Genomic DNA, 57,671 nt, shown 5'->3' on the forward strand with positions numbered 1-57,671 from the left:
CGGTCTCCCCCACGGTCCCCCCGCAAGGTACGCCGGGCGAAGGTGCACCGGGCGGTCCGGGACGAGCGACGGCCGAGCCGCCGATGAACGGCTCCCGGCCGGTGGCCTCCCCGGGCGCTCCCGACACGCCCCAGACCAGGCAGCCCGCACCCCCGCCTGGGGATCCGCGACCGGCTGGGGATCCGATGCCGAGTAGGGCACAGCCCGGCTCCAGCGCATCGGCCCCCGAGCCGACCCGGCCCGCCGAGCCCGCGCCAGCCGAGACGGCACGTCCCACCGACCCCGCGACTCTGGCCGACTCCACGACACAGGCCGACTCGGCGACGCGGCCCAACCTGGCGGCACAGCCGGATCCGCAGGCCGCCGACCCGAGCCGACCGGGCCGGCCCGCGAGCATCGACGACCTCATCAACCGGGACACCACACCTCGCACAGACGACCCGATCGACCGGGCTACCGCACCTCGCGCAGACGACCCCATCGGCCGAGCTACCGCACCCCATACAGACGGCCTCGTCAGCCGCGACACCGCACCCCGTACAGCCGTGGACCACGCGACCCGGACCCCGACCCTCAACATGGACCCACCCCCCAGGTCCGGCCAGACGCTCGCCAACGTCCGCGATCCCCGGAACGTTCCGCTGGCCGCTCGGTGGGAGCCCCTGCGCGGATCGGCCACCCCTGAGCCGATCACCGTCCCCCACACCGAGGGCGCGGCCCAAGTGGAGGCCCGCAGGCTGCTCGTCCCGTGGCGGGGCGGGTTGCACCCCGTCACGGAGTTCACCGTCCGGGTCCAGTATCGCGCCGACCCCCGGCTCACCCCCGAGGAGATCGCCGACGCGCACGCCCGCCTGCTCGAAGGGATCGACCTCTACTACAACCACCAGCACCAACTGGCCGACGGATCGCTCCTCCACGTACGGATGGAGTTCGTGGCCGCGCCCGACGAGGCCCCGGACGGCACGGTCGTCCTGCTGCACCCCGGGACCGGCACCCGCGCCGCCGACTTCGCCGACCGCGAGAGCTGGCACAGCGAGGGTGAGGTGATCAGCACCCCGCTGGACCAGCTACGGTCTTACCGCGACCGGCCCCCGATCCACTATCTGAGCTGGTACGCGGGAATGGAGCCGGTCGTGTTCGCGCACGAGACGCTACATCTGCTCGGCATGCTCGACGAATACGTCCACCCGCTCGCCGAGGACCGGCGCGACCTGGCCGCGCGCGACGTGCACGCCGACTCCAATCTGCTGGGTCAGGCCCAGCTGTTCTGGTCGGCCGGCCGGCCCGTCCTCGACCGGGACGGCCGTACGGTGGCCGAAACGGCGGGGCTCCGCGACCGGCACCTGGAGCATCTCTTCGCGCTCCTGCCGGAGAGCGACCAGCGGCCCAAGGTGTCACTCACCCGGCCCGCCCCCGTAGCCCCGGCCGAGGAGTGGTCGCGGCCGGAGTTCGAGCCGGCCGGTCGTCTGCCGGGGAACGTCCTGAGGCTGGTCGAGGAGTTCCCGTCCGACGGGCGCCCGCTCGTGGAGCACCTCCGGCTGCTCGAACGCATGGACGGCCTGTTCGCCGACGGGCGCCCGCTGACGAACGAGCACTTGGCGTACACGGACGCGCTGGTCCGGATGACGCAGGACATCTACGGCACCGGACCGGAGTACTCCTTCGCCATCGCCGAGCTCGCCGCCTTGAAGCACCTGGCCGAACTGCTGCTCGGCGACTCCGTACCGCAGCTCGACCTGCTGCGGACCGCGGTCAACGCGTTGCTGGGCAGGGACGCGACCACTCCGGTGACCACCCAGCAGATCCACCTGCTGGTACGCCTCGCGGCGACCGTGTCACCCCACCCCGGAGAGCCGGGAGCGGACACGTTGCGCCGGGCCATCCAGAGCTTCCGGCGCTCGATGCCGGGCGTCGTCCAGCTCCGCCGCGCGGGAATCAGCCTGCCCACGACCCCGGCGCAGACGGACCCCAGCACGAAAGCGCAGGCGGACCCCACCGCGACGGCGCAGGCGGACCCCAGCCCGGGCCCCAGCGCGGATTCCAGCACGGATTCCGCCCCCAATCCCACCGACGGGCTCCGCTCCAGCCTCAGCCCCACCGGTGACCGGAACGCCGACAGCGATCCCCGCCAGTTCCTGAGATTCTGGCGCGACCTGATGAACCAGGTACGCGCCGAAGCCCACCGGCGCGGCACGGCGCCCCTCGACGAGCTGCAGCAGTTCGCGCTTCAGCGCGCCATCGGCCGTATCTTCGCCGCCAACCCCGACGACTGGATGCTCAAGGGCGGCCAGGCGATGCTCTCCAGGAACCCGGGCGGCCGGGCGAGCACCGACATCGACCTCGTCAGGATGTCGGGGAACCCGGATCCGGACGCGATGGCCGACGAGTACGAGGCCGCGCTCGCCCGCGATCACGGTGACCAGCTGCGGTTCGTCCGGGAGTCCAAGGTCTACATCCTGCACGGCAAGGCGGTCAGGATGGCGCACACGGTCTACTGCGGCGACATGGAGATCATGCGGCTCAGCGTGGACCTCGCCCCGCCGCGTACCCGCGCGGTGTGGAAGGAACCGGAGATCATCCCCTTCCCCCAGCAGATCCTCGCGACGGGGCACCCCGACGAGAGCCCGCGCCTGCGGGTCATCTCCTACCACGACACGCTGGCGCACAAGGTGTCGGGCATCTACACCCACGGCATCAGGACGCTGGAGACGCGCTGCCACGACTGCATCGCCCGGGGCAAGGGGTTGTTCAGCTGCAAGGCGGGCGACCTGCCGTACCGGTGTCAGGACCTGGTCGACATCCTGATGATCATTCTGAACTCGTCGTGGGACGGCCCGGCCACGCACGCGATGCTGCACGCGGAGTTCGCCTGGCGGCTGGAGCAGGGCGAGAACCTGAAGGTGCCGTCGGCCTTCGAGATTCCCAGCCCAGACTGGTTCCGGAAGTTCGACCAGTACGCCAGGACCACCCCCGGCCTGCCGTACGCCGGGCTCACCGAGGCCATTCCGGTCGCGCAGGCGTTCCTCGATCCGCTGCTGCGGGAGGAGGCGCCGCCGCCGAGCCGCTGGGACCCCAACCTCCGCCGCTGGGTGGAGACGGACGACGTCACGGCCCCGGACGCCTCCGGTGACACGGTCGCGCCTGACGGCACCGCGGACGTACGGCATCTGCAGGTGCCCAGCACCGCCCCGGCGTCGGCGGTGCACGCCGACCCGGACATGATCGCGACGTGGGACCGGCTGTCCGCGGGCGACCTTGACGCCGAGCTCTCCCAGCTCAAGCAGCGCACCAACCTCTCCCCCGCCGAGAAGGTCGACTTCATCCGCAGCCGGATGATGTACGACAGCGGGTACGTCGAGCTGACCCGCGTCCCCGGCCCGGACAACCAGCACTTCAAACACCTGCGCTTCTACGCCCACCAGCGCGGCGAGCTGTACAGTCACGCGGCGGCCCTGATGGCCGATCCGGACACGACGGTCGAGATCGCCTACGAGCCGGACCGCGGCTTCAAGACCTTCCAGTGGGACGCCCATCAGTCCCACCTGGCCTACCTCGGCGCCCTGCCGAGCGGCATCACCCTGGACGAGGCCAACGCCGCCGTGCTGCACCAGCTGATCAAGGGGCGCACTGTCAACGACCCGGCGGCGCTGGTCGACGCCCTCATCGAGCTGCACGCCAAGCCGCTCAGGGACGCCCTGGCCTTGCGCCAGAGACTGATCGACGAGTACGGCATAGAACCGCACCGGGTCCGGCTGGCGTTCGCCAACACGAGCCAGAAGAGCCACTACAGCGAGTCGCAGTGGATGCGGGCCCAGCTCTTCGCCCTGCGGGCGATCCAGGCCGACCCGGTTCAGGCGCGGCAGCGCATGGTGGACGCGATGCTCGGGCCGGACGAGGCGACGGCCGCGCGGCGCGCGGCACGGGCCCAGGCGGTGATCGACCGGCTCCACCAGGCGAACGGCCAGGCCGACAGGCAGGCGAACGGGCAGGTCGGCGAGTACGCCCTGCTCTGGGTCCGTGACACCCGGGGCCAGCCGGTGGGCGGCCGGCACGGCCCGCACCTGGACACCCGGCCCGAGGTCCTGCGTCAGACGATCGAGGCGCTCCACGCGCGCCATCCCGGTCGGCGGGTCGTTCTTCTCGGCGACGACATCTTCGCCGGACGTCCTGAGCTGGAGGAGGCGTGGCGTCAGGAAGGGGTGCTGGACGGGGTCGACACCCGGACGCTGGTGGAGTTCTGGGCGGCCGAGCACAACGGCGGGCAGGCGCTGAGCTACGCCGAGCAGGGCCTGTTCTTCCATCGCCTGACCACCCAGAGCGACGTGGTGCAGATCGGGATGGAGAGCGGGGCGCTGGAGATCCCGGCCATGCTCGGCGTGCCCACCGTCTACTTCGAGGCCAGGGAGCACGACGGGAACAAGGGCAACCGCTGGCAGCTGTACTGGCAGGACTGGGCCTACGGCGACTCCGAGCCGGTCCTCGACGAGCAGGGCAATCCGCGCTTCGATCCGAGCGGGCGGCCGATCACGCGGTTCGTCACTACGGAGACCAGCCGGGCCCCGTTGCCTGCGATGCGGCGGCTGCTGTTCGGCCCCGACCTGCCCGACCCGGCCAACCGCCGGGGCCAGCCCGTCGCCGTCTACTACCCGGCCCGCGTCGCGGTCACGGTGGACCGGATCAACCGGCTCATCCGCGGCGGTGAGCTGGATCAGTGGCCGGACCGGCTGGGCCGCAGCGCCACGCTCGACGGTGACCGCTGGACGTACTGGAGCGAGGAGGACTGGAAGCGAAGCGCGTACTACGCCGAGCAGCTGCGCCGGTGGGTGCGCGTGGACGCCAGGACGCCCGAGGAGGCCGGTCGTAAGTGGCACGGTATCCGGCTCGCTCTGCTGGGTGTGCTGGAGCCGCAGTTCACCGTCGATCAGGAGTACGAGGGCGTGTCCCTGGCGCATCCGTACGCCGTGCTGCACCTGGAGCGCTCGCGCATCGACGTGGACGCCATCCGGATCTCCCGGGCGTACGGTCTGGATCCCGGCGAGCGCGCCACTGCCGTCGCGAACGCGATCAAATCCCTGCTCGACTCGCCGGGCTTCGCCCGTCAGGCCCTCGACGATCTGCGGCTCTTCCAGCTCGACCGGTCGGAGGTCCGTGACCTGGGCGAGGCGGTCGGCCGTGTGACAGCGGCGCCGGTACGGCCGTACGCCGACCGGCTCGACGTCCCCTTAGGCGACGGGCAGCCGACGCCCCGTCAGGTGCTCGACCGGTTCGACGCCACCAGGGCGGGGCTGCCGGAGGTGAGCGCGCGGGAGGCCGCCGCCTACATCGCGCGACACGCTGCCACGCGGCCGTGGCTGGCCGCCGCGGCCAGTCTGGATCCCGCCGTCCAGCGCGTGCTGGTCGCCATCGACCAAGGTCAGGGCCATCATCTCGCCCGGCACGGGGCGTTCGCCGCCGACGGCCGGCTCCACGGCCGTGTCGCCCGTCTCGAAGATCCGGCGCAGCTCGATGAGGAGCTGCGGGGGCGCGCCACTGACGCGTTCCGGCCGGGCGACCTGGAGCACCGCTGCCCGGACACGGCCACGGCCATCCACGATCCGGTCGCCTTCGCCGTCGCTTTCGCCCGCGCTCTTGAGCACCCGCTCATGCGCGCTGCTCTCGCCACCCCGTTCAACCCCGATCAGCGGCCCGGCCGGGTGTCCTTGCCGATCGGCGAGCTGCTCGGCCCCGACGGGCATCTGTACTGCGCCGGATTCCGGATCGTGCCGGTCGACGGCAGCCCGGAGACCGCCGTCGCGAACCGGTTGATCTGGGTCAGGGCGCTGCGCGCCGGAGAGCGGCCGGGCGTGCCGGAGCCGCAGGCCACGCCCATGGAGAGCTTCGACGGCGGCACCGTCGAGTTCTTCTTCCAGGTCAACGGGCAGCGGGACGGGTATGAGATCTCCACGATGTTCGCGGATCCGCCGCCGCCGGAGAGATGAGTGAGCGCCAAGAGCGGCCGGCCCGCCAGGAGGTGAGTGGGCGCCAAGAGCGCCAGGAGGTGGATGAGCGTCAGGAGCGGCCAGCCCGCCAGGAGGTGGATGAGCGTCAGGAGCGGCCGATGATTTCGGCGGCTATGTCCCAGCTCAGCGCCTCATCCCCGCCCTCCGGGATCAGCCGCGCCACCGCGGACTGCAGGTCCGCCACCCGATCAGCGTGCGCCAGGGCGGCGTAGCCACGCTGGTTACGGGCGGACAGCTCGGCCGGATCGAGGTCGGGCAGGAAATACGCCACGAACTCCCGGCCGTCCTCCGGGAACCCCTGCCGCCCGGCCAGCGGCGCCAGATCCGCGTGGATCCGACGCAGGTCGACGAGATCCTTCTGTACGGCGTCCATGAGGACGCGGCGCAACTCGCCGTGCTCGGCCCAGCCGGCGGCGAGATCCACGATCGTCCGGGCGGGGGTCGTCACCGGAATCCCCTCGACCACGCCCACCTCATCCGGCTTCAGGGCCGCGACATGCATCTTCGTCGCCCGGGGACCCTCGAACTCCTCCGGCACGGTGAACGTCACCAAGGGGCTCGGCTCGGATCCCAGCCCGTGCAGGCCGCAGGCCGACTCGTGCGAGAGAACAGCGTCCTCATGAAGGGACTGCGACCGCTCCCAGCGGAAACTCTCCGGCATGATCGCCAGCCAGGCGGCCAGCGGATAGGCGTAACGCGGCCCCATGGCCGACCACGCGAGCTGGTAGACCGCCCAATCCAGCTCGACCAGCAACCCGGACTCAGCGAAATGGAGCAGCGCCGGCTTGTCGATCCCCAGCCGACCGGCCTGCGCCTCCGTGATCAGCCCGCTCTGGCGCGCGGCGACGGCCGAAAGCGTGGCGAACTGCTCTTCCCACATCATTCCTCCACCAAAGATCCGCGTGACAAGGACAACCTAGCCGCCCCGGCCTCCGCGACTGGTGCTCACGGGCATACACGCAGGTCAGGAGTTTGAAGCCGATGGAGCTGGCCATGCTGAGCGTAGGGCCGAAGGGGGACTCATGGCGGTGACGACGCTGACGCAGGAGACGGTGACGAGCCTGTCGGAGCAGGTGACGGCCCCCTCCTACGACCGGTCGCGGCTCACGACCGGCATCGTGCACTTCGGGGTCGGCGGATTCCACCGCGCGCATCAGGCGATGTACCTCGACCGGCTGATGAACGAGGGCAAGGCGTTCGACTGGGCGATCTGCGGGGTCGGGGTCCTGCCCGGCGACGCCCGGATGCGCGAGGCGTTGACGGCGCAGGACGGCCTCTACACGCTCGTGCTGAAGCACCCCGACGGAACGCGCGAAGCCCGCGTCATCGGGTCGATCATCGAGTATCTCTTCGCCCCCGACGATCCGGAGGCGGTCATCGAGAAGCTGGCCGACCCTGCCGTACGCGTCGTGTCCCTCACCGTCACCGAGGGGGGCTACAACATCCACCCCGTCACCGGTGAGTTCGACCCGGAGTCGCCGGCGATCCGCGCGGACCTGGCACCCGGTGCGGTCCCGGCCACGGTGTTCGGCCTGGTCACCGAGGCGCTGCGACGGCGGCGCGAGCGGGACGTGACGCCGTTCACGGTCATGTCGTGCGACAACATCCAGGGAAACGGCGACGTGGCCCGCCGTACCTTCACGGCGTTCGCCCGGCTCGCCGATCCCGAGCTCGCCGCCTGGATGGAGCGTGAGGTGGCCTTCCCCAACTCCATGGTCGACCGCATCACCCCGGCCACCACCGACGAGGATCGCGAGGACGTGGCCCGGCGGTTCGGGGTTCGGGACGAGTGGCCGGTCATCTGCGAGCCGTTCACGCAGTGGGTGCTGGAGGAGCGCTTTCCCGCTGGCCGGCCGCCGTTCGAGGAGGTGGGGGTGCAGGTGGTCGCGGATGTCGAGCCGTACGAGCTGATGAAGCTGCGCCTGCTCAACGCCGGGCACCAGGCGCTGGCCTACTTCGGCTTCCTCAGCGGCCACCACTACGTCCACGAGGCCGCGGCGGACCCGGCGATCGCGACGTTCCTGCTCGACTACATGGACATCGAGGCCACGCCCACGCTGCGGCCGGTGCCGGGCGTCGATCTGGACGTCTACAAGCGGACCTTGATCGAGCGTTTCTCCAACTCCGAGGTACGCGACACGCTCGCGCGCCTGTGCGCCGAGTCGTCGGACCGGATCCCGAAGTGGCTGCTTCCCGTCGTACGCGAGCAACTTGCCAGGGGCGGTTCGGTGACCCGGGCGGCCGCCGTGGTAGCCAGCTGGGCGCGTTATGCCGAGGGCGTCGACGAATCGGGGGCGCCCATCGCGATCGTCGACCGGCTGAAGGACCGGCTGACGGCCATCGCGCGGACGCAGCGCCAGGACCCTACGGCGTTCATCGCGAATCGGGAGCTCTTCGGCGATCTCGTGGATGACGAGCGGTTCGTCCGGCCGTATCTGCGCGCGCTGGAGTCGCTGCGCGCCAAAGGCGCCCACGCCACGGTTCGGGAGCTCGCGGAGCACCGCACCTGACAATTTTACTTAACTCACGAAAGCCAAAATATCCCCTTATTTCTACGAAAATCTCACATATGAGTTTTCAAACAATGTCGATAAGGGATAAACCTAGTCTCATCGCCCTTTTCTTATGCGGTATCGGGGGGTGAAGAGGCGGTGAACTATCCACCTCAACCGAGCAGGCGCGACATTCTCCGTGGAGCCATGGCCGCCGGCGCAGCGGTGACTCTCGGCGGCGGGCTGAGCGCTTGTGGATCTCGCGGGGACGTGACGCGAGCCGGCACGACCGACCAGTGGCGCCAGTTCCAGGGCGCCACCCTGAACTTCATCTCGGAGAACACCGCCCCCACCGCGGCCATCGCCGCCAACACCAAGCCGTTCACCGACCTGACCGGGATCAACGTCAACATCGTCACGCTGGAGCTGACCGCCCTGGTCCAGCGGGTCGCCCTAGACCTGGCCTCGGGCCGGGCCCAGTACCAGGTGATCTACGCCGACCCCTACCAGGTGCTCGCCCCGTACCAGCGCGGGCTGGTGGACCTGCGGACGCTGGAGGCGGACCCGAACCTGCCCCGCCTGCCCGGCGGCATCGGCGACTTCATCCCCGTCCAGATGGACGCCGCCGGCCGGTTCGTCGATCCCGCGGCCTACTACGCCCTCCCCTATGACGCGCCGACGATGATCTGGCAGTACCGGCAGGACCTGTTCGCCAAGTACCACGACCGCATGGCCCACGACCTCGGGTTCGACCCCACTCCGGGCGGAGAGCGAACCTGGGAGGAGTACTTCCGGATCGCCCAGTGGTTCAACAAGAACGCCACCTCGGACGTCAAGTACGGCACCGGCCACCAGGCCAGGCAGCACGACTCCCTCATGAACGACTTCAGCAACGTCCTGTGGTCCTACGGCGGCGCCTACTTCGACCACGGCAAGGAAGTGGGCCGTCTGGGCTCACGGGATCCGGGACCGTGCCGGCTCGACTCCGAGGCCGCCATCGCGGGCGCGGAGTTCTACAACCGGCTGCTGTCCATCGCCGACCCGGCCTCCAAGACGTGGGACTGGGACGGCGTCGGCGCCGCCTTCCGCGCGGGCCGGCTGGCGATGTGCCCGAACTGGCATGAGTTCGCGGCCAGCAACGAGCTGGTGCTGCCCGGCAAGGTCGGCTACTCGGTGCTGCCCAAGGGCCCGGTCGCCACGGCCAACATGTACGGCGGCACGGGGATCGGGATCAGCGCGAACACGATGCCCAACGAGCGCGGCGCCGCCTGGCTGTTCCTCGTGTGGGCCACCTCCCCCGAGACCCAGCTCGCCAACCTCAAGAGCAAGGCCGGTGGTGGCACCCCGACGCGGACCTCCGTCTACGAGATGCCGGAAGTGCGCGCGGCCGAGAAGCGACCGTCGCCGATGCCCAACATGCTCGCGGCCGCCGCGGTACGGCAGGCCTGGACGCCCGAGCGGATCGGCCTGCGACCCAAGATCCCCATGTGGAACGAGTGCAACACCGCGATCTTCACCCAGCTGTCCACGATGCTCAGCGGGGCGGAGTCACCGGCGAACGCGATGCGTTCGATCAAATCCCGGGTGGACCAGATCGTGGCGCGAGGGTGGGTGGCCTAGATGGCGCAGACCTCAGCAGCGGTACGCGGCTCGGCCCAGCCGAAGAGCTCCGGCCGCAAGGAGCCGCGGGTCGGCTTCGAAGGCTGGATGATGGCCCCCGGCCTGCTGCTGCTGGCCGCGCTGTCGATCGTGCCGTTCATCGCCCTGATCGCGATGAGCTTCTCCCGCGTCCGGCTGCTGGGCGGGGTGAAGCTCGACCTGGTGGGCCTCAACAACTGGGCGCGCTTCTTCACCGACGCGGACATGTGGCTGTCCTGGCTGCGGACGATCATCTTCTTCGTGCTCACCGTTGGGCTGGAGATGGTCCTGGGGATCGGCATCGCGCTGCTCCTGTTCCGCGTGCTGCGCGGCCGTAACATCCTGCTCAGCCTGCTGTTGCTGCCGATGTTCGCCGCGCCGTCGATCGTCGGCCTGCTGGGGCGCTACCTCACCGACTCCACCTTCGGGCTGTACGCGTGGGTGCTGCGCGGGTTCGGCTACACCGGTGACATCCTCGGCGCCCCGGTCAGCGCCTTCGCCGCCGTCGTGCTCATGGACGTGTGGGAGTGGACCCCGCTGATCGCCCTGATCACCCTGGCCGGGCTGTCCAGCGTGCCACAGTCGGTGCGGGAGGCCGCCGCCGTCGACGGCGCCCGGGGCTGGATGACGCTGCGCTACATCCTCTTCCCGGCAATCTCCAATGTGCTGCTCGTCGCGCTGCTGATCCGCTCGATGGACGCCATCCGCTTCTTCGACATCATCTGGGTCACCACCAACGGCGGCCCCGCCGACGCGACCAAGATCGTGCCGGTCCGGCTGTACGAGACCGCGTTCCGCTTCTTCGACCTGGGCTACGCCGCCGCCATCGGCCTGGCGATGCTGGCCTTCTCGATCTTCATCGCGCGTACCTTCGTCCGGCTGCTGGACGTGAGGGGGTTGACCCGATGAGCACCTCGATGACACCGCCGGCGGCGCCCATACCTCCGGAGACCCTTCCCGGCGAGGCCACCCGGCCACCGGTCACCGCCGCCCCGCGCGGCGAGGCCCAGTCGCCGCTGGAGGAGAGCAGCCGGCGTACGCGGTGGCTGGTGACGCTGCTCATCGTGCTGGCGCTGCTCTGGACGCTGGTCCCGCTGGTCTGGATGCTGATGTCGTCGTTCAAGAACGCCGAGGCCGTGACGGCGGCCACGCCGCAGTTCTTCTTCTCGCCGACGCTGGACAACTACCGCAACCTGTTCACCGGCGCCAACAACCTCGGGCCGTACATCGTGCACAGCGTGCTGGCCGCCGGGATCTCCGCGCTGCTCGCGGTCGGCCTGGGCGCGCTGGCCGGGTACGGCCTGGCACGCACCCACATGCGCGGCAAGAAGCACCTGGCCTTCTGGATCATCTCCACGCGTATGGCGCCCATCGCGGCAGTCGTGGTGCCGCTGTTCCTCATCTTCCGCGGGCTCGGCCTGATCGACTCGATTCCCGGGCTGATCCTGGCCTACCTGACCTTCAACCTGCCCTTCGCCATCTGGCTGATGAGCGCGTTCTTCGCCGAGGTGCCCTCGTCGCTGGAGGAGTCGGCGCTGGTCGCGGGCTGCTCTCGCTGGCAGGCCTTCTGGATGGTCATCCTGCCGCTGACCAAGTCGGGGCTGGTCACCACGTTCATCCTGTGCCTGGTCTTCGCCTGGAACGACTACGCCTTCGCCGTGGTCTTCTCCGGGCCGAACTCCCAGACGCTGCCCATCGCCGCCTCCCAGCTGGTCACGCAGACGGGCATCGACTGGGGGCAGCTCACCGCGATCGGCACGATCGTGGTCGTGCCGATGATGCTCGCCGGGCTCGCCGTGCGCCGCTGGCTGGTCACCGGACTCACCCTCGGCGCCATCACCGGGGAGTAGGTGAGGCTATGCGCGCGGCCGTACTGCACGGCATCGGCAAGATCCTGCTGGAGGAGCGCCCCCGGCCCGAGCCCGGCCCCCGGGAGGTGCTGGTACGGGTCGCGTCGGTCGGCACCTGCGGCTCGGACGTGCACTACTACGAGCACGGCCGCATCGGCGACTTCGTCGTGGAGTCGCCGCTGGTGCTGGGCCACGAGGCGTCCGGCACCGTGGTCGTCAGCGGGCCGGGCGTCGGCCGCGAGCTTGTGGGGCGGCGCGTCTCGGTGGAGCCGGGTACGCCCGACTTCACCTGCCGGCAATGCCGGGCCGGCCGCTACAACCTCTGCCCGCGGATGCGGTTCTTCGGCACCCCGCCGATCGACGGCGCCTTCTGTGAGTACGTCGTCGTGCGTGAGGAGTTCGTCTACCCGGTCCCTGACAGCCTGTCCGATGACGCCGCCGCGCTGATCGAGCCGCTGTCGGTGGGCGTGTGGGCCTGCCGCAAGGCCCGGGTCGAGCCGGGCGCCCGCGTGCTGGTCACCGGCGCCGGGCCGGTCGGGCTGCTGTGCGTGCAGACCGCCCTGGCCTTCGGCGCCACCGACGTCCTGGTCACCGACGTGAATCCCGTACGGCTCAGGGTGGCCCGCGACCTGGGCGCGAGTGAGACCCTCGACGTGCGCGAGAACCCGCTGTCCGACGCCGGGTTCGAGCCCGACGTACTGCTCGAATGCTCGGGTCAGCCGACCGCGATAGGGCAGGCCATCCGCGCCGTCGGACGGGCCGGGCGGGTCGTCCTCGTCGGCATGGGCGGGGACGAGATCCCGCTGCCGCTGGCCCACGTACAGACCCGCGAGCTGGAAGTGACGGGCACGTTCCGCTACGCCGGCACCTGGCCCGCGGCCATCGCCCTGGCCGCCGCGGGCCGGGTCCAGCTGGACGCGCTGGTGACCGGCCATTACGGACTGGCCGAGGTCGAGCAGGCGCTCACGGCCGGCGCCCGTGACCCCGAGCTGGTCAAAGCCGTCGTCCGGCCGCAGGAGTGAGTTTTAGGGGAGATCATGTCCAGAGTTCTTTACGATGAGGCGACCAGGGTCTATCCCGGAACCGAGCGGCCCGCGGTCGACGCGCTCGACCTCGACATCCATGACGGTGAGTTCCTGGTCCTCGTCGGTCCGTCGGGGTGCGGGAAGTCCACCTCCTTGCGCATGCTCGCCGGGCTGGAACGGGTCGACGGCGGGCGCATCTCCATCGGCGACCGAGACGTCACCCACCTGGCGCCGCGTGACCGGGACATCGCCATGGTGTTCCAGAATTACGCGCTTTATCCGCACATGTCGGTGGCCGACAACATGGGCTTCGCGCTGCGGGTGATGAAGGCGCCCAAGGAGGAGATCGACCGCCGGGTACGGGAGGCCGCGGGCCTGCTGGACCTGACCGAGTTCCTCGACCGCAAGCCCAAGGCGCTCTCCGGCGGGCAGCGGCAACGCGTGGCCATGGGCCGGGCGATCGTCCGCGAGCCGAAGGTGTTCCTCATGGACGAGCCGCTGTCCAACCTGGACGCCAAGCTCCGCGTACAGACCCGCACCCAGATCGCCGCCCTGCAGCGCAGGCTCGGCGTGACGACCGTCTACGTGACCCACGACCAGGTCGAGGCCATGACGATGGGCGACCGGGTCGCCGTGCTCAAGGACGGGGTGCTCCAGCAGGTCGACACGCCGTTGCGGCTGTACCAGCACCCGGCCAACGTCTTCGTGGCCGGCTTCATCGGCTCGCCGTCGATGAACCTCGCCGAGTACCCGGTCGAGGGTGACGAGGCGATCCTGGACGACACGCGGGTGCGGCTGAGCCGCGAGACGATCCAGGCGCTCAAGGAGGAGGGCGGCGACCGCGTCATCCTGGGCTTCCGGCCGGAGGGCGTCGAGGTGGTGGGCGAGGGCACGCCGGGCAGCTTCCCGGTCACCGTCACCGTCGTGGAAGAACTCGGCTCGGACGCCTTCCTCTACGGCCAGTACGCCGACACGACCGACCCGGTCCGCCTCGGACAGACCGTCATCGCCCGCGTCGACCCCAACATGCCCCCGGCCAAGGGCGAACGGGTCCGGCTGCGCATCCTGCCGGGCAAGGAACGCCTCTTCTCGGCGGCCACCGGCCGGCGACTGCCCGCCTGACCGGGTCCGTTGCCGTTCCTGTGTGGTGTGACATCTGGGGGAAGAGGATGGCCGGGAACGGGACCTGGGCCGCCAGTGCTGAGAACCAGCGGCTGCGTGGGCTCGCGCTCGCCTCCGTCGGCCTCACTGAGACCGAGGTGCTGAAGTACGCGTTGGACCAGGCGGTCGCCGAACTGCGCGGGCTGAGCGGGATGGTGCACTGGTCCGGAACGCTGGGCGGCAACGAGAAGCCGCGTCTGGTGGCGGCTTCCGGGATGCCGCCCGTCCGGCTGCAGGCCTGGGACGAGATCCAGGACGTCATCGTCCGGGTGTTGCGCGAGGGGGCGTCCACGTGCGCATCCGTCGCCCTGGGCGCCGGGTGCGCTGAGAAGGCCGGGCGCGGGAGCGCTGAGAAGACGGGCATGACCACCCCGCCCGTCGGGACCCTGACGACCGTGCCACTGCGCGTACCCGACAGGCCCATCGGCGTGCTGTCCGTAGTCTCCTGCGGGCTCGCCCAGCCGACCGGCCGCGAGCGGGCGTTCCTGCGGTCGCTGGCCGGTTGGCTGACCCAGCGGCTGGCCGTATCCGGCACCGGCTCGGACACCTGGCACCCGTGGGAGGAGGATCTCTCCGCCGACTCTCATCTCCGGGAGGCGCTGAAGGCGACCAGGATCGGATCCTGGGACTGGAACATCGTCACCGGCGAGCTGTACTGGGACGAAGCCGCCCTGACCATCATGGGGATCGACCCGGCCACCGGCCCTCACACGATCGACTACTGGGCCGACCTCGTCCACCCGGATGACTATCCCCGGGTGATGGCCGCGACCGAGGAGGCCATCCGTACCAAGGCGCTTTACGAGGTCGAATACCGTGCCCGCCGTCCGGACGGAACCACGGGCTGGCTGCAGGCACGCGGCCGGATGGTGCTGGACGAGGGCGGCGAGCCGGCCCGCATGATCGGCACGGTCTGGGACACCACGGAGAGCCACATCGCCCGCGAATCGGTCAGCCGCGCGCTGCGCTACATGAGCGACGCCTTCCTCGCGGTGGACCGCGACTGGCGGCTCACCTTCGTCAACCTCGACGCCGAACGCCTCTTGAGGGTTACCGGCCCCCATGGTCAGGTGCTGTGGGACCTGCTGGCGGGAAAGTTGCCGAACCTGCGGGCGGCGTGCCGCCGGACCGTCGCCGAGCGGGAGCCCGCCACTCTCGACGTACGGTGGCCGAGCGACGGTCGCTGGTACCACGTGCGACTGTTGCCGGTGCCCGACGGCCTGACCCTCTATTTCACCGACATCACCGACAAGCGCCTGAGAGAGGCCGAGCGCGAGGCCGCCGAGCGGGCCGCCGCCGAGCGGACCGCCTGGATCCAGGAGCTGACCCGAGCCCTCGGTGACGCCGTGACCGCCCATGATCTCGTGCGGGTCATCGTCGAACGGGTGCTTCCGCCGTTCGGCGCGGCGGGCCTGATCATGTTGACCGTCGACCGCGGCCACCTGCACGTGGCCGGAGCTTTCAACTACGCCGCGAGCGTTCTTGCCAGGCTGGAGGGCCAGGTGCCCGTGGAGCCGTCCGCCCTCTCCGACGCCCTGCGATCGGGTGCCCCGGTTTTCATCATCTCCAGAGCTGAGCACCGCCAGCGCTATCCGGACTTCGCCGAATGGACGGCCCCCAAGAGTGCCGGCAACCCAGAGATGGGCGCCTGGGCGATCCTGCCACTGCTCGTGCCCGGCCACTATCAGGGGTGCTGCGTGATCTCCTACGACCACCCGCACCGCTTCCCCGGCGAGGAGCGTACGCTGCTCACGGCGCTCAGCGGGCTGATATCCCAGGTTCTGGCGCGAGCCCGCCTGTATGACAAGGAGCGCGCCCGCGTCAAGGAGCTGCAGCGCCTGCAGGCGGGGCTGCGCGAGTCCCTCGATCGGCAGCGGCGCTTCACCGCCGACGCCTCCCACGAGCTGCGCACCCCGATGGCCGGGCTGCGGGCCCAACTGGAGGAGGCGCAACTCCACCCCGAGCAGACCGACCTCGGCGACCTGCTCGAACACGCCTTGCGCGACGTGGATCGGCTACAGGCCATCACCACCGACCTCCTGCTCCTGGCCCGGCTGGGGGCCGGCCAGGACATCGCGCTGGAGAAAGTGCACCTGACCCGGCTGATCGAGACGGAGATGCCTTGCCGCGCGAAGGGTCCGCGCCCCGTGCGGCTCCGGCTCGAACCCGATGTGGTGGTCGAGGCCGTCCCCGGGCAGATCATCCGAATACTGAACAACCTGCTCGAGAACGCGCAGCGTCATGCCGCGCGCCACATCGACGTCGGATTGCGGTGCGATGGCGACCACGCCGAGCTCACCGTCACCGACGACGGCCCGGGAGTCCCGGCGGCCGAACGCGAGAACATCTTCCAGCGTTTCACCCGGCTGGACACCGCCCGCAGCCGCGGCACGGGAGGCACCGGTCTCGGCCTGGCCATCGCCCGCGAGATCGCCCACGCCCACCACGGCACCCTGCACGTAGAAGCCCCGCCCACCCACGGCGCGCGCTTCATCCTCCGCCTCCCGCTCGCCCATCAGGGGTGAGGAGCCCGGTCACCTCCCGCTCGACCGTCGGGGGCGTGGAAGCCGGTCAGCCGACCGTCGCGCCGGACTTCTGGCCGATGGCGCCCGGCACCGGGGCGGCCGGGTCGGATCCGAGATCAACGATCCGGTTGCGCCCGTCGACGTGGACGACGGACGGGACGTACGACTTGACCTCGCTCTCGTCCACCTGCCGGTAGCTCATGATGATGACGAGGTCATCCGGGGACACGAGGTGGGCGGCCGCGCCGTTGATGCCGATCACCCCCGAGCCCGCCGGCCCTTCGATGACGTAGGTCGTCAGCCGGGAGCCGTTGGTGATGTCGACGACGTGGACCTGCTCGCCCTCGACCAGGTCGGCCGCGTCCATGAGGACTCTGTCGATCGTGATCGAGCCGACGTAGTGCAGGTCGGCCTGGGTCACGGTGGCCCTGTGGATCTTGCCGCCGAGCAGGGTGCGCTGCATGTCCATGCCCTCCGAAGAGTCGGTAAAAGTTAGGTAATGCTATCCTAAGTAGACCCATCGACTCCCGCCTGTGCAACCCCCGGGCCAGCGGTCACCGAGACGCCGGAGGGCACAGAGACAAGGAACTCAGATGACTCCTCCCGGCACCATCCGTCCCTGGCGAGCCGCGGCGATCGCCGTGGTGTGCGTCCTCATGATGGGTTCGCTGATCTCGTGTTCGAGCTCGGCGCCGGCCCCTAAGGCCGCGGCGGCGGCCGATCCGGCCTTCCCCGTGTCCATCGAGCACAAGTTCGGGTCCACCACGATCAAGTCGCGGCCCACCCGGGTGGTCACCGTCGGGTGGAACGACCAGGACTACGCCCTCGCCCTCGGCGTCGTGCCGGTGGGCACGCGGGAGTGGTTCGAGGAGTACCCGAGCTATCCGTGGGTCAAGACGGCGCTGGGCGGCAAGCCGTTGCCCACGTTCTCGGCGGAGATCAACTTCGAGGCCATCATCAAGCAGCGGCCCGACCTGATCATCGCGATCTACGAGACGATCAACAAGCAGACGTACGACAAGCTCTCGCAGATCGCCCCCACGGTGATTCAGTCCAGCGCGTATCCGGACGAGCAGACGCCGTGGGACGTCCAGACGCTCACCACGGGTAAGGCACTGGGCAAGTCCGCGCAGGCGCGGGCGCTCGTCGACAAGGTCAACGGCAAGATCGCCGCGGCGAAGCAGGCGCATCCCGAATTCGCCGGGAAGGTTCTGGTGGTGGACTACGGGCCCGAGAACGGGCAGCACTACCTGATTCCGGGCCGCGACCCGCGCCGCGCGCTCTTCGACGCGCTCGGCTTCGCCGCCCAGAGCCAGAGCGGCGACATCAGCGAGGAGCGGCTGGACCTGCTCGACAAGGACGTGCTGTTCGTCAACGGCTCGACCAAGGCGAAGATGACCTCCTCGCCGGTCTTCTCCCGGCTGAACGTGGTCAAGACCGATCGGACCATTTATACGGACTTCTCCACTCCGCTCGGGGGCGCGTTGTCGTACAGCGGGCCGGACGCGCTGCTCTACGCGCTCGACGTGCTCGTGCCCCAGCTGGCGAACGCGGCCGACATGAAGCCGTCGACCGCGATCACCGACCTGTCCAACGTCACCTGACCGGTCCTCACCCGGCTCCCACCTCAGCTCCCACCTCGGCTCCCGCCCGGCCCTCGCCCGGCCCTCGCACGACCTCACCGGATGAGGTGGTGGGCGATCAGCGGGCCCAGGGTCTCCAGAGTGCGGGTGTCCAGCAGTTCGGAATGCCCGCACTCGACGGCGAACGTCCGTAGCTCTCCCCCGACGTACCCGCGCCACTGCTCGGAGGCCGTCCCCGCGAACCCCTGCTCCGGTACGGTCGCGTCGACGAAGACCACGTCTCCGGGGAAGACGCCGTACTCGGCCCGCTCCATCAGGCGGTCGCCGGCCAGGTAGTTCTCCACCACCCGAGCGATCTGGGCGTCCGCCAGCACGGCCACGCCGCCGCCCAGATCCCGGACGTACCCGACCGCGTCGGCGATCGACAGCGTGGCCCGCCGCCCTTCCGGCACCTGGCAGCCCATCTCGCTCAGCAGGTCGGCGATCGCCGCCGGCCGGTCCCATGCGCCTTCGGGCCTCTCGGCGAAGTCCTTACGCGTGTCGAGCATGCCGAGGAACGTGATCTCGCGCCCGCCGGCCGCCAGGCGGACCGCCACCTGGTGGGCCACCGCACCGCCGAACGACCAGCCGAGCAGGCTGACGGGCCCCTCGGGCGCGGTCCGGTCGATCAACCCGGCGTACTCCTCGACCAGCTCGGGCATCGTCGCCGGCAGGTCGGCAGTACGGCCCAGGAGGGGCGACTGCAGCCCATAGAGGGGTACGTCCTCGGGCAGGTAGCGCTTGAGCCCGGCGAACTGCCAGCTCAGGCCGCTGGCGGGCGGCAGGCAGAACAGCGGTGGCCGGGTGCCGCCGGCCCGCAGGACCAGCAGGGGAGCCATCGCGTCGCCGGCGGTCGCGGGGTTGCCGGCATGTGCGGCGCCACCGACAGGCCCAGCCTCACCGATGGACCCCGCCTCGCCGGCGGTCCCGGCAGGGGCAGCGTCGGCGAAGCGCTGGGCGAGGGTGGCGGCCGTGGGTGTCGTGAACAGCTCCGCTATCGGGAGGTCGGCGCCGAGTTCCCGGCGCAGGGCCGCGGCCAGCCGTACCAGCAGCAGGGAGTGGCCGCCGAGGACGAAGAAGTCGTCGTCCACGCCGACCGAGTCGAGCCCCAGCACCTCCGCGATGACGGCGCAGACGGCCGCCTCGGTACGCGAGCGCGGCGCGGCGGGAGTGGTCAGCCGGGCGAAGTCGACGTCCGGCAGGGCCGCGCGGTCCACCTTGCCGTTCGGGGTGAGCGGCAGCTCGTCGAGTACCGTCACGACCGAGGGGACCATGTACGACGGCAGGCGCTGGGCGAGGTACTCCCGCAGCGGTGGCGTCGCTGAGGCGTCGCCAGTGGTGACATACGCGAGGATGCGGGTTTCGCCCTGCGCGTCCTGGCGGACGGCCACCGCGGCCTGCCGGACGGCGGGATGCCCGGACGCGACCGACTCGATCTCGCCCGGCTCGATGCGGAAGCCGCGCACCTTGACCTGCTGGTCCGAGCGGCCGAGGAACTCCAGCGAGCCGTCACCGGTCCAGCGGGCGAGGTCGCCGGTGCGGTAGAGGCGGGCACCGTGCGTGTACGGATCGGCGACGAACCGGGCCGCGGTGAGGCCGTGGCGGCCCAGATAACCCCTGGTGACCTGAGCCCCGCCGAGATACAGCTCACCGACGGCGCCGGGAGGCACCGGGCACAGGGACGCGTCCAGGAGGTGGACCGTGGTGCCCGGCAGGGGACGGCCGATCGTGGGGCGGTCGCACCAGCCGGTATCCACTGCGGCGAATGTCGCCCAGACGGTCGCTTCCGTGGGTCCGTACAGATTCGTCACGCTCCGGGCCCTGGCCACCAGCTCCCGGGCCAGCGGGGGCGGGAGCGCCTCGCCGCCGACCAGCGCCCGCACACCGCCGAGGTCGGCGTCAGGTGACTGTGTCAACGCCGACCACAGGGACGGGGTCGCCTGCATGACCGTGACCTGTTCGGCCTCGGCCAGCGCGGCGAGCAGTCGCGGGTCGCGTACCTGCTCCTCCGTGGCCATCACTACGCATCCGCCGGCGCGTAGGGGCGCCATCAGCTCGAGTACGGAGATGTCGAAGGACAGGGTGGTCACGGCGAGCAGGCGATCGGAGTCGCCGATCGGGACGGCGGCGGCCACGGCGACCAGGAACGTCTCCAGATCGCGATGGGGGACCACCACGCCCTTCGGCCTGCCGGTGGATCCCGAGGTGTAGATGACGTACGCGGCGGCGTCCGGATCGGGCGAGACGGGGTGGAAGGGTCGCGCGGGCGCGCCGTCGAAGTCGGAGAGGGCTTCCTTGGCCACCTTCCCCTCCGCATCCGCTTGACTCCGGCCGAGGTCGATAAGCGATGTGCCGTCAGGCAGGACGGGGAACAGCTCACGCGAGTGCTCGTCGATGACCACGACGGCGGGCTGGGCGTCATCGATCATGAATCTCAGCCGCTCGGCCGGGAACGCGGGGTCGAGCGGCAGGTACGCGGCCCCCGCCTTGGCGACGCCCAGCACCGCCACCAGCAGATCGGCCGAGCGCGGCAGAGCCAACCCGACTAGGCTCTCCGGGCTGACGCCGAGGTCGGCGAGCCTGGCGGCGAACGCGTTCGAGGCCGCGTCGAGCTCGGCGTAGCTCATCGTCCGGCCGCCCGACACGCAGGCATCCGCGTCGGGCGCCGCCTTCGCGCGTGCGGAGAACCGCGCGTACCAGGACAGGTCACCCCGTTCCACCGGCCCGCCTGACCGCCACCTGGCGAGGTCGTCGAGGTCGCCCGCGGCGAGTACCGGGATCGTGCCGACCGGCTGTTCCGGCCGGACGGTGAGCTCGCCGAGCAGCACGATGAGGCGGTCGAGCAGACGCCGCGCGGTGCCGTCGTGGAAGCGTGCGGCGTCATACTCCAGAGTGAGTTCGACCGGCTGTCGCGGGCCGGCGTCGACGAAGGTGAAGTTCAGGTCGACTTTCGGATCGGAAAGGTACGAGGGCGTGTCGCCCGTGGGCAGGCCCAGGGCGGCCTCGTGGCCGGTCGGCCGGTGCAGGAAGCCGATCATTACCTGGAACAGCGGGTTGCGGCCCTGTTCGCGTACCGGATTGACCGCCTCGACGACCTGCTGGAAGGGCACGTTGGCGTGCTCGAACGCGGCCAGGTCGGTCTCGCGCACCCGGCGCAACAGCTCGGTGAAGGACGGCGAGCCGGAAAGGTCGGCGCGCAGTACGACGGTGTTGACGAAGAAGCCGACCAGGTCGTTCAGCACCGCGTCGGCGCGGCCCGAGGTCGGGCTGCCGATCGGGACGTCGGTACCCGCGCCGAGGCGTTGCAGCAAGGTAGCGAGTGCGGCGTGCAGCACCATGAACAGACTCGCCGACTCGGCACTGCCCAGCTCCCGCAGCGGGTCGATCAGCCCCGGCGAGAGCGCCGCGGACACTTGACCGGCCCGCCGGGCGTCATGAGCCTGACCGGCCCGCCGGGCGTCATGAGCCTGATCGGCTCGGCGGGCGTCGGGAGCCGGCCGGGGCCGGTCGGCGGGGAGGGGGATCTCGTCCGGTAGGCCGCGCAGGCGCTCCTGCCAGTAGGTCCGCTCGGCGGCGTGTCTGCTGGCCGGATTCCCGGGGTCGCCGAGCAGTTCGCGCTGCCACAGGGTGTAGTCCGCGTACTGCACCGGCAGCGGCTCCCACTGCGGGGCATGACCGGCCCGCCGTGCGGCGTAGGCGGTGTCGAGGTCGCGCAGCAGCGGCCGGTCGGACCACTCGTCCATGGCGATGTGGTGCAGGATCAGGGCCAGCACGCTGTCCCCGGTGTCCTGCTCTTGGATCAGGGTGACCCGCAAGGGCGGGTCCGCGGCCAGGTCGAAGGGTCGGGCCACCGCCGCCGACACCACGCTCCCGGTCTCGGCGGCCGGGCACTCCACGAGCGCGACTTCGATCGGGGACGGATCGAGCACGTCCTGGAACGGCTGGTCGTCCATGACCGTGACCAGCGTCCGCAGCACCTCGTGCCGCGCCACGACGTCTCCGAGCGCGGCCCGGAGGGCGTCGTGGTCGACGGATCCGCGGAGGCGGACGAGCAGCGGGTAGTTGTACGCCGTCGAGGTGGGGTCCAGTTGCTGGAGCAGCCAGAGCCGTTCCTGAGCGGCCGACAGCGGTGGGCGCTCCTGCCGCGGGCGGGAGGTGAGCCCGGGAAGTGCGGTCCCGGCTCGGTCGGCGAGACGAGCGGCCAGGCGCGCGGGCGTACGCGTGTCGAACAGGTTGCGCAACGACAGCTCCACGCCCAAAGTCGCACGCACCAGCCCGAACAGCTGGATGGCGAGCAGGGAGTGCCCGCCCCGGTCGAAGAAGTCGTCCTCAGCGCCGAACCCGCCGAGATCGCCGAGATCACCGAGATCACCAAGGACCTCGCCGAACAGTTCGCACAGCCGCCGTTCCAGCTCACCCGCCGGCGCCCTCGAACTCGACGGCAGCGACCGCGGCGCGGGCAGCGCGGCGGTGTCCAGCTTGCCGTTGATCGTCAGCGGCAGGGCCTCCACGACCGCGAAGGCCGACGGCACCATGTACCCGGGCAGCACCGACTTCAGCTCGCGATGGACGGCCACAAGCAGCGAGTCCTCATCACCGGGCTCCTCGGGAACGACATAGGCCACCAACCGTTTGCCACCCGACGGACCGGGAACCGCGAGCACCGCGCTCTGGTGCACGCCCGGCCGTGCCGTCACGGCAGCCTCGACCTCCGCCGGTTCCACCCGATAACCGCGGATCTTGACCTGATCGTCAGTACGGCCCAGGAAGTCGAGGTTGCCGTCGGCACGGGCACGTACCAGGTCGCCCGTCCGGTACATCCGCCCACCGGACACGAACGGATCCGCCACGAACCGCGAGGCGGTCAACGCGTACCGGTCGAGGTATCCACGGGCCAGCCCCGCCCCGCTGATGTACAGCTCGCCGGGCACGCCCACGGGCACCGGGCGCAGGGCGGCGTCCAGCACGTAGCCTCGGGTGTTCCAGATGGGCCGGCCGACCGTGGTGCCCGCGCTGTCCTCGGTGCCCGCGCCGAGGGTGTTAATCGTGTACTCGGTCGGACCGTACAAGTTGTATCCCGCCACCCCCTCGGCCTCGCTCAGCGCGTTCCACAACGTCTGCGGCACCGCTTCGCCACCGAGCAGCACCAGAGCCGGACGGTACGAACCGGGCGCCTCCCCATACCGTGCGCCGTCAAGCAGACCCTGGTCGAGCAGGTGCTGGGCGTACGTCGGGGTCACGTTGACGACGTCGACGCGGTGCCGGTCGCAGTACGCGACGAGCGCGCGGGCGTCGCGGCGCAGCTCCTCGTCACAGATGTGCACGTGATGGCCCTCGACCAGCCACAACAGCTCCTCCCACGACATGTCGAAGGAGAACGAGACCGTGTGCGCGATCGTGAGGATCCGGTTCCCGGCGGCGGCGATCGTGGGGGCGAAGATGGCCTCGCGGTGGTTGAGCTGCATGTTCGTCAGCCCCCGGTACGGCGTGACCACGCCTTTGGGCCGTCCGGTGGAGCCGGAGGTGTAGATGACGTACGCCGGGTGGTCGAGCCGTCCCGGACTGCCGGGCGCGAAGTCGCCCAGCTCGTGGTCCTCGATCGGGTCCGCCGATCCGGTACGCCCGCCGGCGCCGTCCAGGCACAGCACCGGCACGGGATGGGAGGCGAGCCGGGGCGCCACCGCTTCGGTGGTGACCAGCAGGACCGGCCCGGCGTCGGCCAGCATCGCCAGCAGGCGGTCGTCGGGATGGTCCAGTTCGAGGGGAAGGTAGGCGGCCCCGGTGCGGAGGACGGCGAACAACGCGGCCACCATGTCGATGGACCGGGGCACGGCCAGCGCGATGATCCGCTCGGGGCCCGCTCCCCGGTCGAGCAGCAGGCGCGCGAGCTGGTTCACCCGCGCGTCGAGCTCGGCGTAGGTCAGTGTCCGCGCGCCTGAGGTGAGCGCGGCGGCGTCCGGTGTCCGCCGGGCCTGGGCTTCCATCAGCTCCGCGATGGTCGCGGCACCGATGGGATGGGTGACGGCGTCCCATTCGGCCTCCAGCGCCGCGCGCTCGTACGGGAGGATGACGGGCACGTCGGCCACGGTCGTGGCGGGGTGCTCGGAGAGGTGGAGCAATACCTGCTCCAGCCGGGACAGCAGCGCCCGCGCCTGCTCCGGCGCGACCACGTCGGCGCGGTACTCCAGCCGCACCGCCAGCCGCGCCCCCGGCGTGGCCACCCAGGTGAGCGGGTAGTGCGTGGCGTCCACGCTCCGCACACCGACGATGCCGTGCTCGTGCTCCAGGTCGGTGAAGGTGTCGTCGTCGAGGAAGTTCTGCAGGACGTACAGGCTGTCGAAGAGCTGGTCACGGCCGGCCGCGCGCTGGATGTCGCCCAGGCCGAGGTACTCGTGCGGCATCATCTCCACGCGGTCGGCCTGCACCCGCCGCATGACCTCCAGCGCGGGCTCTCCCGGAGCCAGCCGGACATGGACCGGAACGGTGTTGAGGAAGACCCCGATCACCGAGTCGATGCCGTCCAGCTCGGTCGGCCGTCCGGCGACGGTCGTCCCGAACACGGCCTCCTGACGGCCGGAGGCATGACTCAGCACCATCGCCAGCGCCGTACTGAACAGCGCGTTGAGCGTCACCCCGCCACGGCGCGCCCGATCGGTGACGCGCCCGGTCTGCTCCCGGGTCAACCGGAACGACAGGCTGGTGGCCAGCACCGGCGCGGTCCCCACGGCCGCCGGGAACAGGATGGTCGGCTCCTCGACCCCGGCCAGCGCCCGCGCCCACGCCCGCGCGGACGCATCCGTGTCCTGCCGCCCCAGCCAGGCAAGGTAGTCGATGAACGTCGCCGTCTGTTCGGCGGTTTCTGGGGTCGGGCGGTCGTCGCGGGCGAGGGCGTATTGGCCGAACAGCTCGCGCAGCACCAGCTCCCGCGACCATCCGTCCCACAGCAGCAGGTGGTACGTGAGCAGCAGCCGGTCGCGCCCGCCGGGCAGCCGGACCACGGTCAGGCGGCACAGCGGCGGCCGGGCCAGGTCGAACGGCCGCCGACGATCCTCCTCCATCAGCACCCGGAGCCGGTCATCGTCGACCGCCCCCAAGCCGTTGTCGGCCGCTCCCGAGTCGCCGTAGACCACTTCCGAGTCGCCGTAGACCGCTTCCGAGTCGCCAGCGGCCACGTCCGACAGGTCAATCACGCCGACCGAGCTGTCCAGCGCGGTCCCGACCAGGGCGACGGGCCGGGTCGTGCCCTCGGCGGTGAAGCCGAGCCGCATGGCCGCGTGCCGGTCGAGCACGGCGGCGTAGGCGCGGCGGAGGGCCGCGACGTCGAGCCGCCCGGCGAAGTCGAACACGTTCTGCGCCACGTAAACGTCGGCGTCACCCGCGTAGCCCGCCTGGAAGTAAAGGCCCTCTTGAAGCGGCGACAGGGGCCAGATGTCCTGTACGTCGATCGGGGCCGCGGCGACCACCCGATCGATCTCATCGGGGGTGAGGGTGGGGTGGGTGACCGGGGTGGGCCGGACGGACCGGTCCGTCCCACCGGGCTCGGAAGTCGCGGAACCGGAGGACGCGGCGGCCAGCTCGCGGGCGGCCGTCACCCAGCCGTCGGCGAGCGTGTCCATGTCGGCCGCGGCGAGCCCGCCGCCCGCGTAGGTGAACACCGCGTGCAGCTCCGGCCCCGCCGCCGTGTCGTGGCAGGCGACGTTGATCTCCAGCAGGTACGGGGTGCCCAGGTCGGGGTCCGGGTGTACGCGCAGCGCCGTCGCCTCGGGTGCGGAGTCCCAGTCGCCGGATCCCCCGATGGGGAATCGGCCGAGGTAGTTGAAGAGCAACTGGGGTGTTGCCAGCCGGGCGAGCGCGGGCGCGGTGCGGGCGTTGCAGTAACGCAACTGCCCGTACCCCAAGCCCCGGTCCGGGGCGGCTCGCAGTGCCTGATCCACGTCGCCGAGTACGTCTCGGGGGCCACCGGTAACGGCGGGCAGGCGTACGGGGGCGATGGCGGTGAACCACCCCACGGTTCTGGACAGGTCGTCTCCGTCCGCGATCTGCTCGCGCCCGTGCCGCTCCAAGTCGATCACCAGCGGCGCCCCGGACTCACCGCCACGCTCCACACGCCAGCGCGAAACGGCGAGGTGCAGCGCGGCAACGAGCACAGCGGTCACATCGGCGACGGGGGCGGCCGACGCGGTGGTCAGCAGCGGTGCGGCCACCTCAGGGGGCAGGCGCACAACGTGGTCCCGGGTTTGGCCTGCTGTCAGGCTAATGGCCGGGGTTGACGGGTCGAGTTCGCCACCCGGTGCCAGGGTCGTCGTCCAGTGCTCGAACTCGGCGAGGCGGGCCGCCTGAGTGGCGTTCTCGGTGATGGACCGTGCGAAGGCGCGCAGGGACGTGCCGACCGGTTCGAGCCGGACGCGGCGCCCGGCGCTCACGGCGTCCCATCCCTGTCGCAGGTCGTCGGTCAGGATCCGCCACGAGACCCCGTCGACCACCAGGTGGTGCGCGACGAGCAGCAGCCTGCCCTGGTGCTCGGGCCCCCGATCGAACCACACCGCCCGCAGTACGTGACCGCCGTCGGGGTCCAGCCGATCGGCGGCGGCGTCGGACTCGGCGGCGACCAGGGCGCGCAGGGCGTCCTCGTCGAGACCCACCGCGTCGACCGAGGTCACGACGGGATCGGAGGCACCGGCAGGTTCCGAGGCACCAGCAAGATCGGAGCCACTGCCCGGACCGGAGACACTGCCCGGACCGGAGACACCAGCGAGGCCGGAGACACCAGCGAGGCCGGAGCCGCCGGCCGGACCGGAGACGCCAGCGGGGCCGGTGACACCACTGGGACCGAGGATGTCAGCGGCCGGGCGGACCTCCAAGGACCACAGCAGCGGAGACGGCCGGTGCAGTCGCAGCCGGAGCGCGTCGTGACGCCTGACGAGCGCGTGGATCAGCGCGACGACCTGCTCGTGGGTCGCGCCCGGTGGGGTGAGCAGCAGCTCGGACTGGTTCAGCCGGGAGATCCGCCCGCCCAACTCGGCCAGCCGGTGCACGATCGGCATCAGCATGACCTCGCCCACCCCGTCGGACGCGAGCTCCGCCGACGCCCAGCCAGATCCGGACTCACGTTCGTCCGGCGCCCGCCCGGATCCGACCGCGACCTGCGCTGGCGCCCGGCCAAATCCGGACGCGAGCTCGTCCGGCGCGCGGCCGGGGCCGGTGTCCGCGCCACCGTGACCGACCGTCCCAGCAAGCGCGCCCCGCACACCATGGCCGACCGCTCCACGCTCACCGTGGCCGATCCCCCCGGCAACCACAGCCTGCGCACCGTGGCCGATCGCCTCAGCGAGCGCGGCCGGAGTGCGGTGGACGAACACGTCCCGGGGGGACAGCCGCAATGACCGGCGCCGAGCCAGGTTGACCAGCTGGATGGCGATGATGCTGTCACCCCCCAGCACGAAGAAATCGTCATCGGGGCCCACACCGTCCAGCCGTAGAACCTCCGCGTACAGCGTCCGCAACACAGCCACAGGCGACCCCCCGGTGTCGCCAACGACGGCGGCCCGAGCGGGCGAAGGGGCGGGCAGGGCAGCGCGGTCGAGCTTGCCGTTCACCGTAAGTGGCAGCGCGTCGAGCGGGACGAACGCCGAGGGGATCATGTAGCCGGGCAGCCTCTCGGCCAGGTGGGCGTGGGCCTCGGCGGCACCGAGACGCACCCCGTTCCGCACGACCAGGTACGCCACCAGCCGCCGCCCCGGCTCGTCTTCCCGCACGGTGACGGCCGCGTTCACGACGCCGTCCAGCGTGAGCAGCGCGGACTCGATCTCGCCGGGTTCGATGCGGTATCCCCGTACCTTGACCTGTTGGTCGGAGCGACCCACATAGACCAGGTCGCCGTCGGGAGTCCACCGCGCGAGGTCGCCGCTGCGGTAGAGGCGGGCGCCGCCGGTGTGTGCCACGAACCGCTCGGCGGTCAGGCCGGGGCGATCGAGGTAGCCGCGGGCGAGCTGATCGCCCGCGACGTAGATCTCGCCGGTGACCCCCGGCGGGACCGGCTGGAGACGGCCGTCGAGCAGGTGTACGCCGAGACCGGGCAGCGACCCGCCGACGACGCTGTCGCCGCTCGCGTCTTCAGCGTCGGCCGAGGTCAGCGCACGGAACGACACGTGCACACAGGTCTCGGTGATCCCGTACATGTTCACCAGGCGCGGCGTACCGTCCGCGTGACCCTGATACCAGGGCGCCAGGCGCGCGAGGTCCAGCGCCTCGCCGCCGAAGACCACGTACCGCAGGGGGAGCGCGCCCGGCCGCTCCCGTTCGGCCTCCATCAGCGGGTAGAACGCGGACGGCGTCTGGTTCAGTACGGTCACGCGTTCGCGTTCCAGCAGTGCCAGGAAGCGGCGCGGGTCGCGGGCCACATCGCGGTCGACGACGACCAGGCGACCGCCGTGCAGCAGCGCGCCCCACAGCTCCCATACCGAGAAGTCGAACGCGTACGAGTGGAACATGGTCCACACATCAGAGGGACCGAAGTCGAACAGCTCCCCGGCCGCCGCGAACAGCGACAGTACGTTGCGATGGGTCACCGCCACACCCTTGGGCAGGCCCGTCGAACCCGAGGTGTAGATGACGTACGCCGCGTTGTCCGCCGCCGTCGGGACCAGGGGCGGCCGGGCGGCGGAGTGGTCCGCGAGGACGTGCGGGTCGTCCAGCAGCATGACCGGCACCGTGAGCGGGGGCAGCGAGTCCAGCGTCGCGCTGTCGGTCAGCAGGCATACGGGGGCCGAGTCGGCGAGGATGTGGCTCAGCCGTCCGGCCGGGGCACTGATGTCCAGCGGCACGTAGCAGCCGCCCGCCTTCACGACCGCGAGCAGGGCAACAACGAGGTCCGCCGAGCGAGGCAGCGCGACGGCGACCCGCGACTCCGGCCGTACGCCTCCGGCGGCCAGCGCGCGGGCCAGCCGGTTGGCGGCCGCGTCCAGTTCGGCGTGGGTGAGCGCGGTGTTGCCCGAGGTGACGGCGATGGAGCCCGGCCGGACCGGCGCGGCGGCGTACGCGTCAGCGAGCGTCAAGCCGTCCGCCACCAGCACGTCCAGCCGCGAGACCGGCATGCTCGGCGCGGTGGCCAGCCGGTCGAGGACACGTCCCACCTGGTCGAGCAGCCGACGGGCCGCCTGCTCCCCCACCAGCTCGACGTCGTACTTGATCTCCAGCGTCAGCCGCTCCCCAGGAAAGGCCACCAGAGAGACCGGATAGTGCGGCGCATCAGTGCCGGTGAAGCCCAGCACGCTCAACCCATCCCGCGCCCCGGCCCGCACAGCGGGGAAGTTCTCCACCACCACCATCGTGTCGAAGAACTCCCGGACCCCCGCCACGGCGGCGAGCTCTCCGAGCCCCACCTGCTGAACGTCCAGCAGGTCCGTCTGCTGCTCCTGCAGCCGGGCGAGCACCTCCCGCAGCGTGTCACCGGGACGCCAGGACATCGGCACCGGGACGGTGTTGATCAGGAGGCCGACGATCGACTCGACGCCGGGCAGCTCTCCGCCCCGCCCCGACACAGTGGAGCCGAACACCACCCGCTCCCGCCCGAGCAGCCTGCCGAGCAGCAGACCCCAGGCGCCGTGCACGAACGTACTGAGGGTCACCCCCTGCTCGCGGGCGGCCTCGACGAGGGCACCCGTGCGCTCGGCGGGCAGCGCGAGGTGGACGCTGTCGTGCCGGGACACCTTCTGTCCCTGGACGGCCTGTCCCTGGACGGCCTGTCCCTGGACGGCCTGTCCCTGGACGGCCTGTCCCTGGACGGCCTGTCCCTGGACGGCCTCCCCCTCCGCGGCGCCGACCAGGCGGGTGGCAGAGTCGATGCCGGACAGCGCGCGGGCCCACACTTCGCGGGCCCGTACCCGGTCCAGGGCGGCCACCGCCTCCACATGGTCGCGGAACGTCACCGCCGGGGCGGGCAGCTCGTACCCGCTTCCGGACCGGCCACGCTCGTAAGACTCCAGCAGGTCGCCGAACACCAGCGGGTATGACCAGCCGTCGGCGAGGATGTGGTGCATGGTCTCCACGAGCCGATGTTCGGCAGGACCGAGCGAGATCAGCGCGTAACGCAGCAGGGGCGCGGCCGACAGGTCGAAGGGCTCGGCCAACTCGGCGGCCGTGACCTCGGCCAGCCGCTCGCTCGCCGCCGCCGCGTCGAGACCGGTCAGGTCCACCTCGCGCCACGGCACGTCCACGGCACCGGCGATCACCTGGACCACCCGGCCGTCGGCCACCTCCTGGAAGCAGGCGCGCAGGGCGTCGTGCCGGTGGACCACCGCCTCCACGGCGCGGCGCAACGCCGCCCGGTCGACCGGGCCGGACAGTTCGGCCACCTGCTGCACGATGTACGTGTCGGTCTGGTCCTCGGCGAAGGACGCGTGGAAGTACATGCCCTCCTGCAACGGCAGCATCGGAAGGATGTCCCGCACGCCGTCCGGCGCGAGCCGGTCCACGTCGCCCTGGGTCAGCTCGACCAGCGGGAAGTCGGAGGGAGTACGCCCGGCGAGCTCGGCGCACCGGGTCAGGGCGGTCAGCGCGGCCATCCACAGCTCCGCCAGCTCGCCCACCTCAGCGGCCGTCATGACGCCGGACGGCCAGGACAGCGTGGCCGAGAACACCGTGCCCGCCCGCCCGTCCCGGGCCAGCGCGTTGATCTCCAGCCCCATCGCGGGATTGTTCGGGTGGACGCCTTCGCGCAGCGCACCGGCCGCCGCCCAGTCCCCGCCCTCGTCGGCGGCGAACCGTCCCAGGTAGTTGAACAGGATCTGCGGTGGCTCGCCCTGAAGGTCCGCCTCGCCGTCCAGATAGCGCAGGATCCCGTAGCCCAGGCCCTGCCGGGGTACGGCGCGGAGCTGCTCCTTGACCCGCTTCGCCGCCGCCGCCAGAGCGGGCCCCGCCTCGGTGACCTCCGCCCAGCTCAACGGTCCGGGGTCGAGGCGTACGGGGTAGATGGCGGTGAACCAGCCGACCGTGCGGGACAGGTCCACCCCGTCGAGGGCGTCGCGGCCGTGGCTCTCCAGGCTGAGGACCACGGCCGAGCCGGCCCTCTCGCCGCGCCAATGGGCGAGTGCGGCGGCGAAGCCGGTCAGCAGGACGTCGTTGACGCCGCCGTGCATCGCGGCGGGCACGGCCGACAGCAGGGCGGCGCTCACCTCGCCGGGCAGCGAGACCGTCAGCGACTCCACGGTCGCGGCCGTGTCGATCGCGGGGTCGAGCGGGCGCGTACCCAGCAGGGGGTCCTCGGTGGCGAGAACGGCCCGCCAGTGGTCGAGCTCGTCGCGGAACGTACCCCGCGCGGTCACCTCCTCGACCAGCTTCGACCAGGTACGGAAGGAGGTCGGCACCTCATCGGGCACGGGCTCGCTACCCGCCCGTACCTCCGCCCAGGCCCGCGCGAGGTCGTCGGCGAGCACCCGCCAGGAGACACCGTCGATCACCAGGTGGTGGATGACCAGCAGCAAACGACCCGGTTCGGGCTCGTTGGGGGACCAGACCGCCTGCAGCATGATGCCGCGATCCGGGTCGAGCCGGTCGGCGGCCTCCTCCACGTCCCCGAGGACGGACTGGGTGAGCGCGTCCGCCGCGCGGAACGCCTCCGGTGGCGGCACCGACAGCGACCATTCGGCGTCGCCGTGGCGGTCGAGCCGGGCCCGCAGCAGGTCGTGGCGTTCACCGACGGCCTGGAGCACACGTTCCAGTTGCGCGCGGGTCATGTCCGACGGGGTGCGGAAGACCATCGACTGGTAGAAGTGCTCCAGCGGTGTCTCCGCTCGCATGGTCTCGACGAGCATCGGGGTGAGCGCGACCGTACCTTCGCCATTGTCGCGTGGCCCGACGCTCGGAGCGGCCTGGGGCGCGGCCGCGGCGAGCGCCCGCACGGTGCGGCGGCGGAAGACGTCGCGCGGGGTGAGGTGCAGGCCCGCCTTGCGCGCGCGGCCGGTCACGGCGATCGAGGAGATGCTGTCGCCACCGAGGGCGAAGAAGTCGTCGTCGATGCCGACCTCCGGCAGGCCGAGCACCTCGGCGTAGATGCCGCACAGGGTTCGCTCGCGCTCGTCGCGTGGCCGGTCGCCGCCGCTGACGGGCGCCACGGGCTCGGGCAGCGCGCTGACGTCGAGTTTGCCGTTGACGGTCAGCGGCAGCTCGCCGACGACGCCGTACAGCGCGGGGACCATGTAGCCGGGCAGCCGCTCGGCCAGCGCGGCCCGCAGGTCCGCGACTAAGGCGGCCCCCTGGGACCCCTCCGCCGGCACCACGTACGCGACCAGCTTCTTCAGGCCGGTCACCGCCGAGTCGGTACGGGCGATGACCGCGGCCTGCCGGACCTGGGGCAGCGCGGCCAGCGCCGACTCCACCTCGCCGAGCTCGACCCGGTAACCGCGGATCTTCACCTGGTCGTCGACCCGGCCGAGGAAGTCGAGGTTGCCGTCCGGGCGCTGCCGTACGAGGTCCCCGGTCCGGTACATGCGCCCGCCCGGCACGAACGGATCCGCCACGAACCGCGACGCGGTCAGGCCCGGCGCGTGCAGGTAGCCGTGCGCGAGCCCGGCGCCCGTCACGTAGAGCTCGCCGAGCACGCCGGGGTGGACCGGGCGCAGCCAGGCGTCCAGCACGTACGCGCGGGTGTTCCAGATGGCCCGGCCCACGGTCGGGGTGGCGCTGTCGCGCGTGCCCGCGCCCAGGGTGTTGATCGTGTACTCGGTCGGGCCGTACAGGTTGTAGCCCTCGGCGCCGTCCGGCTCGCTCAGCCTGTCCCAGACGGCTTCGCTGACCGCCTCGCCGCCCAGCAACACCAGGCGGGGCGGGTGCCCGTCCCGGTCGAGCAGGCCCTCCTCGAACAGGTGGTGGGCGTACGTGGGGGTCACGTTGATCACGTCGATGCGGTTCGCGCGGCAGTAGGCGGTCAGCGCGGCGGCGTCCCGGCGCAGTTCCTCGTCGCAGATGTGCACCTCGTGGCCCTCGACGAGCCACAGCAGCTCCTCCCACGACATGTCGAAGGAGAACGACACCGTGTGCGCGATGCGCAGCCGCTCCCGCCCGGCGCTCCGCGCGCGGGCGACGGCCGGGTCGAAGATCTCGGCCCGGTGGTTGAGCTGCATGTTGGTCAGGCCCCGGTACGGAGTGACCACGCCTTTGGGGCGGCCGGTGGAGCCGGAGGTGTAGATGACGTACGCCGGATGCTCCAGCCTGCCCGGAACCGTACCGGCGAACGCGCCCAGCTCGACATCGCTCAGAGGCTGCACATCGGGGCTGCTGAGCGGGGGTGCGGGCGGCACGTCGAGGCCATTCAGCGGGGGTGTGGCCGGCGCGCCGTCGAGCACGAGGCAGTCCCCGCCCAGCCGCCGCTGCCGCTCGGCCAGCGGTGTGCCCGCGTCGGCGCACACCAGCAGCATCGGCCGCGCGTCGTCGAGCATCTCGGCGAGCCGGTTCACCGGGTGATCGAGGTCGAGCGGGAGATAGGCGGCGCCCGTACGCAGGACCGCGAACAGCGCGACCACCATCTCGGCGCCGCGCGGCAGCCCCAGCGCCACGATCCGGCCCGGTCCGGCGCCCTTGGCCAGCAGCAGCCGGGCGCAGTGGTTGATCCGGCCGTCCAGCTCGGCGTAGGTCAGTGACAGCTCCCCGAACACCAGGGCGACCTCGTCCGGGCAACTCGCGGCCCGCTCGGCGAGCAGGTCGGCGATGGTCGCCTCGCCGATCGGGTGCTCCGTGGCCGCCCACTGCCCGGCCAGCTCGGCGCGCTCCTCGTCGAGCAGCGGGTCCAGCGCGCCCGCCTGGACCGACAGGCCGTCGGCGAGCGACTCCAGCAGCCGCCTGAAGCGCCGGACCAGCCGCCGCGCGTCCGCCTCCGTCACCGCGTCGGGGCGGTATTCGAGCTTGATGCGCAGGTTGGCGCCGGGCGTCAGCACCCAGGTGTAGGGGTAGTGGGTGGTGTCGACGTACTCCACTCCGACGATGCCCTGCTCGCGTTCCAGGTCGGTGAAAGTGGTGTCGGACAGGAAGTTCTGCAGGACGTACAGGGTGTCGAAGAGCTGTTCCTGACCGGCGGCGCGCTGGATGTCGCCGAGCCCCAGGTATTCGTGCGGCGCCAGCCGGATGCGGTCCTCCTGGGCCTGGCGCGCCAGCTCGATCACCGTCATGTCGGGCGAGGCCGTCACCCGGGCCGGGACGGTGTTGAGGAACAGGCCGATCACGTTCTCGATGCCGGGCAGCCCCGCGGGGCGTCCCGCGACCGTCGTGCCGAACACGACGTCGGTGCGCCCCGTCTCGTACCCGAGGAGCAGGCCGAGCGCGGCGGTCAGCAACGAGTTGAGCGTGACGCCGCCGCGCCGGGCCTGCTCCCCCAGCCGGGTCGTCACCTCGGCCGGGAGCGCGGCCAGGACGCGTTCGGACGGGATCGGCTCCCGGCCGACCGCCTCCGGGACCAGGATGGTCGGCCCGGAGACGTCGGCGAGCGCGGCGGCCCAGGCGGCGGCGGAGGCGTCGCGGTCACGGGCGGCGATCCAGGCGAGGTGGTCGGTGAACGCCGCCTGCGCGGGCGGCAACGCGCCGCGCTCGCCTCGGGACTCGTACAGGGCGAACAGCTCGCGCAGCACCAGCTCGCGCGACCAGCCGTCCCAGAGCAGGAAGTGGGCGGTCAGCAGCAACCGGTCCCGGCCGCCGGGAAGGCGGATGACGGTCAGCCGGACCAGGGGCGGCCGACTGAGGTCGAACGGCTCCTCCCGATCGGACCGCAGCAGCTCGGCGAGGGCGTCCATCCGATCCGTAGTGTCGGTGGACAGGCCCGTTCCGGGACTGGTCGGCACGTCCGTTCTGGAGTCGGTCGACGGATCCGTTCTGGAGCCGGTCGACAGGTCCACGACCGTGACCTCGGCCGGGACCTCGGCGCCGATGTACTGCACGACACCGGGCACGCCGTCGCCGGTGAACCCGGCCCGCAGCGTGGGATGGCGCCGCAGCAGCGCCGCGAACGCCGTGGTCATGGCCTCGACGTCGAGCCGGTGGTCGAGGTCGAACACGTTCTGCGCGATGTAGGTGCCGGCACCCTCAGAGTAGGCCGCCTGGTAGTAGACGCCCTCCTGGAGCGGCGAGACCGCCCAGATGTCGGCCACCGGAACCGGGCTGTTCGCCACGACGTGGTCGATCTCGGCCCGCGTCAGCGACACGGTCGTCAGCTCGGCCGGGTCCAGTTGGGCCGGGACCGGATGCGCCGCCACTCCTATCAGGTGCGCTTCGATGGCGGAGGGGGTACGCAGGCGGAAGACGTCCTCCGTGGTCAGCTCGATCCCGTCGTTGGCGAGCAGGCTGACGACGCGGATGGCGAGGATGCTGTCTCCCCCGGCGGCGAAGAAGTCGTCGTGAACACCGATCCCGTCGAGGCCGAGCACCGTACCGAAGTGCCGGCAGATCAGCGCCTCCCTGGCGGTGCGCGGCAGTCCGCCTCTGGCGATGGGCTCGGGGTCCGGCAGTGCCCGGCGGTCCCGCTTGCCGTTGGGCAGGGTCGGCAGGCGGTCCAGGACGGTCACGGTCGCGGGGACCAGGTAGCCGGGCAGCTCGGCGCGCAGGGTCGCACGAAGGGCGTTGGGGTCGAGCTCCTCGCCCGGGGCGGGCACCACGTACGCGTGCAGGGAACGCGTGCTTTTGCCGGTGGTGCGTACGGCGACCACGGCGTCGGCCACGCCTGGGCGGCGCATCAGGGCGGCCTCCGGCTCACCCGGTTCCACCCGATAGCCGTTGATCTTCACTTGATCGTCGGCCCGGCCAAGGAACTCGACCCGGCCATCGGCCGTCCATCGGCCGAGGTCGCCGGTGCGGTAGAGCCGGGCGCCGTCGGTGTACGGGTCGGCCACGAAGCGGGTGGCCGTCACGCCGCCCTGACCCAGGTACCCGAGAGCGAGCTGAACCCCGCCGACATAAATCTCCCCGACGGCACCGGCCGGAACGAGGTCGAGAGCGGCATCCAGCAGGTAGACCCGCGTCCCGGGCACGGGCCTGCCCAGCGTCACCGGCCCCGCCGGTTCGACCTCGCCCTGGAGTACGTCACCCGCCACCTCCGAGGACCCATAGGAGTTGACGATCCGGGCGTCGGGGGACGCCTGCCGGAGCGCGTTCACGCAGGCCCGATCGAGGGGTTCCCCGCTGCAGATCCAGCGTCTGAGCGCGCTGAGCCGCACCGGTTCCGTGTCCGCCAGCGCACCGGCCAGGCTGGGTACGGCGAGCAGCTGGGTCGCCCCGGACCGCTCGACGAGCCTGGCCAGCGCGGCGCCGTCAGTGGCCTCGGTGGCGTCGGCGATGACCGTCGTGGCCCCGGCGACCAGGCCGCCGAGCAGCTCCGTGGTGCCGTCGATGAAGCTCAGCGAGCTCTTCGCCACCCGGACGCCGGACCCCCACTCCTGAGCGGCCCAGGTCAGCCGGTTGGCGAGCGCCTCCTGCGTCCCGACGACCGCTTTCGGCCGACCCGTCGAACCGGAGGTGTACACGACAGAAACGGCATCCCTCGGGCCCGCCCCAGTCTCGTCACCGGTCTCGTTGCCGGACCCGTCATCAGTCCCGTCAGCAGTGACGTCCGTGTCGGCGATGGCGTCGGCGGCGGCTCGTACGGTGAGCGTCGGCAGGTCGCGCGGTGGCAGCGACCTGGCGCTCGCCTCGTCGGTGAGTACGCACACCGGACGCGCGTCCCCGAGCATGAACTCGATCCGGGCCGCCGGATACCCGGGATCGACCGGAAGGTAGGCGGCCCCGGCGCGCATGACGGCAAGTAGAGCCACGGCCATGTCCGCCGAACGGCTCGTCGCCACCGCGACGACGTCGCCGCGCCGCACCCCCGCCCGGGTCAGCGTCCGGCCGACCCTCCGGGCGCGATCGTCCAGCTCGGCGTAGGTGAGCACGCGCTCCCCACAGACGACGGCCGTACGCTCTGGATGCTCAGCCACCTGCCGCGCGAACAGTTCCACCACCGTGGCACCCACCCGAGCCGGGGCACCGGAACCGACGGCCGTCAGCCGCTCGCGCTCCTCCCCGCTCACCAGCGCCAGCCGCTCGCAGGCCCGCTCGGGGTCGTCGGCGAGGGCGGTCAGCACCATCTCGTACTGGCGGGCCAGCCGGGTCGCGGCATCCGCCCCGACCACCCGCCGGTCGTGGGTCAGCGTGACGGCGATCCGCGCACCCGGCTTGGCCATCAGGGTCACCGGGTAGTGCGGCGCCTCGACGGTGTGCACCGCCGCGATCTGTACCTCGCCCGCCGGGGTGGGCTCGGCCGGGTAGTTCTCGATGACCACCAGCGTGTCGAACAGCTCCGGCACGCCCAGTCGCCGCTGCAGCCGGGCAAGCGAGACGTGTTCGTGCTCCACCATCTCACGCCGGTCGCGGGCGAAGCGCCGTACCACGGTGGCGAGGGAGTCCCCGGGCACCCACCGTACCCGCGCGGGAACGGTGTTGATCAGCAGCCCGACCATGGAGTCGATACCCGCGACGTCGGCCGCCCCGCGGCCGGACACGGTCGAGCCGAACGTCACGTCGGACCGACCGGCCAACCGCCCGACGAGGATCCCCCAAGCGGCGGCGATGACGGCGCCGACCGTCAGCCCGTGCTCCCGCGCCCAGTCACGCACCCGGTCGCCGACATCCGCAGGCAATTCACACTTCACCCGCCCGAACCCCCCGTCGGCGAGCCCGGTTTCTTGGGGAGCGTCCAGCACGTCGACGAGCCCTCCGTCTTGAGGGGTGCCCAGCACGTCGACGAGCTCTGCGGCTTGTGGGGTGCCCAGCACGTCGGCGAGCCTGGTCGGCTCGTGCACGTCAGCCAGGACGTCCGCCCATGCCTCGGTCGCCACGTCAGAGTCCTGCGCGGCCAGCATCCGCAGGAATTCCCGGTACCGCGCGGGCGCGGGCAACGCCTCGGACCGTCCCCCGGCCTCGTAGAGCGCCAGCAGGTCGCGCAGGAGCAGCGGCACCGACCAGCCGTCGGCCAGGATGTGGTGCACGGTGTGGATCAGCACATGCCGTCGCTCGCCGAGCCTGAGCAGCGCGTACCTCATGGACGGAGGCCGACCCAGATCCAACGGCGCGGACCGCTCCGCCGCAGCGATGGCGGCCACCCGCGCTGCGACATCGGTGCCGGTGAGATCGTCCACCCGCCACGGCACTCGCGGACGCCCCGCGATCACGGACACGACCCGCCCATCCCCGACAGTACGGAAGGCCGCGCCCAGATTGGGATACCGGTCGATCAGCCGGTCCGCCGCCAGCCGCAACCGGTCGCCGTCGAGCGGGCCGGTCAGCTCGATGGTCTGCTGGACGACGTACGGGTCGGCGTCACGGGAGAAGGTGGCATGGAAGTAGAGGCCGAGCTGCAGCGGCGAGAGGGGAAGCACTTCCCGCAGTTCCGGTGCCGCGGCCTCGATGGCGGCCACGTCGCCGGGCTCCAGGGCGAGGAGGGGGAAGTCCGAGGGGGTGTGCCCGGCGACCGTCTCGCTCGTGGCGATGCCGGTGAGCACTTCGGTCCATAGATCGGCCAGCGCTCGCACCCGCCCGCCGTCGAGCACACCGCCGGGCCAGCTGAACCGCGTCTCCAGCACCGGCCCGTCCGCCGTGTCCACGGCGACCGAGTTGATCTCCAGTACGCGCGGCAGCGGCATGCGCGGGTCACGCCGCTCGACCACGACCTCGGTGTCACCGACGGCCGCCCACGCCTCGGTGGACCCGGCCGCGAACCGCCCGAGGTAATGGAACAGCACCTGCGGCGCCACCGCCAGGTCGGGACGAGGCCGGTCGCCGAGATAACGCAGAGCCCCGTAACTCAGCCCGCGCCCAGGGACCGCGCGGAGCTGCTCCTTGACCGCCTTCACCGCATCGCCGTACGCGGTGTCGGCCGGGCCCGGATCGAGTACGGCAGGGAAGAGCGTGGTGAACCAGCCGAAGGTACGGGAGAGATCGACGTCCCCCACGGCGTCTTCCTCACGCCCGTGCCCCTCCAGTTCCAGCAGCACCTCGGAACCGGCGTCCGGGCGGTCTCCGGCGCGCCACCGGCCCAGGGCGATCTCGGAACCAGCGTCAGGGCGGTGCTCGGCCCGCCATCGGCCCAGGGCGATCGCCGCCGCCGCGACCAGCACGTCGTGCACGCCACCGTGAACGGCCGCGGGCACCGCGCCGAGCAGGCGAGCGGCCACGGGCGAAGGGACCGTGACCGTCAGCGACTCCTCGGCGGCCACCACGTCACGACGCGGGTCCAGGGGCCGCTCCCCCAGCATCGGGTCCGGCGTGGCCGCGGCCCGCAGCCAGTACGCCTCGTCGGCGGCGAACGCGCCCGCGCGGGTACGTTCGCGCAGCAGGGTCGCCCACTGCCTGAATGAGGTGGGTACGCCGGGCAGCGACACCGCCTGCCCGTCGCGGACCGCCGCCCAGGCGTGGCCGAGGTCCTCCAGGAGCACGCGGAGCGACACGCCGTCCACGATCACGTGATGGATCACCACCACGAGTCGGCCCTGCGCGTGCGGCCCGGCATCCAGCCACACCAGATCGACCATCCGACCGCCGACCGGATCCAACCGCCGCGCCGCCGCCGTGATCTCACGATCCACCACCAGGTCGAGCCGCCGCGCCGCCGGTGCGATCGCGCGGCTGGCCACGGCTTCCATCCCCGCCGTGAGCTCCCGTCCGCCGACGGCCTCCGCTGCCATCTCGCCATCGGGGCCAGCCGCGTTGCCACCGCTCGCGACCCTCATCCCGCCGTCTGGAACAGCCGCCGCCTGCGCCGGGTTACCGTCGGTCACGTCCACGCGGGTGATCAGCTGTGCCGCCCGGGGTGAGCCCACCGGCTGGACCGACAGGGTCCAGGGGGACGCGCCGTCGGTCCGTGCCCGTAGCAGGTCGTGGGTGGCGAGTACGGCGTCGACGACGCGTTCGAGCTGTTCGGTCGTCATGCCGGCGGGTGTGCGGACCGTCATCGACTGGATGAACCCGTCCATCGATGGGCCGGTGGCCTGGAGCCACTCGGTGATCGGGGTCGCGGGCACCTCCCCGACGGCACCGGTGGTGGGCCCTGAGGTCAGGGCGACCTCGGTCACCGTGACCGCCAGCGCGGCGGGCGTGGGATGGGCGAACAGGTCGCGCGCCCGCACCACGAGTCCCGCGCGCCGCGCCTGCCGGACGACGCCGATCGCGACGATGCTGTCACCGCCCAGCGCGAAGAAGTCCTCATCGGCCCCCACCTCGTCGAGGCCGAGGACCCGCGCGAAGATCTGGCAAAGAGTGCGTTCCCGCGACTGGCCCGCGCCCACACCGCGGCCTGACTCCGGCTGGGCGCGGCGACCCACCTCGGGCTCCGGCAGAGCTCGGCGGTCCACCTTGCCGTTGGCGGTGACCGGGAAGTGGTCCAGGACGACGAAGGCGCTCGGCACCATGTACTCGGGCAGCCGGTCGGCGCACCAGCGCCGTAGTTCCGCCGCCGGAAGGTCGTCGTGGGAGGTCACGTACCCGATGAGGTGCCGTACGCCCGCCGCGTTCGTACCCACCGTGACGGCCGCCTGCCGCACCCCCGGGTAGGTGGCCAGCACGGCCTCCACTTCCTCCGGCTCCAGTCGCATGCCGCGGATCTTCACCTGGTTGTCCGCCCGCCCCACGAACTCCAGAGAGCCGTCGGCGTTCCAGCGCGCGAGGTCGCCGGTGCGGTACATCCGGGAACCGCCGTCGCCGAACGGGTTGGCCACGAACCGGGAGCCGGTCAGCGCGGAGGCGTTGATGTAGCCGCGCCCGAGCAGGAACCCCGCCGCGTACAACTCCCCGACCGCACCCACCGGCAGCGGCTCCAGCCGGTCGTCGAGCACGTAGAGCTGCGTGTGCGGGTTGGGGCGGCCGATCGAGGTCGCGATGCGCTCGGCGGTGTCCCGGTAGATGACGTGCGAGACGCCGATGGTCGCCTCGGCCGGACCGTAGCCGTGGTACAGGGTGGTGGACAACCGGCTCCGGAACCGATCGAAGAGCTCCGGGGTGAGCACCTCACCGCCGCACCAGACGTGCTTGAGCCCGGACAGCAGCGAGGTCCCGTCGGCCATCTCCAGCAGGGTGTCGAGCATCGACGACACCAGATAGACGAACGTCACCCGCTCCCCCGCGATCAGGTCCAGCAGGTATTGGGGGTCGCGTTCGCCACCGGGCTCGGCGACGACCACATAGCCGCCGGAGACGAGCGGCAGCAGGATCTCGTTGACCGAGATGTCGAACGACAGCGGCGCCTTGAACAGCGACGCGTCCCCCGGCCCGAACCCGAGGATCTCCTCGACCTGCCACAGCAGCCGGGTGCTGATCGCCTCGTGCCGGATCATGGCTCCCTTGGGCGTGCCCGTGGAGCCGGAGGTGAACATCACGTACGCGAGCCGTCCCCCGCTGATGGACGGCAGCGGCGGCGGCTCGACGGGTTCGCCGCCATAGCGCCAGGTGCCGAGGTCCACCTCTATGACGGAGTCGCCGGTCTCCATGCCGGGGGCGGCGATGACCAGGCCCGCCCCGGCCTCGGCGCGTACCTTGGCGCGGCGTTCCGCGGGCCAGGACGGCTCGACCGGTACGAAGGCGCCGCCCGCGACCATGACCGCCAGCGCGGCGACGACCAGCTCCGCGGAGCGGGGCGTGGACACCGCGACGACGTCCTCCGCCCCCAGGCCGCGACCGCGCAGGTGGTGCGCGAGCTGGAAGACGTGCGCACCCAGCTCGGCGTATGTGAGGCGGGCGCCGGGCGCCACCACCGCGAGGGCGTGGGGAGTGCGGTGTACCTGTGCGGTGAACAGGTCGGCGACCGTGGTGATCGTCTCTGGCGTGGTCGCGTTGTTCCACCTGCGCAGTGCCTCAAGTCGCTCGCCTATGCCGTCCGGACGCCCTGGGTTCACGGTATTCGCCACGCAACTTAGGTTAGCCTAGCCTTACTTGATGGGGAAGTGGGTGTACGCGTCTCCCAAGCCCGCCACAGTTCGGCGTACCGGCCGCCGGCGGCGACCAGTTCGTGGTGCGGGCCCTCCTCGACGACCTTGCCGTGTTCGAGGACGACCACCCGATCGGCCGACGCCGCCTGGGTGAGACGGTGGGCGACGATCAGGGTGGTCCGTCCCCGGGTCGCCGCGGCGGCGGACGCCTCGATGTCGCGGGCGCCCAGGCTGCCCGCTTCCGCCGTGGCCTCGTCCAGGACGGCGATCGCGGGGTCCGCGAGCACCAGCCGCGCGAGGGCGAGTTGCTGGGCCTGGGCCGCGGTCAGCTCGTGACCGCCTTCGCCGACCACCGTGTCCAGGCCCTCCGGAAGGCTCCGCGCCCAGTCCAGCGCGCCGACGGTGTCCAGCGCGGCGGCGGCCTCGTCCGGCGAGACCCCCGGGCGGGCCAGGCGCAGGTCCTCGATCAGCGGCCCGGCGAAGACGTGGGTCTCCTGGGTGACGATCGCCACCCGCTCCCGCAGGTCCGCCGGGGCCAGCTCCGCCAGCGACACGCCGCCGACGCGCGCCTCGCCGTGCCCGGCCCGCAGGATCCCGGCCGCGATGGCCGCGAGGGTGGACTTGCCCGCCCCCGTCGACCCCACCAGCGCCACCCGCGCGCCCGCCGCGACCCGCACGCTCACGTCGTGGAGAACGTCGACCTGGCCGTCATAGCTGAAGCGCACACCGGACAACTCAAGCGAACCGTCCCCAGGTACGCGTGGCGCCCGGTCCGGACGTTGAGGCGCCGGAGTGAATTCCACCACCCCGACCAGCCGGGCCAGGCTCGCGCCCGCCGCCTGTACCTCGTCGAAGGTGAACAGCAGCATCGCGATCGGGTTGAACAGCCGATGGAAGAGGACGGCCGCGGCGGCACTCTCGCCGACCGTCACCGACCCCCCGCGCACCAGCAGGAACCCCGCCACCAAGATCGCGGCCAACCCGAAGAACTCCGCCCGGTTGACCCGGCCGACGAAGCGCGTGAACAGCGTGAAGACCGAGACCGAGATGTCGCGGGCCCGCCCGGAGGCGATCCCGATGTCGTGCAGCCGCGCCCGCTCCAGACGGTAGGCGTGCACCGTGCGTACACCCTGCATGTTCTCGACGAGCAGCTGCGACGAGTCCGCCACCGCCTGCCGCTCCCGGGCGTACTGGGGCGCCGCGCGCGGCAGGTACCACCGCAGCGCCACCGCGTACAACGGCACCGCGACCGCGCCGGCCAGCCCGAGCCGCCAGTCGATCCCGGCCATCGCGGCGACGCTCAGGACGCCGAGCAGGAACGCCGAGATCATCGTGGGAATCACGTCGGAGGCCGCCTTGCCGATCGCGGCCGCGTCGCTGCCCACCCGCGAGAGCAGATCGCCCTTCCCGGTACGTTCGAGCGTCGTGGCGGGCAGGGTCAGCGCCCGGGCCACGGTCGCCTCCCGCAGCACCGCGAGTATCTGCCCGCACAACCGGCCGATCAGGTACGTCGCCAGGCCGGTGGCCAGCCCGCCGACCACGGCCGCGACGGTGATCACGATCGTGATGGGCACGATCGCGGAGGCTGGGGCGTGCTCCCGCACCCGGTCCACGAGAGCGCCCAGCGCGTACGCCGGCACCACGGAGGCGACCGCCCCCAGCAGGCCCACCAGCAGCGCGAAGGTGAGGCTCGGCCACCGGACGCGGAGTTCGCGCCACAGCCACGCCCACGTGAGGCGCGCGCCGGCGACCGGGAGCAACTCGCGATCTCGCCCGGTGTCCGTCCCGTCGCCACCTGATCCGCTCATCTCAGTACCGCCCGGTTGTAGTCGCTGTCGGTCGCGGCCAGTTCGGTGTGGCTGCCTTCGGCGACCACCCGGCCGCCGTCGATGACGACGACCCGGTCCGTCGCGGCCAGCATCGCGGGGCTGCTCGTGACCACAATGGTGGTGAACGGGACCGCCTCGCCGCGCGGGTGCCACGGAGCCTGTACGCCCTGCTCGGGGGCCTGCCCTGGGCTCTGAGCGTGTCGCAGAGCTCGTACGCCCTGGGCGATCGCGTGTTCGGTGACGGCGTCCACGGCCGTCGTCGGGTCGTGCAGGACGAGGATCGGCGGCCGGGCCAGCAGCGCCCGGGCAAGCGCGACCCGCTGCCGCTGCCCGCCCGACAAACTGGCACCCCGCTCGGTGACCAGATGCTCCAGACCGTCGGGATGGGCGGACAGCACCTGATCGGCAGCCGAGGCAGCCAGGACCTCAGCCAACAGACCCGGACCGGCCGAGCCCGCCGAGCCCACGGGGTCCGTCGGGGCCTCTCGGCCCGCCGAGCTCACCGCGTCCACCGGGTCCGCTCGGCCCACCGCCAGTGCGCCTACGGTGAGGTTGTCGCGGATTGTGCCCGTGAACAGGTCCGTTTGATGGGGTTCCACCAGCATTGTCCGGCGGGCGTGCGCCAGCCGTATCCGGGCCAGCTCTCGACCGCCGACCAGGATCCGGCCGTCGTACTCCTCCGGCGCCACCCGCCCCGAGAGGACCTTGACCAGTGCCTCTCCGTCGGCGGAGCGGTGTGCCGCGACGCCCACGAACTCGCCGGGCCGCACGAGGAGGTCCACCCCGTCGAGGGTGCCGTATCTGAGGGCGCGCACCTCCAGACCGGGCGCCTTGTTGCCGGACGCCCCGTTGTCGAGTGGTTCGGTGCCGTCGGGTACCAGTGGGTCCGCGTTCAGGATGACGGCCACGCGCTCGGCCGACGCTCGCGCCTCCGCCACCCAGCTCGGGACGATGGCCAGCAGCCCGATCGGTTCCATCAGGAACTGGGCGAGCCCGATCACGGTGATCAGCTCCCCGGCGCTGATCCGCCCGGTCAGCGCGAACCACCCGGCCAGGATCGCGATGCCGCAGGCCAGCAGCGCGCCGCAGGTCGTCGAGGCGGCCACGTACACGCCCTGGGTGTGGGCCGCCCGGACGACGGCCCGCAAGGACCGCCCGCTGACCTCCCGGTAGCGTTGGGCGGCCGCCCCCTCGGCGCCGAGGCCGCGCAGTGGGCGCAGCCCGCTGACCAGGTCGGTCGCCAGTGACGTGGCCTCCGCCGCGCGTTCCTGCTGCTCGGTCACCCGTTTGGTGATCAGCGGCGTGCCCGCCTGGAGCGCGAGGAGCACCACGGGCGTCCCGACGAGGACGGCCAGCCCGAGCCGCCAGTCGATCACGAGCAGCGCGACGGCGCTCACCACGGTCGCCGTCACCGCGCCGGCGACGCGTGGCACGTAGTCCAGCAGGTACGAGGTGTTGTCGGTGTCGGTGGTCGAGACGGTGAGCAGGTCGCCGGCGCGACGGCCGGTACGGATGCCGCGCGGATGCATGATCTTCTCCGCCACCTCGACCCGGAGGGTGTGGGCCTCCACCGCGATGGCGAGCATGAGCTGCCGGGCGCCGAACCGGTACACCATCGTCAGCACGACGAACAGCACCGCCAGGGCCGCCACCCAGAGCACGAGGGCGCCACCGTCGCCAGGACCGATGGCCCGGTCGACGATGACCCCGATGAAAATCGGTACGAGTGACTCGCACACCTGGTGGAGGCTGATGAGAGCGGTCCCCAGGCCCAGCCGCCGCCGGTTGCGGGTCACCGTACGCAGGAGAACGCGCCACCCCGTCCGGGGCCGCGCCGTGGCTGACGCGTTCAGCTGTCGTTCACCTGGGCCGACGCGCGGGCCATGCTCTCACGCAGGCTCTTGGGACGCAGGTCCGTCCAGTTCGCGTCGACGTAGTCGAGGCACTCCTGCCGCTTGCTCTGGCCGCCCTCGCCGAAGACGATCCGCCAGCCGCCGGGCACCTCCTTGAAGGTCGGCCACAGGGAGTGCTGCTCCTCGTCGTTCACCAGGACGTAGAAGGTGCCGTTCTCGTCGTCGAAGGGGTTGTCGGACACTGTGCCTCCTTGGCATCGGGGGTGGGTGGATGGATGGGAGCGCGACCGGTCGGGAGCACCGGGTCGCCCCGCGCCACGGCGGCGATGGCTCGCCTCATCGGCTGCGTGCCTGCCTGGCCAGCAGCCAGGCGAAGTAGACGCCGCCCAGCGACACCGTGACGATGCCGACCGGGAGTTGGGTGGGGGCGAAGGCCCGCTGCGCGAGCCAGTCGCTCGTGGCCAGCAGCAGCCCGCCCGTGACCGCCGACGGCACCAGCGCGATGCCGGCCGTACGCGTCAGCAGGCGGGCCAGCTGCGGGACGGCGAGCGCGACGAACGAGATCGGCCCGGCGGCGGCCGTCGCCACCGCCGTCAGCGCGACCCCGATGACGAGGTACGCCAGGCGCGACCGCTCCGTCCGTACGCCGAGCGCCGCGGCGGCGTCGTCCCCCATGGCCAGCAGCGACAGGCGCGGCCCGAGGGCCACCAGGAGCGCGGTCGGCAGCGCGACCGAGACGGCCACGGGCAGGACCTGGTCCCAGGTCAGGGTGTTCAGGCTGCCTTGTCCCCAGATCGCGGCGGCGACGGCGGTCTGCAGGTTCACCTTGATGACGAACCACTGGTTGGCCGCGCCGAGGATCGCGCTGACCGCGATCCCCACGATGATCAGCCGGAACCCCTGGACGCCCTTCCGGTAGGCCAGAAGGTAGACCACGGCGGCGGCGAGCAGGCCGCCCACGAGCGCGCCCGCGGCCGTCTGGTAGTAGTCGCGGCCGACGAACATCATCGTGACCAGCACTCCGGTGTAGGCGCCGGTGTTGAAGCCGATCACGTCGGGGCTGCCCAGGGGATTGCGCGTCAACGACTGGAACACGGCACCGCTCAGCCCCAGAGCCATCCCGATGAGCAGGGACAGCAGCACCCGTGGCAGCCGCCACTCCATGATCACCAGCCGGGCGGGACCCGGCTCGCCGCCCAGCAGGACGCGGACCACCTCCCCGACGGGCACCTCGAACTCGCCGGTGCCGAGGGCCAGCACGCCCACCGCGAGGGCCGCCAGACCCAGCACGCCGCAGATGACCGCCGTCCGCACCCCGAACCGCAGCGAAACCGACGCCCCACGCACGACCACGACCCCCCGACCGAAGTCCAGACCGGATCCCGAGTCCAAGCCGGACCCCACCGATCCCGCCGCACCGGTCCCCACCGCATTGGATCCCACCGCACCGGAGCCCGCCGCGTCAGATCCCACCGGACCCGATCCCGCCGAGCCGGTCACTGGCCGTTCACCGTTCTGCGGCGGATCAGCCAGATCAGCACCGGCGCGCCCACGAACGCCGTCACAATCCCCACCTGCAGCTCCGCCGGCCGGATGACCACCCGGCCGGCGACGTCGGCGGCGAGCATGAGTACCGGCGCGCACACCATCGTGTACGCGAAGATCCACCGCTGGTCCGGCCCGACGATCCAGCGGACGGCGTGCGGCACCATCAGACCCACGAACCCGATCGGACCCACAGCCGCGGTGGCCGCCCCGGCCAGCAGGGTCACCGCGACCATGGACAGCGCCCGCGCCCGCGCGATGTTCGTGCCCAGGGACCGGGCGAGATCGTCCCCGAGGGCGATGGCGTTGAGGGACCGCGCGACGGCCAGCGCCAGGACCAGCCCAGCCGCGACGAACGGCGCCACCGCCCCCGCGATCGACAGCGGCCTGCCCGCCAGCGTGCCGACGTCCCAGAACCGCAGGTAGTCGAACGCCCGCGGCTTCATCAGCCGGATCCCGGCCGAGACGCCCTCCATGACCGCGCCCAGCGCCACACCGGCGAGCGTCAGCTGGATCGGCGTCGCGCCCCTGCTGCCCGCCGAGCCCAGGGCGTACACCAGGACCATCGCGACGGCGCTGCCGAGGAAGGCGAACCACACGTACGACCAGATCCCGGTGAGCCCCAGCACCCCGATCGCGAAGACCACGAACAGGCCCGCGCCCGCGTTGACGCCGAGGATCTGGGTGTCGGCCAGCGGGTTGCGGGTCACGGCCTGGAGGAGCGCGCCCGCGATGCCCAGCGCCGCGCCGACGAGCAGGCCCAGCGCGGTCCGGGGGACGCGCAGCTCGCGTACGAGCACCTGGTCGTCGGTGTTGGTGAAGTGGGCGAAGGCGTTCCAGACCGTGGCCGGGGCGATGTTCTTGGTGCCGACGACGATGCTCAGGACGCAGGCGACGGCCAGCAGCACCAGGCACACCGCCAGCCACGCGCTCCGGCCCGCGTTCGTCGCGGCGACGCCGCCGGCCGGCTGCCGCTCCGTCTGCTTCGGTAAAGGTTGTGGGCGCAGGGATACCACTAGCTCGTGGCTCGCGCGCGGTTGGCGAGCAGCGAGTCGCGGATCTCGCCGGCGCGGACGGCCGTGGTGGACAGCAGGGTGGAAGTTATGCCGTGCGTGTGCTCGCTGGCCCCCTGTACGTAGATGCCGGCCGACACGTGCCAGGGCACCTCGACGCGGTAGTCGCGGCCGATCCGGACCTCGTCCTCCTCGTCGCGCAGGCAGAGCTTGGCCGTCTCGCCGAGCACGACGCCGAGGTCCTGGGGGCGGTAGCCGGTGGCGTGCACGAGGATGTCCGTGGCCAGCACCTCCCGCTCGCCGGTCGGCAGGAACTCCACCGTGACGTCCAGGCGGTCGCCGTTGACGCTGACGTCCCTGATGCGGGAGACCTTGAGGATGCGCAGGCGTTCGTTGCCCTGGACCTTCTCGCGGTACATGGTCGCGTACAGGGACTCGATGAGGTCCATGTCGACCACCGAGTAGTTGGTGCCCCGGTGATAGTCGTGGAGCGCCTGCTTGACCGAGGGCGGGGCCTGGAAGAAGGTGTCGACGGCTTCGGGGTCGAAAATCCGGTTCGCGAAGGGGCTGTCGTCGGCCGGGGTGTAGCCGTACTTCGCGAAGACCGCGCACACCTCGGCGCCGGTGAAGGTCCGATGGAGATAGTCGGCCGTCTCCGCCGCGCTCTGCCCGGCTCCGAGCACCAGGATCCGGCGTACCGGGACGCCGGCCTCGGTGAGGGCGGCCACGCGCGGGATCAGCTCGCTGTTGTGCCACACGCGGTCGGACAGGGCGGCGTCCGGCGGCAGGTGGGGTTCCAGGCCGGTGGCGACGCAGATGTTGCGGGTCCGGCGGACGATGAAGCGCTCCGGGTCGCCGGGGTCGCGGCTGGTCACGTCGAACAGGGGGACCTCGCCGTCCTCGGTGACGACGGGCTCGATGGACAGGACCTCGGCGGAGTACTCGACCATCTCCCGCATCCGGGCCGCGGCCCACTCGAAGTAGCCGTGGAAGTCGATCCGTAACGGGAACAGCGTCTTGTGGTTGAGGAAGTCCACCAGCCTGCCGCGCTCCTTCAGGTAGCACAGGAAGCTGAAGTCGCTCGCCGGGTCCCGCATGGTGACCAGGTCCTTCAGGAACGACACCTGCATGGTGGCGTCGTCGAGCAGCATGCCCCGATGCCAGCCGAAGGCGGCCTGCTTCTCCAGGAACCCGGCGCGCAGCCGGTCCGCTTCCGGGACCCGCGCGTTGTGCTCGTCGACGGCTATGGCCAGCGCCAGGTTGGATGGCCCGAATCCGACTCCCAGGATGTCGTAGATCGTGTCCGGACCACTCGGCAGGGTCTCCACCGCGGCATCGCCTCCCTTATCGGGGCAATAGTAGATAAGGTAAGGCTAACCTTTCAAGAATCATGGCAGAGAGGATCGATCATGCGAGTGGTCATGTTCGGGTACCAGACGTGGGGCCATCGGACATTACGCGCCCTGCTCGACTCCGGCCACGACGTGGTCCTCGCCGTCACCCACCCCAAGAGCGAGCACGCCTACGAGAAGATCTGGGACGACTCGGTCGCGGAACTCGCGGAGCGGCACGACGTGCCGGTGCTGCTGCGCGACCGGCCCGACGACGCCGGCCTCCTCCAGGCGCTCCGGGACGCCGCGCCGGACATCATCGTCGCCAACAACTGGCGGACCTGGCTGCCGCCGGAGATCTTCGACCTGCCACCGCACGGCACGCTCAACATCCATGATTCGCTGCTTCCGGCGTACGCGGGCTTCTCGCCGCTGATCTGGGCCCTGATCAACGGCGAGCGGGAGGTCGGCGTCACCACGCACCGCATGAACGCCGAACTGGACGCGGGCGACATCCTGCTGCAACGGGCCGTGCCCGTGAAGGACGACGACACCACGACCGACCTCTTCCACCGGACGGTGGACCTGATCGAGCCGCTCGTACGGGAGTCGCTGGACCTGATCGCCTCCGGCCGGGCGCGCTGGGTCCCCCAGGACCGTACCCAGGCCAGCTTCTTCCACAAGCGGTCGGTCGAGGACGGCCGGATCGACTGGTCCTGGCCGGCGGAGGACCTGGAGCGGCTGGTCCGAGCCCAGTCCGACCCGTACCCGAACGCGTTCACCCACCATCGCGGCGAGCGGATCCAGATCGTCTCGGCCGCGGTGTCGCAGGCCCGCTACGGAGGCACCCCCGGACGGATCTTCATCCGGGAGGGGGATGGGGTGGTCATCGTCGCCGGCGCGGACGCGCGGACCGGGCAGCGACGCGGGCTGGTGGTCAAACGGCTGCGGACACCGGACGGCACCGAGCACGCGGCCACCGACTACTTCCGCACCATGGGCGGCTACCTCGGATAACGCAACAGGTGCGGCCACCTCGGAAGCGCCACGACATGCCTGAGCGCCTGAGGGTGTCCGGTTTTCGCGGGGCCCGCTCCTAGAATGGGGTGATCATCTGACTGGCGGTCGCCAGGTTCTTCCCGGCTGATGGTGTCCGGATCGCACTACACCCACCGCCAGTTGGAGAAGCCCTATGCCTACCGTCATGCGCGGGGGTGTCCACCGCGCCCTCACCGTGGTCGCGGCACTCACCCTCGCCCCCGTCGCCGCCCACGCCGACGCCGCCCCCGGCCCCGCCGAGGGGAGGCTGATCGGCTCCGGTGCCCTCGCGGCGGTCAAGGAGCACCTGCGGGCGCTGCAGGCCATCGCCGACATCCACCACCACACCCGCGCGGCGGGCACCCGCGGCCACGACGCGTCGCGCGACTACGTGGCCGCCAAGCTCAGGGCCGCCGGTTACCGGGTGACCGTTCAGCCGTTCGACTTCCCCTTCTACCAGGAGCGATCCACCGCGCTGATGGAGCGGGTCGCCCCGGCTCACAAGGTCTACACCCCGACCCCGCCCGACGGCTCCACCCTCGGCGATCTCGCCACGATGAGCTACTCCGGGCGCGGCGACGTCATCGCGGCCCTGCAGAACGTCGACCTGGTCCTGCCGCCCGGCCCGACACCGGGCACCTCCACCTCCGGCTGCGAGGCCGCCGACTTCGCCGGGTTCACGCCGGGCAAGATCGCGCTGTTGCAGCGCGGCACCTGCGCCTTCCTGGTCAAGGCGCGGAACGCGCAGGCGGCGGGCGCCGTGGCCGCGATCATCTTCAACGAGGGTCAGCCGGGCCGTACCGCGACTCCGCAGGGCAACCTCGGCGAACCGGTCTCCATCCCGGTCGTCGGCGCCTCCTTCGCGGTCGGCCAGGAGCTCGCCACGGGGGCGACGGTCCACCTCAAGACCGACACGATCAGCGAGGTACGCACCACCTCTAACGTGATCGCCGACTCCCCCTGGGGCGACCCGGACAAGGTGGTCATGTCCGGGGCGCATCTGGACTCCGTCCTGGAGGGGCCGGGCATCAACGACAACGGCTCGGGCAGCGCCGCGCTCCTGGCCGTCGCCGAGGCGCTCGGCAAGATCCCCACCCGGAACAAACTCCGCTTCGCCTGGTGGAGCGCGGAGGAGCTGGGCCTGCTGGGCTCGAAGTTCTACGTGGAGCACCTGAGCCCCGCCCGGCGGAGCAGGATCAAGCTCTACCTCAACTACGACATGATCGCCTCGCCGAACTACGCCCTCAAGATCTACGACGGTGACGACTCCGACGCCACGGGCGAGCCCGCCGGTCCGCCCGGCTCGGCCGAGATCGAGAAGCTGTTCGAGAGCTACTACGACCTGCTGCAGCAGGGCCACAACGGCACCGACTTCGACGGCCGCTCCGACTACGGCCCGTTCATCGCGGCCGGCATCGCCTCCGGCGGCCTGTTCACCGGGGGCGAGGGCATCAAGACGGCCCAGGAGGCGGCCCTGTTCGGTGGTACGGCCGGCCAGCCGTACGACGCGTGCTACCACAAGGCCTGCGACACCACGACGAACATCAACGACCGGGCTCTGGCGCTGAACACCGGCGCCATCGCCGCCGCCGCCCTGGTCTACGCCTTCAAGCCCGTCCTGCCCGGCCCGACCGCCACCGCCGCGGAAACCGCGGCGATCACCGCGATCGCCGACCCCGGCGCCGAGCTTCGCGGAAGAATAAAGCGATAAATCCGCTCCTGCGGCCATCGAACCGCCGCAGGTACGCGGACGTACCCGTCCATAGGGGGACGCTTACCCAACAGAGGGACGCCCCCTGACAAAGGAGGACGCTGGTGCTGTCATCCGGGCGTCGGGCGCTGTTATACGCCGGTGTCGCCGTCGCGGTCGGCGTCCTGGCGCTGGTGGGCGCGTTATGGGTCGGCGGAGGCGGAACACCGCCGCCGATCAAGGGGCTGCCGACACCCGATCCGCTGACCGTCTGGGGAGTGCCGCTGGCGCGGCTGGCGCTGGAGGTGTGCTCCGTCGGCACGGTGGGGACCCTGGTCGCCGGGGTGGTCCTGGTCCGGCGCGACGCGCCGGAGGCGAGCGCCTGCGTACGCGCCGCGGGCGGCTGGGCACTGGGCTGGGCGCTCTGCGCGCTGCTGACCTACCTGCTGACACTCGCGAACATCCTCAGCCTCCCGGCGAGCCAGGTGTTCGGCGACTTCACCCTGCTGAACTTCGGCACCACTCTCCCCCAGACGCAGGCCATGCTCGTGGTGACGTGCACGGCCACGGTCGTGGTGCTCGGCTCCTCTCGGGTACGGGACGGCCGGCGGCCCCGGTGGGCGGTCACCCTGCTCGTGGCCGCCGCGTTCGGCCTGCTGCCGCCCGCCTACGTCGGTCACGCCGCCTCGGCCGGAGATCACGACGTCGCGGTCTCGGCGCTGATGACGCACCTGCTCGCGGCGGCCGTGTGGGTCGGCGGCCTGGTGGCCGTGCTGATCCACTTCCGCCGCTCGGACCGGCTGGCCGGCGTCGTCGCCAAATTCAGCACCCTGGCCCTGTGCTGCTTCGTCGCGGTGACCGTGTCCGGTGTGGCCGGCGCCTGGGTCCGGCTGGACTCGGTGCCGCAGTTGTGGACGACGAGGTACGGCACGCTCGTCCTGGCCAAGGTGACGGCGCTGGTGGCCTTGGGCGTCATCGGGTGGATCCACCGCCGCCGTACCGTCGCCGGGATCGCCGAACACTCCAGGCGCGGCACCTTCGTCCGGCTGGCCACCGGCGAGATCGTGGTGATGGCGGCGGCCATGGGCCTGGCCGTCGGCCTGTCGCGCTCCGCGCCGCCGACCACCGGCAGCCACGACGACCTCCTGGGCTACAACCTGGCGCCCTATTCGATCGGCCACCTGATCACCGAGTTCCGGCCGAACCCGCTGGTCCTGCTCGCCCTGGCGCTTCCGGTCATCGGCTATCTGGCCGGGCTGCGCAGGCTCGCCCGGGCCGGCGTGCCGTGGCCGGTGGGCCGGACGATCGCCTGGTGCGCCGGGGTGGCGGTGCTGGCATTGGTGCTCGCCGGCGGCGTGAGCGCCTACGCGCGGGCGATGCCGTCGGCGCACGCGCTGCAGTACACGGTGCTCAACGTCGTCGGCCCGCTGCTGCTGGCCTTCGGGGCGCCGCTGACGCTGACCGCGCGGGCCATCACCCCCGCCTCACAGTACGGCGACGTCACCTCCGCCATCCTGAATAGCCCCCTGACCAGGCGGCTCACTCATCCGACGACCCTCCTGGCCATCTATGTGCTGCCGCTCCTCGTCCTCTACGGCACCGAGTGGCTGGCCTGGTCGGTCACCAACCAGGCGGTCCACCTGCTCACCCAGGGCCTGTTCTTCGGCACCGGGCTGCTGTGCTGCTGGGTGCTGGCCGGGGTCGACCCGCTGCCCCAGACGATCGCCCGGCGCGATCGCACCCGACTGCTCGCGGCCGTCGCCGCGGCGCAGGTGGTGGTCGGCCTACTCCTGCTGTACGGGCCGGTGCTGGCCCAGGACTGGTTCGCGCAGGTGACCCCGCGCGGCGCGCCGGGCGTGGCGGCCGGGCAATGGCTGGCCGGCCTGATCTACCTGGCGCTGCCCGTGGCCGCCCTCGCCTTCCTGGCCGTACGGCTGACCCGGTCACGGAAGCCTGCGGGGAGGACCGGCTCAGTCCCACGGCTGCCGGTACGACGGCTGGTAAGCGTGCAGCCGCAGCCGCAGGGTCAGCGTGACGGTGGTGCCGGCCGGTAGCTCCACCGTGAGGTGCGGGCCGCCGACCGTGAACTCGGTGGCCGACGGCACCGGCTGGTGGTGGATGTACTCGGTGTCGTGGCCGGTCCAGCCGGGCTCGGCGCCGGTCGCGACGGCGGTGGCGATCTCGTGCTCGCCGAACGCCCCCGCCTGGACGATGAGCACCCGGTCGTCGGTGGCCGAGAGGTTGACCAGCGTGACCACGGTGGCCTCCGGCTCGATCGCGCTGACCAGCGCGGCGACCTGCTCCGGCACGCCAGGGCGGCGACGTTCGGCGTCGAAGTAGCGGACCCTGGCCTGCTGCAGACCGCCGTTGTAGATGACCTGCGGGCCGCCCCACATCGTCTGGGCCAGCGCCTCGGTCACCACCGGGTTGACGTTCTGCCACAGGTGGATCGCCTCCTCCGGCAGGTCCCGGTCGGCGTTGGCGAGCAGCAGCGCTATGCGGCGCCGGGCCTGGGCGTGCGCGGCGGCGAGGATTCGCTGGGGGTAGTCCGGGTTGTCGCCGCGCAGGTAGGCGTACCACGGCTCCTCGTGTCCGGCCTCCTCCTTGTCGCGGAACGGCCGTACCGTCGCCCAGTCGTAACCGGCCGCGGCGCGCAGCGCGTCCAGGCGGGCCCGGTCCTCGGCCGCGCCGGTGTGGTGCCAGAGCGCGAACGGGACCGAGGTCTGGATCGGGTTGTAGTCGAACCAGCCTTTGTCGCTGTGCCGGTAGGGCACGAGCAGGGTGGCGGTGTCCACGTCCGAGCCGAGATGAGCGCGCCAGCGGCCCTGGTTGGCCGAGTCGCTCTGGCTGAACGGCAGCTTGACGCCCAGGCCGATGATCGCGTCCAGCAGCGACCGGAGCAGGTCGAGGTAGCGGTCGTCGCGCGTGGCCAGCGCGGCGCTGAGCGCGCCGACGGCCGTCGCCTGGCCGACGCTGTACATGCCGTGCGGCCAGGTCCAGCCGTAGTGACCGCCGTACCAGCGCCCGTCCAGCTGGCTGCCGACCGTACCGTCCAGGCCGACGTTGTCCGGGACGATCCCGCCGTTGTCCTGGGCCCGGCGCTGCCAGGCACCGACGTACTCGCGCAGCCAGGCGGCGTATCGCTCGTCGCCGGAGACCAGGAAGGCGTTGCAGACCAGGCCGGCCACGCTCAGGTTGCCGACCGCGTCGCCCCGGCCCATACGCTCGCGCATCTCCGCGCCCAGCCGCGGGTCGTCGGCGAGCGGCGGCACCGGCGCGTCGGCCGGGACCAGCCAGTCCAGCGGGTAGCCGTACTGCGCGGCCTCGGCCTCGGTCCAGGGATAGGCGGGCGTGTCGGACACCCCGTCGCGAGCTCCCCCGCTGCCGTTGTGCGGGGCCTTGATGATGTGGTGGTCCGGGTCGTAGTTGGCCGGACCGAGATAGAGGTCGGCGAACCGAGTGGCCCGCTCCGCCCAGGCCGCCGGGTCGGCGGCGGTGAGGAAGTAGGTGAAGAGCAGGCTCTCGCCCTGGTGGAACCAGTCGTAGCCGATCTCGAACTCCTCGGCGAACATGCCGAGCTCGGTCATCTGGGCCGCCACACCCTCCCAGTGGTGGGCGCACGCCGGGAGCAGGTCGTCCGCGCCGCCCAGCAGGTAGAGCTGGGGCCAGTTGAAGAACGGCTCGAAGAAGTCGTCCGCGCCGTCGCGGCTGGACAGCCGGCCGGAGTAGCGCAGCGAGCCGTCAGGCCGGGCGTAGCGGGAGGAGAACAGCCGCCACCCGCTGTCCAGCAGGTCGAACAGCGCGCGCTGGGACAGCGCCCAGGCCGGTGGCTCGATGACGGGGACGCTCGCCGTGACAACGGGTGGGCGCCGGGCGAAGCTGTCGGTCATATGGTGGGTACTCCTCACCTCGTAAAATCTCATCCCTTGGTCGCGCCGGCGGTCAGCCCGGCGACCAGGAAGCGCTGAGAGAACAGAAACACCAGCAACACCGGCGCGATGGAGATCAGGGTGGCCAGCACCAGTTCGGGCGGCTGCACCTCGGCGTTGGCGCCGACGACGGGGTTGAAGGTGGGGGTCGCGGCCAGCATCTGCGTCAGGCCGACCTGCATGGGGTAGTTGTCGCTGTTCGGCAGCATCACGTACGGCAGGAAGAAGTTGTTCCAGTTGTTGACGAAGCTGAAGAAGGCGACCAGTGCGACCACCGGCTTGGCCAGCGGGAGCGCCACCCGGAAGAAGGTCGCGGTCTCGCCGCAACCGTCCAGCCGCGCCGCGTCCAGCAGGTCGCCGGGGACGCTGGTGGAGAAGTAGATGTAGGTCAGGTACACGCCGAAGGGGAAGAACGACATCGGCAGCACGACCGAGGCCGTCTTGTTGATCAGCCCGAGGTAGCTGAGCTCCAGGAAGATCGGCAGCACCAGGGCGGTGGCCGGCATCAGCATCACCACCAGGGTGACGATGAGCAGCAGCCGGCGTCCGCCGAACTGCATGAGCGCCATCGCGTACCCGGCCGGGATGCCGACCAGCAGGGTCAGCGCCACCGAGAGCGCCGAGTAGACGACGGAGTTCGTCATCCACGTCAGCACCGCCCCGTCCTGGAAGGACATGAGGTGCTGCCAGTTCGTGACGAGCGAGCCGATCGAGCCCGGTGACAGCGGGTTGGCGTGGATCAGGTCGGCCGGGCTCTTGGTCGAGGCGAGCAGCAGCCACACCATCGGCAGGACGAAGAACAGCGCGAAGGCCAGCAGCAGCGCGGCGATCAGCCCTCGGCCGACCAGCCGGATGACGCCGGGCCGTTGATCAGTCCGCATCGAAGAGACCTCCCCGCGCGACGAACAGCCCGGCGCAGCACAAAGCCACGATGAGCAGGTCGATCGCGATCGCCGCCGAGCCGTTGAAGTCGTTCTGGTCGAAGGCGTACAGATAGGCGAGCTGGTTGAGCGAGTAGTCGGTCCCGACCACCCCGAAACCGGCCTGCGAGACGAGCTGCGGCTCGACGAAGAGCTGCGTGCCCGCGGCCAGGGACAGGATGAGCATGTAGACGATCCACTTGCGCAGCATCGGTAGTTGCACCCGCAACGCCGTCTTCACTGGCCCGGCGCCGTCCACCCGCGCCGCCTCGATCACC

General features: G+C 71.5%; 23 protein-coding genes and 2 pseudogenes (2 of these 25 running past the window's edge). 13 read left to right on the forward strand and 12 right to left on the reverse strand.

Going from position 1 to position 57,671, the window contains the following annotated elements:
- Window positions 1–5,978: the 3' portion of a hypothetical protein gene (locus ACIBO2_RS11200; protein ID WP_358544382.1), read on the forward strand. It extends 1,252 nt beyond the left edge of the window; the window shows 5,978 of its 7,230 coding nt (coding positions 1,253–7,230); the start codon falls outside the window, past its left edge; its stop codon occupies window positions 5,976–5,978.
- A 106-nt stretch (window positions 5,979–6,084) separates the two neighbouring features.
- Here ACIBO2_RS11200 and ACIBO2_RS11205 read toward each other — a convergent pair whose 3' ends face one another.
- A complete protein-coding gene (locus ACIBO2_RS11205; protein WP_358544384.1) occupies window positions 6,085–6,882 on the reverse strand; it encodes a hypothetical protein in 798 nt (265 codons plus the stop codon).
- Window positions 6,883–7,021: 139 nt separating this feature from the next.
- Between ACIBO2_RS11205 and ACIBO2_RS11210 the strand changes: the two genes are divergently transcribed.
- The 8 genes and pseudogenes from ACIBO2_RS11210 to ACIBO2_RS11245 form a co-directional block, all read left to right on the forward strand.
- The gene (locus tag ACIBO2_RS11210) at window positions 7,022–8,509 is read left to right on the forward strand and encodes a mannitol dehydrogenase family protein (protein ID WP_358544386.1); all 1,488 of its coding nucleotides are present in this window, start codon (window positions 7,022–7,024) and stop codon (window positions 8,507–8,509) included.
- A gap of 252 nt (window positions 8,510–8,761) precedes the next feature.
- On the forward strand, window positions 8,762–10,111 hold the full coding sequence (locus ACIBO2_RS11215; RefSeq protein ID WP_397296561.1) for an extracellular solute-binding protein: 1,350 nt from the start codon (window positions 8,762–8,764) through the stop codon (window positions 10,109–10,111).
- Window positions 10,112–11,038 carry a carbohydrate ABC transporter permease gene (locus tag ACIBO2_RS11220; RefSeq protein WP_397296563.1) on the forward strand — a complete coding sequence of 309 codons (927 nt, stop codon included), beginning with the start codon at window positions 10,112–10,114 and terminating at the stop codon, window positions 11,036–11,038.
- Window positions 11,035–11,979 carry a carbohydrate ABC transporter permease gene (locus ACIBO2_RS11225; RefSeq protein WP_358544392.1) on the forward strand — a complete coding sequence of 315 codons (945 nt, stop codon included), beginning with the start codon at window positions 11,035–11,037 and terminating at the stop codon, window positions 11,977–11,979. The genes ACIBO2_RS11220 and ACIBO2_RS11225 overlap by 4 nt, the downstream gene beginning before the upstream one ends.
- Before the next feature lie 8 nt (window positions 11,980–11,987).
- The gene (locus ACIBO2_RS11230) at window positions 11,988–13,001 is read left to right on the forward strand and encodes an NAD(P)-dependent alcohol dehydrogenase (RefSeq protein WP_397296565.1); all 1,014 of its coding nucleotides are present in this window, start codon (window positions 11,988–11,990) and stop codon (window positions 12,999–13,001) included.
- Window positions 13,002–13,016: 15 nt separating this feature from the next.
- On the forward strand, window positions 13,017–14,126 hold the full coding sequence (locus ACIBO2_RS11235; protein ID WP_358544396.1) for a sn-glycerol-3-phosphate ABC transporter ATP-binding protein UgpC: 1,110 nt from the start codon (window positions 13,017–13,019) through the stop codon (window positions 14,124–14,126).
- 401 nt (window positions 14,127–14,527) lie between these two features.
- A pseudogene (locus ACIBO2_RS11240) lies at window positions 14,528–16,219 on the forward strand (PAS domain-containing protein); the annotation flags it as partial.
- Between the two features lie 150 nt (window positions 16,220–16,369).
- Window positions 16,370–16,690, forward strand: a pseudogene (locus ACIBO2_RS11245) (ATP-binding protein); the annotation flags it as partial.
- A gap of 46 nt (window positions 16,691–16,736) precedes the next feature.
- Here the strand turns inward: ACIBO2_RS11245 and panD are convergent.
- Complete coding sequence (gene panD, locus ACIBO2_RS11250) at window positions 16,737–17,153, reverse strand: aspartate 1-decarboxylase (RefSeq protein WP_358544400.1); 417 nt, start codon at window positions 17,151–17,153, stop codon at window positions 16,737–16,739.
- 130 nt (window positions 17,154–17,283) lie between these two features.
- Between panD and ACIBO2_RS11255 the strand changes: the two genes are divergently transcribed.
- Window positions 17,284–18,294: an iron-siderophore ABC transporter substrate-binding protein gene (locus ACIBO2_RS11255; RefSeq protein ID WP_358544401.1), complete on the forward strand. Its 1,011-nt coding sequence runs from the start codon at window positions 17,284–17,286 to the stop codon at window positions 18,292–18,294.
- Between the two features lie 74 nt (window positions 18,295–18,368).
- Here the strand turns inward: ACIBO2_RS11255 and ACIBO2_RS11260 are convergent, their stop codons facing one another.
- From ACIBO2_RS11260 to ACIBO2_RS11290, 7 genes are all read right to left on the reverse strand, one after another.
- A complete protein-coding gene (locus ACIBO2_RS11260) occupies window positions 18,369–42,224 on the reverse strand; it encodes a non-ribosomal peptide synthase/polyketide synthase (protein WP_397296568.1) in 23,856 nt (7,951 codons plus the stop codon).
- Window positions 42,225–42,229: 5 nt separating this feature from the next.
- On the reverse strand, window positions 42,230–44,053 hold the full coding sequence (locus ACIBO2_RS11265; protein ID WP_358544405.1) for an ABC transporter ATP-binding protein: 1,824 nt from the start codon (window positions 44,051–44,053) through the stop codon (window positions 42,230–42,232).
- Window positions 44,050–45,870 (reverse strand): ABC transporter ATP-binding protein, encoded by a 1,821-nt coding sequence (locus ACIBO2_RS11270; protein ID WP_397296570.1) that lies wholly within the window; start codon window positions 45,868–45,870, stop codon window positions 44,050–44,052. Before ACIBO2_RS11270 ends, ACIBO2_RS11265 begins: the two co-directional genes overlap by 4 nt.
- Before the next feature lie 53 nt (window positions 45,871–45,923).
- The gene (locus ACIBO2_RS11275; RefSeq protein ID WP_225295555.1) at window positions 45,924–46,169 is read right to left on the reverse strand and encodes an MbtH family protein; all 246 of its coding nucleotides are present in this window, start codon (window positions 46,167–46,169) and stop codon (window positions 45,924–45,926) included.
- Between the two features lie 94 nt (window positions 46,170–46,263).
- A complete protein-coding gene (locus tag ACIBO2_RS11280) occupies window positions 46,264–47,319 on the reverse strand; it encodes a FecCD family ABC transporter permease (RefSeq protein WP_397296572.1) in 1,056 nt (351 codons plus the stop codon).
- Window positions 47,320–47,423: 104 nt separating this feature from the next.
- Window positions 47,424–48,488, reverse strand: a complete 1,065-nt coding sequence (locus tag ACIBO2_RS11285; RefSeq protein ID WP_358544408.1) for an iron chelate uptake ABC transporter family permease subunit — start codon at window positions 48,486–48,488, stop codon at window positions 47,424–47,426.
- Window positions 48,488–49,813, reverse strand: coding sequence for a SidA/IucD/PvdA family monooxygenase (locus ACIBO2_RS11290; protein ID WP_358544409.1), 1,326 nt, complete (start codon window positions 49,811–49,813; stop codon window positions 48,488–48,490). The genes ACIBO2_RS11285 and ACIBO2_RS11290 overlap by 1 nt, the downstream gene beginning before the upstream one ends.
- Window positions 49,814–49,894: 81 nt before the next feature.
- Here ACIBO2_RS11290 and ACIBO2_RS11295 point away from each other — a divergent pair, with 81 nt between their 5' ends.
- The 3 genes from ACIBO2_RS11295 (at window position 49,895) to ACIBO2_RS11305 (ending at window position 54,598) form a co-directional block, all read left to right on the forward strand.
- Window positions 49,895–50,833, forward strand: coding sequence for a methionyl-tRNA formyltransferase (locus ACIBO2_RS11295; protein ID WP_358544410.1), 939 nt, complete (start codon window positions 49,895–49,897; stop codon window positions 50,831–50,833).
- Between the two features lie 187 nt (window positions 50,834–51,020).
- On the forward strand, window positions 51,021–52,565 hold the full coding sequence (locus ACIBO2_RS11300) for a M28 family peptidase (protein ID WP_397296575.1): 1,545 nt from the start codon (window positions 51,021–51,023) through the stop codon (window positions 52,563–52,565).
- A 104-nt stretch (window positions 52,566–52,669) separates the two neighbouring features.
- On the forward strand, window positions 52,670–54,598 hold the full coding sequence (locus tag ACIBO2_RS11305) for a cytochrome c oxidase assembly protein (protein WP_397296577.1): 1,929 nt from the start codon (window positions 52,670–52,672) through the stop codon (window positions 54,596–54,598).
- Here the strand turns inward: ACIBO2_RS11305 and ACIBO2_RS11310 are convergent.
- The 3 genes in view from ACIBO2_RS11310 to ACIBO2_RS11320 are tightly spaced (at most 29 nt apart) and all read right to left on the reverse strand, a layout consistent with a single transcriptional unit that may run on beyond the window.
- Window positions 54,515–56,434, reverse strand: a complete 1,920-nt coding sequence (locus tag ACIBO2_RS11310) for a hypothetical protein (protein WP_397296579.1) — start codon at window positions 56,432–56,434, stop codon at window positions 54,515–54,517. The genes ACIBO2_RS11305 and ACIBO2_RS11310 overlap by 84 nt on opposite strands.
- Before the next feature lie 29 nt (window positions 56,435–56,463).
- Window positions 56,464–57,354 (reverse strand): carbohydrate ABC transporter permease, encoded by an 891-nt coding sequence (locus ACIBO2_RS11315; protein WP_358544416.1) that lies wholly within the window; start codon window positions 57,352–57,354, stop codon window positions 56,464–56,466.
- Window positions 57,344–57,671 carry the 3' portion of a sugar ABC transporter permease gene (locus tag ACIBO2_RS11320; RefSeq protein WP_363991337.1) on the reverse strand. Its footprint extends 545 nt past the window's final position, so the window shows 328 of its 873 coding nt (coding positions 546–873); its start codon lies beyond the right edge, outside the window — the gene reads right to left on this strand; its stop codon occupies window positions 57,344–57,346. The genes ACIBO2_RS11315 and ACIBO2_RS11320 overlap by 11 nt, the downstream gene beginning before the upstream one ends.

The sequence above is a fragment of the Nonomuraea sp. NPDC050022 genome (genome assembly GCF_044460705.1).
Classification (GTDB): domain Bacteria; phylum Actinomycetota; class Actinomycetes; order Streptosporangiales; family Streptosporangiaceae; genus Nonomuraea.

What these genes read in the sequence shown, in the direction of transcription:
- ACIBO2_RS11230 (WP_397296565.1), top strand. Translation starts at nt 11,988, where the DNA reads ATGCGCGCGGCCGTACTGCACGGCATCGGCAAGATCCTGCTGGAGGAG.
- ACIBO2_RS11205 (WP_358544384.1), bottom strand. Translation starts at nt 6,882, where the DNA reads ATGATGTGGGAAGAGCAGTTCGCCACGCTTTCGGCCGTCGCCGCGCGC.
- ACIBO2_RS11210 (WP_358544386.1), top strand. Translation starts at nt 7,022, where the DNA reads ATGGCGGTGACGACGCTGACGCAGGAGACGGTGACGAGCCTGTCGGAG.
- ACIBO2_RS11225 (WP_358544392.1), top strand. Translation starts at nt 11,035, where the DNA reads ATGAGCACCTCGATGACACCGCCGGCGGCGCCCATACCTCCGGAGACC.
- panD (WP_358544400.1), bottom strand. Translation starts at nt 17,153, where the DNA reads ATGCAGCGCACCCTGCTCGGCGGCAAGATCCACAGGGCCACCGTGACC.
- ACIBO2_RS11235 (WP_358544396.1), top strand. Translation starts at nt 13,017, where the DNA reads ATGTCCAGAGTTCTTTACGATGAGGCGACCAGGGTCTATCCCGGAACC.
- ACIBO2_RS11295 (WP_358544410.1), top strand. Translation starts at nt 49,895, where the DNA reads ATGCGAGTGGTCATGTTCGGGTACCAGACGTGGGGCCATCGGACATTA.
- ACIBO2_RS11310 (WP_397296579.1), bottom strand. Translation starts at nt 56,434, where the DNA reads ATGACCGACAGCTTCGCCCGGCGCCCACCCGTTGTCACGGCGAGCGTC.
- ACIBO2_RS11220 (WP_397296563.1), top strand. Translation starts at nt 10,112, where the DNA reads ATGGCGCAGACCTCAGCAGCGGTACGCGGCTCGGCCCAGCCGAAGAGC.
- ACIBO2_RS11300 (WP_397296575.1), top strand. Translation starts at nt 51,021, where the DNA reads ATGCGCGGGGGTGTCCACCGCGCCCTCACCGTGGTCGCGGCACTCACC.
- ACIBO2_RS11255 (WP_358544401.1), top strand. Translation starts at nt 17,284, where the DNA reads ATGACTCCTCCCGGCACCATCCGTCCCTGGCGAGCCGCGGCGATCGCC.
- ACIBO2_RS11265 (WP_358544405.1), bottom strand. Translation starts at nt 44,053, where the DNA reads ATGAGCGGATCAGGTGGCGACGGGACGGACACCGGGCGAGATCGCGAG.
- ACIBO2_RS11315 (WP_358544416.1), bottom strand. Translation starts at nt 57,354, where the DNA reads ATGCGGACTGATCAACGGCCCGGCGTCATCCGGCTGGTCGGCCGAGGG.